The 42600-nt window shown below is 71.4% G+C and carries 40 protein-coding genes, 1 tRNA gene, 1 pseudogene and 1 riboswitch; of the genes and pseudogenes, 28 read left to right on the top strand and 14 right to left on the bottom strand.

Annotated elements, in window-relative coordinates; translation table 11 throughout:
- The 13 genes and pseudogenes from B9S58_RS11970 to B9S58_RS11910 form a co-directional block, all read left to right on the top strand.
- A pseudogene (locus B9S58_RS11970) lies at positions 1-697 on the top strand (serine/threonine protein kinase); the annotation flags it as partial.
- Positions 698-838: 141 nt separating this feature from the next.
- Positions 839-1492, top strand: a complete 654-nt coding sequence (locus tag B9S58_RS11965) for a SurA N-terminal domain-containing protein (protein ID WP_103532102.1) — start codon at positions 839-841, stop codon at positions 1490-1492.
- 44 nt (positions 1493-1536) lie between these two features.
- The gene (locus B9S58_RS11960; RefSeq protein ID WP_103532101.1) at positions 1537-2520 is read left to right on the top strand and encodes a nucleoside triphosphate pyrophosphohydrolase; all 984 of its coding nucleotides are present in this window, start codon (positions 1537-1539) and stop codon (positions 2518-2520) included.
- Between the two features lie 42 nt (positions 2521-2562).
- A complete protein-coding gene (locus B9S58_RS11955; protein WP_103532100.1) occupies positions 2563-2892 on the top strand; it encodes a hypothetical protein in 330 nt (109 codons plus the stop codon).
- A 67-nt stretch (positions 2893-2959) separates the two neighbouring features.
- The gene (locus tag B9S58_RS11950) at positions 2960-4264 is read left to right on the top strand and encodes a cytochrome P450 (RefSeq protein WP_103532099.1); all 1305 of its coding nucleotides are present in this window, start codon (positions 2960-2962) and stop codon (positions 4262-4264) included.
- A 174-nt stretch (positions 4265-4438) separates the two neighbouring features.
- Entirely contained in the window at positions 4439-5521 is a 1083-nt protein-coding gene (locus B9S58_RS11945) for a transglycosylase family protein (protein ID WP_103532098.1), read from the top strand.
- A gap of 250 nt (positions 5522-5771) precedes the next feature.
- Positions 5772-5995: riboswitch (cyclic di-AMP (ydaO/yuaA leader) on the top strand.
- Between the two features lie 5 nt (positions 5996-6000).
- Positions 6001-6702, top strand: coding sequence for a transglycosylase family protein (locus B9S58_RS11940; protein WP_103532097.1), 702 nt, complete (start codon positions 6001-6003; stop codon positions 6700-6702).
- 346 nt (positions 6703-7048) lie between these two features.
- The gene (eno, locus tag B9S58_RS11935) at positions 7049-8329 is read left to right on the top strand and encodes a phosphopyruvate hydratase (RefSeq protein WP_103532096.1); all 1281 of its coding nucleotides are present in this window, start codon (positions 7049-7051) and stop codon (positions 8327-8329) included.
- A 94-nt stretch (positions 8330-8423) separates the two neighbouring features.
- Positions 8424-8903, top strand: coding sequence for a septum formation initiator family protein (locus tag B9S58_RS11930; protein ID WP_103532095.1), 480 nt, complete (start codon positions 8424-8426; stop codon positions 8901-8903).
- A gap of 77 nt (positions 8904-8980) precedes the next feature.
- On the top strand, positions 8981-9595 hold the full coding sequence (locus B9S58_RS11925) for a DUF501 domain-containing protein (protein ID WP_103532094.1): 615 nt from the start codon (positions 8981-8983) through the stop codon (positions 9593-9595).
- Positions 9592-10545: a Ppx/GppA phosphatase family protein gene (locus B9S58_RS11920; RefSeq protein ID WP_103532093.1), complete on the top strand. Its 954-nt coding sequence runs from the start codon at positions 9592-9594 to the stop codon at positions 10543-10545. The genes B9S58_RS11925 and B9S58_RS11920 overlap by 4 nt, the downstream gene beginning before the upstream one ends.
- A 504-nt stretch (positions 10546-11049) precedes the next feature.
- On the top strand, positions 11050-12435 hold the full coding sequence (locus B9S58_RS11915) for an NAD(P)/FAD-dependent oxidoreductase (protein WP_103532092.1): 1386 nt from the start codon (positions 11050-11052) through the stop codon (positions 12433-12435).
- Between the two features lie 433 nt (positions 12436-12868).
- Entirely contained in the window at positions 12869-14212 is a 1344-nt protein-coding gene (locus B9S58_RS11910) for a cyclopropane-fatty-acyl-phospholipid synthase family protein (RefSeq protein ID WP_103532091.1), read from the top strand.
- Positions 14213-14316: 104 nt separating this feature from the next.
- On the opposite strand, the gene B9S58_RS11905 is transcribed toward B9S58_RS11910, so the two are convergent.
- Together B9S58_RS11905 and B9S58_RS11900 are read right to left on the bottom strand one after the other, a co-directional pair.
- The gene (locus B9S58_RS11905; RefSeq protein ID WP_103532090.1) at positions 14317-16851 is read right to left on the bottom strand and encodes an ABC transporter permease; all 2535 of its coding nucleotides are present in this window, start codon (positions 16849-16851) and stop codon (positions 14317-14319) included.
- Between the two features lie 121 nt (positions 16852-16972).
- Entirely contained in the window at positions 16973-17743 is a 771-nt protein-coding gene (locus B9S58_RS11900) for an ABC transporter ATP-binding protein (RefSeq protein ID WP_103532089.1), read from the bottom strand.
- A gap of 588 nt (positions 17744-18331) precedes the next feature.
- On the opposite strand from B9S58_RS11900, the gene B9S58_RS11895 reads away from it, so the two are divergent.
- From B9S58_RS11895 to B9S58_RS11885, 3 genes are all read left to right on the top strand, one after another.
- Positions 18332-18417 (top strand) — tRNA-Leu (locus B9S58_RS11895).
- Positions 18418-18635: 218 nt separating this feature from the next.
- Entirely contained in the window at positions 18636-19517 is an 882-nt protein-coding gene (locus B9S58_RS11890; protein WP_103532088.1) for a Bax inhibitor-1/YccA family protein, read from the top strand.
- A gap of 147 nt (positions 19518-19664) precedes the next feature.
- Positions 19665-19982 carry a hypothetical protein gene (locus B9S58_RS11885; RefSeq protein WP_103532087.1) on the top strand — a complete coding sequence of 106 codons (318 nt, stop codon included), beginning with the start codon at positions 19665-19667 and terminating at the stop codon, positions 19980-19982.
- A 27-nt stretch (positions 19983-20009) separates the two neighbouring features.
- Here B9S58_RS11885 and B9S58_RS11880 read toward each other — a convergent pair whose 3' ends face one another.
- The 3 genes from B9S58_RS11880 to B9S58_RS11870 all read right to left on the bottom strand — a co-directional run bounded on the left by B9S58_RS11880 (position 20010) and on the right by B9S58_RS11870 (position 23622).
- Positions 20010-20876 carry a hypothetical protein gene (locus tag B9S58_RS11880; protein WP_258044355.1) on the bottom strand — a complete coding sequence of 289 codons (867 nt, stop codon included), beginning with the start codon at positions 20874-20876 and terminating at the stop codon, positions 20010-20012.
- Between the two features lie 363 nt (positions 20877-21239).
- Complete coding sequence (locus tag B9S58_RS11875; protein ID WP_103532085.1) at positions 21240-22460, bottom strand: acetyl-CoA C-acetyltransferase; 1221 nt, start codon at positions 22458-22460, stop codon at positions 21240-21242.
- A 160-nt stretch (positions 22461-22620) separates the two neighbouring features.
- The gene (locus tag B9S58_RS11870; RefSeq protein WP_103532084.1) at positions 22621-23622 is read right to left on the bottom strand and encodes an SGNH/GDSL hydrolase family protein; all 1002 of its coding nucleotides are present in this window, start codon (positions 23620-23622) and stop codon (positions 22621-22623) included.
- A 159-nt stretch (positions 23623-23781) separates the two neighbouring features.
- Between B9S58_RS11870 and B9S58_RS11865 the strand changes: the two genes are divergently transcribed.
- Positions 23782-25188, top strand: a complete 1407-nt coding sequence (locus B9S58_RS11865) for a cystathionine beta-synthase (RefSeq protein ID WP_103532083.1) — start codon at positions 23782-23784, stop codon at positions 25186-25188.
- A 229-nt stretch (positions 25189-25417) separates the two neighbouring features.
- Here the strand turns inward: B9S58_RS11865 and B9S58_RS11860 are convergent, their stop codons facing one another.
- From B9S58_RS11860 to B9S58_RS38970, 3 genes are all read right to left on the bottom strand, one after another.
- Positions 25418-25705 carry a hypothetical protein gene (locus tag B9S58_RS11860; RefSeq protein ID WP_103532082.1) on the bottom strand — a complete coding sequence of 96 codons (288 nt, stop codon included), beginning with the start codon at positions 25703-25705 and terminating at the stop codon, positions 25418-25420.
- A gap of 240 nt (positions 25706-25945) precedes the next feature.
- Positions 25946-26077: a hypothetical protein gene (locus B9S58_RS38975; RefSeq protein ID WP_258044353.1), complete on the bottom strand. Its 132-nt coding sequence runs from the start codon at positions 26075-26077 to the stop codon at positions 25946-25948.
- A 16-nt stretch (positions 26078-26093) separates the two neighbouring features.
- The gene (locus B9S58_RS38970) at positions 26094-26267 is read right to left on the bottom strand and encodes a hypothetical protein (RefSeq protein ID WP_258044368.1); all 174 of its coding nucleotides are present in this window, start codon (positions 26265-26267) and stop codon (positions 26094-26096) included.
- On the opposite strand from B9S58_RS38970, the gene B9S58_RS37480 reads away from it, so the two are divergent.
- The 4 genes from B9S58_RS37480 to B9S58_RS11825 all read left to right on the top strand — a co-directional run bounded on the left by B9S58_RS37480 (position 26193) and on the right by B9S58_RS11825 (position 30248).
- Complete coding sequence (locus B9S58_RS37480; protein WP_258044365.1) at positions 26193-26843, top strand: ALF repeat-containing protein; 651 nt, start codon at positions 26193-26195, stop codon at positions 26841-26843. The genes B9S58_RS38970 and B9S58_RS37480 overlap by 75 nt on opposite strands.
- A gap of 327 nt (positions 26844-27170) precedes the next feature.
- Entirely contained in the window at positions 27171-27632 is a 462-nt protein-coding gene (locus B9S58_RS11840; protein ID WP_103532080.1) for a hypothetical protein, read from the top strand.
- Between the two features lie 1060 nt (positions 27633-28692).
- Positions 28693-29538, top strand: a complete 846-nt coding sequence (locus tag B9S58_RS11830) for a MurR/RpiR family transcriptional regulator (protein WP_374935665.1) — start codon at positions 28693-28695, stop codon at positions 29536-29538.
- A gap of 170 nt (positions 29539-29708) precedes the next feature.
- Positions 29709-30248, top strand: a complete 540-nt coding sequence (locus tag B9S58_RS11825; RefSeq protein WP_103532077.1) for a hypothetical protein — start codon at positions 29709-29711, stop codon at positions 30246-30248.
- Between the two features lie 16 nt (positions 30249-30264).
- Here B9S58_RS11825 and B9S58_RS11820 read toward each other — a convergent pair whose 3' ends face one another.
- From B9S58_RS11820 to B9S58_RS11805, 4 genes are all read right to left on the bottom strand, one after another.
- On the bottom strand, positions 30265-30639 hold the full coding sequence (locus tag B9S58_RS11820) for a hypothetical protein (RefSeq protein ID WP_103532076.1): 375 nt from the start codon (positions 30637-30639) through the stop codon (positions 30265-30267).
- 102 nt (positions 30640-30741) lie between these two features.
- Positions 30742-31215 (bottom strand): roadblock/LC7 domain-containing protein, encoded by a 474-nt coding sequence (locus tag B9S58_RS11815; RefSeq protein ID WP_103532075.1) that lies wholly within the window; start codon positions 31213-31215, stop codon positions 30742-30744.
- Between the two features lie 38 nt (positions 31216-31253).
- A complete protein-coding gene (locus tag B9S58_RS11810) occupies positions 31254-32063 on the bottom strand; it encodes a helix-turn-helix domain-containing protein (protein ID WP_103532074.1) in 810 nt (269 codons plus the stop codon).
- Positions 32060-32467 (bottom strand): hypothetical protein, encoded by a 408-nt coding sequence (locus tag B9S58_RS11805; RefSeq protein WP_103532073.1) that lies wholly within the window; start codon positions 32465-32467, stop codon positions 32060-32062. The genes B9S58_RS11810 and B9S58_RS11805 overlap by 4 nt, the downstream gene beginning before the upstream one ends.
- Positions 32468-32771: 304 nt before the next feature.
- Here B9S58_RS11805 and hutU point away from each other — a divergent pair, with 304 nt between their 5' ends.
- From hutU to hutI, 4 genes are all read left to right on the top strand, one after another.
- Complete coding sequence (gene hutU / locus B9S58_RS11800; protein WP_103532072.1) at positions 32772-34430, top strand: urocanate hydratase; 1659 nt, start codon at positions 32772-32774, stop codon at positions 34428-34430.
- Positions 34430-35710, top strand: coding sequence for an allantoate amidohydrolase (locus B9S58_RS11795; protein WP_181009275.1), 1281 nt, complete (start codon positions 34430-34432; stop codon positions 35708-35710). Before hutU ends, B9S58_RS11795 begins: the two co-directional genes overlap by 1 nt.
- On the top strand, positions 35701-37068 hold the full coding sequence (locus tag B9S58_RS11790; RefSeq protein ID WP_103532071.1) for a formimidoylglutamate deiminase: 1368 nt from the start codon (positions 35701-35703) through the stop codon (positions 37066-37068). The genes B9S58_RS11795 and B9S58_RS11790 overlap by 10 nt, the downstream gene beginning before the upstream one ends.
- Before the next feature lie 85 nt (positions 37069-37153).
- Complete coding sequence (gene hutI / locus B9S58_RS11785; protein WP_103532070.1) at positions 37154-38326, top strand: imidazolonepropionase; 1173 nt, start codon at positions 37154-37156, stop codon at positions 38324-38326.
- On the opposite strand, the gene B9S58_RS11780 is transcribed toward hutI, so the two are convergent.
- Both B9S58_RS11780 and B9S58_RS11775 read right to left on the bottom strand, forming a co-directional pair.
- Positions 38289-38990, bottom strand: coding sequence for a hypothetical protein (locus tag B9S58_RS11780; RefSeq protein ID WP_103532069.1), 702 nt, complete (start codon positions 38988-38990; stop codon positions 38289-38291). The genes hutI and B9S58_RS11780 overlap by 38 nt on opposite strands.
- 189 nt (positions 38991-39179) lie before the next feature.
- Positions 39180-40142, bottom strand: a complete 963-nt coding sequence (locus B9S58_RS11775; RefSeq protein WP_103532068.1) for an RNA polymerase sigma factor SigF — start codon at positions 40140-40142, stop codon at positions 39180-39182.
- Between the two features lie 286 nt (positions 40143-40428).
- On the opposite strand from B9S58_RS11775, the gene B9S58_RS11770 reads away from it, so the two are divergent.
- From B9S58_RS11770 to B9S58_RS11760, 3 genes are all read left to right on the top strand, one after another.
- Positions 40429-40797: an STAS domain-containing protein gene (locus B9S58_RS11770; RefSeq protein WP_103532067.1), complete on the top strand. Its 369-nt coding sequence runs from the start codon at positions 40429-40431 to the stop codon at positions 40795-40797.
- 202 nt (positions 40798-40999) lie between these two features.
- Positions 41000-41491: an ATP-binding protein gene (locus B9S58_RS11765; RefSeq protein ID WP_103532066.1), complete on the top strand. Its 492-nt coding sequence runs from the start codon at positions 41000-41002 to the stop codon at positions 41489-41491.
- Positions 41492-41737: 246 nt separating this feature from the next.
- Positions 41738-42460 (top strand): peptidase, encoded by a 723-nt coding sequence (locus tag B9S58_RS11760; protein WP_103532065.1) that lies wholly within the window; start codon positions 41738-41740, stop codon positions 42458-42460.
- Positions 42461-42600: the final 140 nt, after the last annotated feature.

Below are 42600 nucleotides of genomic sequence, written 5' to 3'. Positions count from 1 at the left end.
AGCCCCGCCGCCCATGGTGGCCGCCCCACCGTCCTTCACCCCGGCCCCGGCCGTCTTCGCGCCCCCCGCACGGGCCACCCCCGTACCCCCGAGCAGCCCGCCCCACGCCACCCCGCCGCCCGCCCGGCCGGATGTCGCGCGGGCCGTGGACGAGGTGAAGAAGCTGCTCGGCGAGGGCCGGATCACCCAGGCCGTGGACGTCCTCGGCGCCACCCTCCCGGCCGCCGCCGCCGAACACGGCGAGCACTCACCGGTCGTCCGCATCCTGCGCAAGCAGTACGCCGCGACGCTGATGGACGACGGGCAGTACCGCCGCGCCCTGCCCGAACTGCGCCGCCTCGCCGGGGACCGCGCCGCCGAGGCGGGACCGGCCGACGCCCAGGCCCTCCAGTTCCGCTACGACGCCGCCCAGTGCCTCGAACAGCTCGGTGAGGCCGGGGCCGCGCTGGGCGAGTACCGCGCGGTCCTCCCGTACTACGAGAACGCCTACGGGGCGGTCGCCGTCGACCCCGGCCGCGCCCTCGACATCCGGCACCGCATCGGACAGCTGCTCCTGGCGGTCGGCGACCACACCGCGGGCCGGGCACAGCTCCAGGCCCTGCTGTACGACGCCGAGCGCACCTACGGGCCGCACCACCCGCTGCCGATGGACCTGCGCCGCCTGCTCAGCCATCAGCGGGACGTCCGCGGGGGCTGACAGCGGCCCCCATACCGGGCCACATCCCCAACTCCTCCCGAATCGTTGGTCGAATCAGTGGCACCCGCCACATCCACTGCCTAACATCGATCACCGCAAGGCTTTGTGCGCCGATGCACAAACTCTCCCCGGGAGGCTCCTTTGCACCGCCGTCGTCGCACCGCGCTCGCCGTCCTCGCCGCAACGCTCGTCGCCGCGCCGCTCCTTTCGGCCTGCGGCAACCAGGCCCATCCCGGCGCCGCGGCCGTCGTGGGCGGCGAACGGATCGAGGTGTCGGCGGTCCAGGCCAGCGCTGCGGACGTCCGCAGCGCCCAGGAGAGCTCCCCGCAGGCAGCCCAGCTGGTGAACAAGTCGGGCCAGCTCAACCGCGCCAAGCTGTACGGGATGATCTTCGGCCGGGTCGTCGACCGCGCCGCCGAGGACGCGGGAGTCACGGTCACCCGCAAGGAGATCCAGGAGATGCGGCGGGCCGGCCGCGCCCAGCAGGGCGGCGAGGAGCAGTTCGCGGCGATGCTGCTCCAGCAGCGCTGGCTCGCCCCGGACCAGATCGACGCCGAGATGCGCCAGGAGGTCCAGTTCCCGAAGCTCGCCCGGGCCATCGGCGCGGACCTCGGCACCCCCGCCGGTCAGCAGGCGGTCGGCGAGGCCCTCACCAAGGCGTCGAAGGCCCTCGACATCGACGTCAACCCGCGCTTCGGCACCTGGGACGACCAGAAGATGCAGCTCGGCACCTACAGCGCGCCCTGGATCAACCAGGTCACCGAGTTCCCGCCGAAGGAGCCGACGGACGCCTGAACTGGTCCGGGGCCCGGGCCCCCGGCCGGAGGTAGGTTCACAGGGTGAACGCTGAAGCCTCCGACGCCCCCGAGAACCCCGGCCGCATCGTCCTGCTCACCGCCAGCCACCGGGTCGCGCCCGGCCTGCTGTCCTGGCCGGCCTGGCAGGCGCTGCACACCGCCGACCGCGTCCTGTGCGCGGACCCGGACCACCCGCAGCTCCCCTACCTCCGCGAGGCGGGCGTACGCGTCGAGCACGCCACGCCCGCCGCGGACGAACTGGTCGCCGACTGCGTGGGCGGCCGGACCGTCGTCGTCCTGGTCGGCGGCGAGGGCGACAGCCGGCTGACCGACGGCCTGGCCCGGCTCGGCGGCTCGGGCCGGGTGGCCATGCCGGACCTGGAACTGCTCCCCGGCTCGTACGACCTGCCCGGCGCCCGCCTGCTGGACCTGGTCCAGGTCATGGACCGGATCCGCCGCGCGTGCCCCTGGACCTCGCAGAAGACGCACCGAGGCCTCGCCAAGTACGCCATCGAGGAGGCGTACGAACTGGTCGAGGCGATCGAGGACGGCGACCGGGACGAACTGCGCGAGGAGCTCGGCGACGTCCTGCTCCAGGTCGTCTTCCACGCGCGCATCGCCGAGGAGGATCCCGAGGAGCCCTTCGCCGTCGACGACGTCGCGGGCGGCCTCGTCGAGAAGCTGATCCACCGCCACCCGCACGTCTTCGGCGACGAGAGCGCCGAGACCCCGGAGGACGTCCACGCGCACTGGCTGCGCACCAAGGCGATCGAGAAGCAGCGCACGTCAGTCACCGAGGGCGTCCCCCTGGGCCAGCCCGGCCTGGCCCTCGCCGCGAAGCTCGGCAGCCGGGTCCGTACGGCCGGCCTCACCGTTCCGCTGCCCACCGGCGACGCCATCGGCTACGACCTCCTCGCCCTCGCCGTACGCGCCGAGGCGAACGGCACCGACCCGGAGGCCGCCCTGCGCGCGGCGGCCCGCGCCTACCGCGACGCGATCCTGGCGGCGGAGGGCGACGCCGGTTAGTGCGGTTGCCGCAGGGACTGTGCGAGGGGCGGGGGGACGGGCGTGGATGCCGAACCGAAGACGCTGACCGACACTTTGGGCCGGAGCTTCGCCGAGGGCGCTCCCGACCTGTACGAGCTGCTGACCGCGCCCGTGCACGGAAGTGTCGCGGCCCCCTCGCTGGTACCACGGCGGCTGAACCGGGTGTTCGCCAGATACCAGGGGAACTCGATCGAGGGGCCGCTCGCCGTCAAGGCTGTGCGGCGCGACGACGCCCCGGAGGCGGCGAGCGGGGTCAGCGTCTGCTCGGCATCGTCCTGGCCGATCAGTCGGAGCATTGGCTGGCGGCGGACGGCGGTGATGGCGTCTCCGCGTCCAGGCCGGCCGACCTGAAGGCGGCCCGCAGCGGTGACCAGCGGCCCGGCAGCTCCGTGCCGGATGCTCCAGATAACGTCAAGGCGTGAACGACACCCCCGCCTGCCCCCACCCCTCCACCGCCCCCGGAGGTGCCCCCGAGCTCTTCACCTGGGAGTTCGCCACCGACCCCTACCCCGCCTACGCCTGGCTCCGCGAGCACCGCCCCGTGCACCGCACCGCGCTGCCCAGCGGGGTCGAGGCCTGGCTCGTGACCCGGTACGGGGACGCCAAGCAGGCGCTCGCCGACGCGCGGCTCTCCAAGAACCCGGCCAACCACGCCGAGTCCCCGCACGCCAGGGGGAAGACGGGGATCCCGGGGGAGCGCAAGGCGGAGCTGATGACGCATCTGCTCAATATCGACCCGCCGGACCACACCCGGCTGCGCCGGCTCGTGTCCAAGGCGTTCACCCCGCGCCGGGTCGCGGAGTTCGCGCCCCGCGTGCAGGAGCTGACGGATCGGCTCATCGACGAGTTCATCGAGGAGGGGAAGGCCGACCTCATCCACGATCTCGCCTTCCCGCTCCCCATCTACGCCATCTGCGACCTGCTCGGCGTTCCCCAGGAGGACCAGGGCGACTTCCGGGACTGGGCGGGCATGATGATCCGGCACGGCGGCGGGCCGCGTGGCGGGGTCGCCCGGTCGGTGAAGAAGATGCGCGGGTATCTCGCCGAACTCATCCACCGCAAAAGGGAGAATCCCGGCGACGACCTCATTTCCGGGCTGATCCGGGCCGGCGACCACGGCGAGCACCTCACGGAGAACGAGGCGGCCGCGATGGCGTTCATCATATTGTTTGCCGGGTTCGAGACGACGGTCAATCTGATCGGCAACGGGACCTACGCCCTGCTGCGCCACCCCGAGCAGCGCGCCCGGTTGGAGGCCTCCCTGGCGGCGGGGGAGAGCGCGCTGCTGGCCACCGGCATCGAGGAACTGCTCCGGTTCGACGGGCCGGTCGAGATGGCGACCTGGCGGTACGCCACCGAGGCGCTGACCCTGGGCGGCGAGGAGATCACCGCCGGGGACCCTGTACTGGTGGTGCTGGCGGCGGCCGACCGGGACCCGGAGCGGTTCGCGGAACCGGACACGCTGGACCTTGCGCGGCGTGACAATCAGCACCTCGGATACGGGCACGGCATCCACTACTGCCTGGGAGCGCCGCTGGCCCGGCTGGAGGGGCAGACCGCGCTGGCCACGCTGCTGAGACGCCTCCCCGACCTGCGACTTGCGGGAGAACCTGCCGATTTGCGTTGGCGCGGCGGGCTCATCATGCGTGGACTGCGTACCCTTCCGGTCGAGTTCGAGCCGGGCAGCCGTTCCGAAAGAAGTGACACTCTGTCAACTCTGTGACTTTCACGTGATCTGCGCTGCATCGACTTGTGACACACGTTCGAGTCCCGCTAGGTTCACGGTTCGACGCGTCGGTCGCACGTTGCTCACGCGTCACTTGTGCGCCGGCGCAGGCACAGACCCGCTGCGCGGCGCTCAGGCCACTCGCTTGTCAGTCGCACGGAAGGCATACCCATGGGCTCCGCGAACGGCAGACACCGCCGCCCTCGCCAGGCACCCGCCATCGTCGTCGCCGCAGGTGTGACGGGATCGGCCATCGCCATCCCGCTGCTCGGTGCGAGCGGCGCGCACGCGGCCGAGGCCACGACCTGGGACCGGGTCGCGGAGTGCGAGAGCGGTGGCATGTGGAGTGCCGATCTCGGCAACGGCTACTACGGCGGGCTCCAGTTCTCGCAGGAGACCTGGTCGGCGTACGGCGGCACGGCGTTCGCGGCCCGCGCCGACCTCGCCAGCCGGTCGCAGCAGATATCCGTCGCCGAGAAGGTCCTGGGCGACCAGGGGCCGAAGGCGTGGCCCAGTTGTGCGGTCATCTCCGGTCTCGCGGTGGACGGCAGTCTGCCAGGCGTCGACCCGGGCACCTCGCCGTCCCCCGACCCGTCCGCCGATCCTTCGGCGGACGGGTCGGGGGACCCGACGACCACCCCGGCTGACGAAGCGGATGCAACCGGCGAAACGGGTGAATACGGCAAGCCGGGTGAAGCCGATGGGTCCGATGGGTCCGGCAACGGTGACGGGGCGGACAAGGGTGACAGTGGTGGTAAGGAGAAGGGGAGCGAGGCAACCGACTCCTCGGTGACGCCCTCCGCCCCGCCGGTCACCGGCACCCCCGGGACCCCCGACGCCACGGCCCCCTCCGGCGCCCCCGACGCTTCGACGGGCGAGGACGGCAGGGGAGGCAAGCACCGGGGCACCCCCGCGCCCGAGGAGGCCGACGCGGGCCGGGAGAGCGGTCCCCGCGAGTCCGGCCGGCACGCCTCGCGAGGTGAGGGCGACGCGCGGAACGGCGGCGCGGCGACCGCCGGTGCGTACACGGTGCAGCCCGGGGACAACCTCTGGGCGATCGCTGACGCGCAGGAACTTCCCGGCGGCTGGTCCGGCCTGTACGAGACGAACAGGGATCTCCTGGGCTCCGACCCGGACCTGATCCTGCCCGGCCAGCACCTGGATCTGGGTCCGGGTCAGGATGCGGACCCGGGTGCGGACAAGGGGGCGGATCCGGTCACGCCGGAGGGGGCTGAGAAGCCCGCCGCCAACTGATCCATTCCGGGAGAAAACACCCCGGGTATCCGGGCAGTTCAGAGGCCTATGCCCACTTTTGCGTAAGTGAGACATGGGTCTCTTTGCTTCAACTGGCGCGTTCTGTCCGGCCGGTCCGCGCGTATCGCTCCCGACCTGCGGAAACAGCCCATCGGTCGCGGCAAGTTCGGGGTGATTGCCCCCTATGTCCATCTTTGAATGTCGGGGTTGCCTGTGTTTACGGTCGTAACCGCTCGCACCGCGGGCCCCGTCGACCGTCACGCCGAATCCTGCCGTCGGTCGAAGGGAACAGACGCGTGAGCGCCGTAGGCAGGAGCGGGGGACCCAGGTAGGCCGCCGGGTCCGGACGCCTCGTCGAACCGACGGGGGCGTACGGGACCGGCTAGGGGTGAAGTCGCGTGCAGCACCGTGCGACCGGGCAACTCATCAGCCCGAACCCGACAGCTCACCTCGTAGGCGTCGGTGAGGAGAACCGTTCCATGCTGCTGAACAGCAAGGGCAAGCACCGCCGCCCGTCCAAGGTCACCCGTTTCGCCACCCTCGCGGGTGTCACCGGTGCCGCCGTCGCCGTCCCGCTGATGGGTGCGACCGGCGCTTCCGCCGCCTCCGTCGAGACCTGGGACGCCGTCGCCCAGTGCGAGTCCGGCGGCAACTGGTCCATCAACACCGGCAACGGCTACTACGGCGGGCTGCAGTTCTCGCAGTCCAGCTGGGCCGCCGCCGGTGGTACGCAGTACGCCTCGCGCGCCGACCTGGCCTCCAAGGACCAGCAGATCGCCACCGCCGAGAAGCTCCTCGACCTGCAGGGTCCGGGCGCCTGGGCCTGCGCCGGCGCAGGCGGCCTCACCAACGACGGTGTGGACCCGGGCGTGAACACCGGCTCCGGCCAGTCCGAGAGCAAGCCGGAGCGTCAGGCCGAGCAGCCCACCACGCGCTCCGAGCAGCGCGAGGCCCCCAAGGCCGAGAAGAAGGCCGAGAGCGAGAAGACCGTCACCACCCCGACCGGCGAGAAGGTCCAGAAGGGCGACGGCGAGTACGAGGTCGAGGCCGGCGACACGCTGAGCGGCATCGCTCAGAAGGAAGGCGTCAAGGGCGGCTGGAGCAAGCTCTTCCAGCTCAACGACGACATCGTCAAGGACGCGGACCTGATCTTCCCGGGTCAGCAGCTCCACCTGAAGTAACCGCCGTCTCTCCTCCCCGGAGGGAGGGCGTCCGGCGGCACCTTCCCTCGCACGGCTTCCCGGCCCGGCGCGCTCGTCCCCCCAGCGCGCCGGGCCGGGTTCTTGGCGGGCGGCGACGGTGAGCGGCGGACGCCCAGGGGTCCGCATGCGTTCACCTCTTGTCGGCAGTACTCATTACTGTCCAGTAGATTTTTAGAGTTTTGTCCCGTGATGCAGGCCCTTGGGTCCTTTTTCGTCCCAGGAGGCGGGCGGTCGGCCGGCCGACGCGGCCGGGCCGGATAGGCTCGTGTCGCAAGGCCACAGTGACCCTGCACAACCAGCGTCAAATCCCAGAAGGAGATGCCTCGTGCCGTCCATCGACGTCGTCGTAGCCAGGGAAATCCTCGACTCCCGGGGCAACCCCACGGTCGAGGTCGAGGTTGGCCTCGACGACGGCAGCACGGGCCGTGCTGCTGTTCCGTCCGGCGCCTCCACCGGTGCGTTCGAGGCTGTTGAGCTTCGCGACGGCGACCCCAACCGTTACCAGGGCAAGGGCGTCGAGAAGGCCGTCCTCGCCGTCATCGAGCAGATCGGCCCGGAGCTCGTCGGGTACGACGCCACCGAGCAGCGCCTCATCGACCAGGCGATGTTCGACCTGGACGCCACCGAGAACAAGGCCTCGCTCGGCGCGAACGCCATCCTCGGCGTCTCGCTGGCCGTCGCGCACGCCGCCTCCGAGGCGTCCGACCTGCCGCTCTTCCGCTACCTCGGCGGCCCGAACGCGCACCTGCTGCCCGTTCCGATGATGAACATCCTGAACGGCGGCTCGCACGCCGACTCCAACGTGGACATCCAGGAGTTCATGATCGCCCCGATCGGCGCGGAGTCCTTCTCCGAGGCCCTGCGCTGGGGCGCGGAGATCTACCACACGCTCAAGAAGGTCCTCAAGACCAAGGGCCTGTCCACCGGCCTCGGCGACGAGGGCGGCTTCGCCCCGAACCTGGAGTCCAACCGCGCCGCCCTGGACCTCATCGTCGAGGCCATCAAGGAGGCCGGCTACGTCCCGGGCCGTGACGTGGCGCTCGCGCTCGACGTCGCCGCGTCCGAGTTCTACAAGGACGGCGTCTACGAGTTCGAGGGCAAGTCCCGCTCGGCCGCCGAGATGACCGAGTACTACGAGGAGCTCGTCTCCGCGTACCCGCTGGTCTCCATCGAGGACCCGCTGTACGAGGACGACTGGGCCGGGTGGAAGGTCATCACCGACCGCATCGGCACCAAGGTCCAGATCGTCGGCGACGACCTCTTCGTCACCAACCCCGAGCGGCTGGCCCGCGGTATCGAGGAGGGCTCCGCCAACGCCCTGCTCGTGAAGGTCAACCAGATCGGTTCGCTGACCGAGACCCTGGACGCCGTCGAGCTGGCCCAGCGCAACGGCTTCAAGTGCATGATGTCGCACCGCTCCGGCGAGACCGAGGACGTCACCATCGCCGACCTCGCCGTCGCCGTGAACTGCGGCCAGATCAAGACCGGTGCCCCGGCTCGTTCGGACCGCGTCGCCAAGTACAACCAGCTGCTGCGCATCGAGGAGATCCTCGACGACGCCGCGGTGTACGCGGGCCGCTCCGCCTTCCCGCGCTTCAAGGGCTGACCCGTAGTCGCAGGACGGTAGCCTCCGCCCGTCCCCGCACCCGGTCCCGTACCGTGTGCGGGGACGGACGTGCGTAATCGGGGAGGCGGGAGACATGGCCGGGAAGGACCGCGACCGGTTCTCCACCGCGACCAGGCTGCGACTGCTCGGCGAGCAGACCGCGGCCCGCGTGTACCGGTCCCAGAACCGTCGCCAGGCCCGCCGCTCCCGGCTCACCGGCCGGGCCGCGTTCCTGGCGCTGGTGGTCTGCTCCCTGGTGGTGGCGCTCGCCTACCCGATGCGGCAGTACGTCTCCCAGCGCGACGAGATCGCCGAGCAGGAGCGGCTCTCGCAGCAGGCCGAGCGGCGCACGGAGGAGCTGCGGGACGAGAAGGCGCGGCTCCAGGACGACGCGTACATCATGCGCCTGGCCCGCCAGCACCTCCACTACGTCCTCCCCGGGGAGACCGGCTACACCGTGGCCGACCCCGACGCGGCGCGGGACCGCCGCGGCGAGCCGGGCGCGAGCGGCCGTCCCTGGCACTCGAACCTCTGGGACGGCGTGGACAGCGCCGACCGGGCGGGCCGCGACTGACCGACCCGTACGCCCACCTCTTCCCTCTCTTCCCCCGACGAGCTTTCGACGAGCTTCCGAGCAGAACCAAGGCAGGCATGGAAACGCCCCCTCCGCAGACCGAGTCCACCCAGCCCACCGACGCGGACATCGCCGCGTTCGAGCAGCAGCTCGGCCGCCCGCCGCGCGGCCTGCGCGCCATCGCGCACCGCTGCCCGTGCGGCAACCCGGACGTGGTGGAGACCCAGCCCCGTCTGGAGGACGGCACGCCGTTCCCGACGACGTACTACCTGACCTGCCCCCGGGCGGCCTCGGCGATCGGCACGCTGGAGGCCAACGGGGTCATGAAGGAGATGACGGCCCGTCTGGGGGCCGACCCGGAGCTGGCCGACGCCTACCGGGCCGCGCACGAGGACTACGTCACCCGCCGCGACGCCATCGAGGTCCTGGAGGGCTTCCCGAGCGCGGGCGGCATGCCGGACCGGGTGAAGTGCCTGCACGTCCTGGTCGGCCACTCGCTGGCGGCCGGGCCCGGGGTGAACCCGCTGGGCGACGAGGCCATCGCGATGCTGCCCGAGTGGTGGGCCAAGGGCCCCTGCGTCACGCCCTGCGCGCCGACGGGCGAGGGCGACGGCCGGACGGTGGACGAGGGCGACGGCGGCCACTCCGTCCTCCGTCCGCTCGACGGTCCCGTCGACGGGCAGCACGCGTGACCCGGGTCGCCGCCGTCGACTGCGGCACGAACTCCATCCGGCTCCTGGTCGCCGACGTGGACCCGGCCACCGGTGCCTTCACCGAGCTGGACCGGCGGATGACGATCGTCCGCCTCGGCCAGGGCGTGGACAGGACCGGCCGGCTCGCCCCCGAGGCGCTGGAGCGGACGTTCGCGGCCTGCCGCGAGTACGCGGCGGCGGTTCAGGAGCTGGGCGCCGAGCGGATCCGCTTCGTCGCCACTTCCGCCTCCCGCGACGCCGAGAACAGCGCCGAGTTCGTGGCCGGAGTCCGGGACATCCTCGGCGTCGAGCCCGAGGTGATCACCGGCGACCAGGAGGCGCAGCTCTCCTTCGACGGGGCCACCAGGGAACTGGCGGGCAGCGACCACCTGGCGAAGCCGTATCTGGTCGTCGACATCGGCGGCGGCTCCACCGAGTTCGTCCTCGGCTCGGACCGGGTCGAGGCCGCCCGGTCCGTGGACATCGGCTGCGTACGGATGACGGAACGTCACCTCGTGGTGGACGGGGCCGTCATGGACCCGCCCAGCCACGAGCGGGCCGCCGCGATCCGCGCGGACATCGACGCCGCCCTCGACCTCGCCGAGCAGACCGTGCCGCTCACCGGGGCCGGCACCCTCGTCGGCCTCGCGGGCACCGTCACCACGGTCGCCGGGATCGTGCTGGAGCTGCCGGAGTACGACTCGAAGGCCATCCACCACTCCCGGATCTCCCGCGGCCAGGTCCGGGCGATCACCGAGCGCCTGCTCCGCTCCACCCACGAGGAGCGCGCGGCGATCCCCGTGATGCACCCCGGCCGGGTCGATGTGATCGGCGCGGGGGCGCTCGTCCTGCTCGCCGTGATGGAGCGGACGGGAGCCCACGAGGTCGTCGTCAGTGAGCACGACATCCTTGACGGGATTGCCTGGAATGCGGCACAGGACCCTCATTAGCGCTTTGGACGACATCCTCGACGGCATCGCCTGGAGCGCCGCGTAGTCGGAGGGCTTCCGGTGCCGGGCGGGCGGCCCTCGGGCCGCCCGCCCGTTCGTCCCGCCACCTGCGCTGTTGAGCCGCGGTCCGGCCCTCAGGGCCGCCCGGGGGCCCCTTCGGGGACACGCCGCGAGAAACTTCGTGAACTTCTTCACAAGGAATGGGGCCCTGTTGGTCGCGGTTGGGGCCCATCAGGCCTGAACTGGTTGCCCCGGGGGCCGCGCGGAGGTGCTGCGCGGGCGTTCCGGGCGCGTTGCGTCCGTATGAAGGGGAGGGGTGGTTCGCCCCGTCCGATGGGTCAAGGCCCAGCTCACAAGCGGTGCACAACGTTTCCCGCGGTGGAGTGGTTCCCTTTCACGCCCATGACCTGGGTCACGTGGGCGGCGAAGTGTAGCAGAGGGTCGGTCAATCCTTGTGAAGGGGCTCACGAGCACCCCCCTGGGGCGGGGTGGATACTCGATGGCATGAGCACCACGGAGCGTCCCAGGATCCTCGTTGTAGGCGGTGGGTACGTAGGCCTGTACGCAGCTCGTCGCATTCTGAAGAAGATGCGATACGGAGAGGCGACCGTCACGGTCGTCGACCCGCGGTCGTACATGACGTACCAGCCCTTCCTCCCCGAAGCTGCTGCCGGCAGCATCTCGCCTCGGCATGTCGTCGTCCCGCTGCGACGCGTGCTGCCCAAGGCCGAGGTTCTCACCGGTCGTGTCACCACCATCGACCAGGACCGCAAGGTCGCCACGGTCGCGCCGCTCGTCGGCGAGGCCTACGAGCTGCCCTTCGACTACCTGGTCATCGCGATGGGCGCGGTCTCCCGTACCTTCCCGATCCCCGGCCTCGCCGAGCAGGGCATCGGCATGAAGGGCATCGAGGAGTCCATCGGCCTGCGCAACCACGTCCTGGAGCAGCTCGACAAGGCTGACTCCACGACCGACGAGGACGTCCGCCGCAAGGCGCTGACGTTCGTCTTCGTGGGCGGCGGCTTCGCCGGCGCGGAGACCATCGGCGAGGTCGAGGACATGGCCCGTGACGCGGCGAAGTACTACACCAACGTGAAGCGCGAGGACATGCGCTTCATCCTCGTCGACGCCGCCGACAAGATCCTTCCCGAGGTCGGCCCGAAGCTGGGCGCCTACGGCAAGGAGCACCTGGAGAGCCGCGGCGTGGAGATCTACCTCTCCACCTCGATGGACTCCTGCGTCGACGGCCACGTCGTGCTGAAGAACGGCCTGGAGGTCGACTCCAGCACCATCGTGTGGACCGCCGGTGTGAAGCCGAACCCGGCGCTGGCCCGCTTCGGCCTGCCGCTCGGCCCCCGCGGCCACGTGGACACCTCCGAGAAGCTCCAGGTCCAGGGCACCGACTACATCTGGGCCGCGGGCGACAACGCCCAGGTGCCGGACATGGTCGGCCGCCGCGCCGGCAACCCGAACGCCTGGTGCCCGCCCAACGCCCAGCACGCGCTGCGTCAGGCGAAGGTCCTCGGCGACAACGTGATCTCCGGCATGCGGGGCTTCCCGCAGAAGGAGTACAGCCACGCCAACAAGGGTGCGGTCGCCGGTCTCGGCCTGCACAAGGGCGTCGCGATGATCGTCATGGGCAAGGTGAAGATCAAGCTCAAGGGCCGTCTCGCCTGGTACATGCACCGCGGCTATCACGGCATGGCCATGCCGACCTGGAACCGCAAGATCCGGATCTTCGCCGACTGGACGCTGGCGATGTTCCTCAAGCGCGAGGTCGTCTCGCTCGGCGCCATGGAGACGCCGCGCGAGGAGTTCTACGAGGCCGCCAAGCCGGCCCCGGCTCCGGCCGCCGCCAAGTCGGAGGGCGAGAAGGCCAAGGCCTCCTGACCCCCAGGACGTGTCGTCGAACCGCCGCCTGCCGGGCGACGCATGGCACGCACCGCCCGGCCGCCCTTCGGGCGACGACGGCAGTTTGACGACAGGCCCTGAGTGAGACGCTCCGTGAGGAGCGCACCGTACGACGCCCGAAGGGGCCGTCCGCCATCCGTGGTGCGGACGGCCCCTTCGGCGTATCCGGGCATCGGCCCGGACCGGGGCCCGGAGCGCGGCGAAGGCCCGCTCCCGCCCATGTGAATGGCGGACGCACGCACTTTGCCGATTCGTTGCCCGGTAGCGGGATGACGGAGTGTGCGAGGAGAGTTGACGCAGGTGTACCTCGCTGCGGCACCGGGGTGTGGCGGCGGGGCTACGAGCATGTCTGTACGCGTTGTGTTTGTTGGCTTGTTGTGCTTGTCGGGGAAACACCACGGAGGTGTGCGCCATGGCAGACGCCGCGTCGCGGCTGACCGCTCTCGCCGAGGAGTTGCTCTCGGAACCCCTGCTGGTCCGGATCCGGGCCTGGGACGGCAGCGAATCGGGGCCGCCCGGCGCCCCGGTCCTCGTGATCCGCCACCGCCGCGCCCTGCGCCGGCTCCTGTGGAAGCCGGGCGAACTGGGCCTGGCCCGCGCCTGGGTGGCCGGTGAGATCGACATCGAGGGCGACCTGTACGAAGCGCTGGGCCACCTGGCCGGTCTGCTCTGGGACCGCGGCGCCGACGCCAAGGACACCGTCCACCCGGTCCGCGACCCCAAGGTCCGCGCCTTCGCCCGCGGCCTCCTCGACCTCGCGGGCCCCTGGCCGCCGCCCGCTCCGCCCGCCGAGGAGGTGCGCCGGCGCGCCGGACCGCTGCACACCAGACGCCGCGACAAGGAGGCCATCAGCCACCACTACGACGTCGGCAACGACTTCTACGCCCTGGTGCTCGGCCCCTCCATGGTCTATTCCTGCGCCTACTGGCAGGACGGGGAGACCCTGGAGGACGCCCAGCGCGACAAGCTCGACCTGGTCTGCCGCAAGCTCGGCCTGAAGGAGGGCGACCGGCTGCTGGACGTCGGCTGCGGCTGGGGCTCGATGGCCATCCACGCCGCCCGCCACTACGGGGCGCGGGTCACCGGCATCACCCTCTCCCAGGAGCAGGCCGCCCACGCCCGCAAGCGCATCGCCGAGGAGGGCCTGACCGACCGGATCGAGATCCGTGTCCAGGACTACCGGGACGTCCTTCCCCGAGCTCCCGGCTCCGCTCGAACAGGGGACACCCCACCCGGGCCGTACGACGCGATCTCCTCGATCGGCATGGCCGAGCACGTCGGTTCGGTCCGCTACCGGGAGTACGCCGATGACCTCTACGCCCTCCTGAAGCCCGGCGGCCGCCTCCTGAACCACCAGATCGCCCGCCGCCCCGAGAGGAACGAGGACGCCTACCGCATCGACGCGTTCATCGACGCGTATGTCTTCCCGGACGGCGAACTGGCCCCGGTCGGCCGCACCCTGGCCACGCTGGAGGAGGCCGGCTTCGAGGCCCGGGACGTCGAGGCCCTGCGCGAGCACTACGCGCTGACCCTGCGCCAGTGGGTGGCCAACCTGGAGCGGCACTGGGAGCGGGCGGTACGCGCCACCTCCCCGGGCCGGGCCAGGGTCTGGCGGCTGTACATGGCGGCGTCCGCGCTCTCCTTCGAGCACAACAGGATCGGTGTCAACCAGATCCTCGCGGTGCGCCCGCTGGAGGGCGGTGGCTCCCCGCTGCGGCTGCGCACCCGCAGGTGGACCGAGGACGCGGGCGCCTGACCCGCACCGCGCGCGGCAACGGGCGAGGGTCCGGCGCGACCGCTTCGCAGCGGTCGCACCGGCCCCGTGGTGTGTCCGGCGGGCCTTCGTCCCGGCCCCTGCGGCTACTCCGTCTTGATCGCCGTCAGCATGTTGAGCTTCGCGGCGCTGCGGGCGGGCCACAGCGAGGCGAGGACGCCCACCAGGCCGGCCAGGAGCAGGAAGATGCCGAGCCGGTCCCACGGGATGACCAGGGCGTAGCCGGGGATTTCGGCGGACAGGGTCTGTCCGATCGCCCAGCCGAGGAAGACGCCGAGGCCGACCCCGATCACCGCGCCGAAGACCGAGATGACGACGGCCTCCAGGCGGATCATCCGCTTGACGCGACCCTGGTCGAGACCGATCGCGCGGAGCATGCCGATCTCCTGCTGCCGTTCGAACACCGACATCGCGAGGGTGTTGACGACTCCGAGGACCGCGATCAGCAGGGCCATGGCGAGCAGCCCGTACATGATGTTCAGGGCGGTGTTGATGAAGCCGCCGAACATGTCACGGATGTCCTGCCGGTCCATGACGCTCATCGCCGGGTTGTCACCGAGCGCGTCCACGATGGACTGCTCGTTGGCCTTGGTCGCGCCGCCGTCCGCCTTGATCCAGATCTCGCGGATGTCGGGGCGCGCGGCGGCGTTGTGCTCGTCCGCCATCTCCTTCGGGATGAGGAAGGTGGAGAGGAACTCGTTCTCCTCGTAGACGGCCCCGACCGTCAGCTCGCCCTTCGTCTCGTCGTCGAACTTCACCGGCAGCGTGTCGCCGGTCTTCCAGCCGTTGGACTTCGCGGTCTTGTTGCCGACCGCGACCTGACCGTCCTTCAGCGAGCCGAGCGAACCGGAGACGGTCGTCAGCGAGAAGACCTTCTCCACGTCGCCCGGGGTGACGCCGGAGGCGGACTGGTACTCACCGTCGACCTCGAACCAGGCCGCCTGCTGCGGGGAGAGCGCGGCGACGCCGTCGGCCTTCGCCAGGGCGTTGAGCGCGGACTGATCGAGCGCGTCGCCGCTGGCCATCGAGACCATGTAGTCGGCCTTGATGTTGTCGGTGGTCATCTTGTCGATGGCCTGCCCGAGGGTGACGCCGAGCACCGAGATGCCGGTGACCAGGGTCAGCCCGATGGCCAGCGCGGATGCGGTGGCTCCGGTACGCCGCGGGTTGCGGACCGCGTTCTGCGAGGCCAGCTTCCCGGAGACGCCGAACAGCTTCTTCAGCAGCGGCCGGACCAGGGCGATGACCGGGCGCGAGAGCAGCGGGATCAGGATGATGACGCCGATCAGCGCGAAGAACGCGCCGCCCGCGACCAGCTGCCTGCCGGACGTGCCGCCGACCGCGGCGCCGCCGACGATCCCCGCGGCGCCGAGCAGGGCGATCACGCCGCCGATGGAGTTCCGTACGACCAGGGACTTGGTGGACGCGGCGGCGTGCACGCTGCTCATCGCGGCCACCGGGGCGATCTTCGCGGCCCGGCGGGCGGGCAGCCAGGCGGCGAACACGGTGATCAGGATGCCCACCGCGAAGGCGGAGAGGACGGCGGTCGGCGAGACGACCAGCGGGCCGGCGGGGATTTTGCCGCCCAGGAGGCCCATCGCGGAGCGCAGGCCGGTGGCGAGGCCGAGACCGAGGGCGAAGCCGATGACGGAGGCGATCGTGCCGACGACAGCCGCTTCCAGCAGCACCGAGCGCTTGATCTGGCGGCGGGAGGCTCCGATGGCCCGCATCAGGGCCAGCTCACGGGTCCGCTGGGCGATCAGCATGGTGAAGGTGTTGGCGATGAGGAAGATACCGACGAACAGCGCGATGCCCGCGAAGGCCAGCAGCATGCCGTTGAGGCCGGCCATTCCGGTCTCGATCTCCTTCGCCTGCTGGTCCGCCAGCGCCTTGCCGGTCTGCGCGGTCGCGTCCTTCGGCAGCAGGGGGGTGACCGCGTCCAGCAGCTTCTGGTCGGAGACGCCGCCCGCCGCGGTGACGGTGGCGTTCTGGAAGACGCCGGGCTTCAGGTAGAGCTTCTGGGCGGTCGCGGTGTCGAACAGCACGAGGCTGCCGCCGGCGTTGACCGCGCCGTCCTCGGTGGTGAAGATCCCCGAGAGGGTGTACTCCTTCACCGGGCCGTTGGTGGCGACCCGCACCGGGTCGCCGACGCGGTACTCGCCCTTGCTCGCGGTGTCCTTGTCGAGCGCGACCGAGCCGTTCTCCGCCGGGCCCGAGCCGTCGGTGAAGTCGTAGCTCGCGTCCTTGCCGTCCTTGCCGGGGGCGAAGTTCGCGCCGGTGTTGGACCAGCCGTTGCCGATCAGTTTGCCGTTCGGGTCGGCGACCCCGGCGAAGCCGTTGACCCGGCCGGTGGCGGAGGCCACACCGTCCAGGCCCCGGATCTTCTCCAGGGTGGCGTCGTCGATGCCGGGGGTCTTCTCGTCGCGCCCGCCGGCGTACGTCTCCACGGCGACGGCGACGTCGTCGTAGCTCTTGGCGGACTGCTTGCGGAAGGCGTTGCCGAGGGTGTCGGTGAAGACCAGGGTGCCGGAGACGAACGCTACGCCGAGCATGACGGCGAGCACGGTCATCAGCAGCCTGGCCTTGTGCGCGAGCACATTGCGCAGGGCGGTACGGAACATGTCTGTGTGTCCTGGGATGGGTTCCGGAAGGGGGTCGGGGACGCGCGGGGGCGGCGGCCGGGGTTCGGCGGGCGCCCGCGTCAGCCGGTGCGGCGGCCGTGCCGGCCGGCGGCAGGCGGCGTCAGCTCGTGCGGCCCTTCGCGTCGAACGCCTTCATCCGGTCGAGGACCCCGTCGGCGGTCGGGTGCATCATCTGGTCGACGACCGCGCCGTCGGCGAGGAAGATGACCCGGTCCGCGTAGGAGGCGGCGACCGGGTCGTGCGTGACCATCACCACGGTCTGGCCCAGCTCGCGCACCGAGTTGCGCAGGAAGCCGAGGACCTCGGCGCCGGAGCGGGAGTCCAGGTTTCCGGTCGGCTCGTCACCGAAGATGATCTCGGGCTGCGAGGCCAGGGCGCGGGCCACGGCGACGCGCTGCTGCTGACCGCCGGAGAGCTCGGTCGGACGGTGCTTCAGCCGCTCCGAGAGCCCCACCATGTCGATGACCTTCTGCATCCACGCGGCGTCCGGCTTACGGCCCGCGATGTCCATCGGCAGAGTGATGTTCTCCAGCGCGGTGAGCGTCGGCAGCAGGTTGAACGCCTGGAAGATGAAGCCGATCTTGTCCCGGCGCAACTGTGTGAGCTGCTTGTCCTTCAGCGTGGACAGCTCGGTGTCGCCGATGCGCACCGAACCGCTGCTGAAGCTGTCGAGGCCGGCGACGCAGTGCATCAGCGTCGACTTGCCGGAGCCCGAGGGGCCCATGATCGCCGTGAACTCGCCCTGCGGGAAGTCCACGGTCACCCGGTCCAGGGCGACGACCTGCGTCTCGCCCTCGCCGTAGACCTTCGACAGCTCCGTGGCGCGGGCAGCCACCGCGGTGGTGCGGTGAACGGTGGGGGTGGTGGTCACAGGGACGCTCCTGGTTCGGATGATGCGGATGCTCGGACACGGGGGCCGTGCTGAGGCGGGCGCTGACGCCATGCCTCGGGGACTTACTCCATCGTTACGTCCCGATCGCGTCGGGGCGTCCCTCCCGATGCCCGTTCCCGTGGCCCTCTTGAGTCGCATCACAGGCGCGGATCCATCCTCCTCGGGTATGACACCGACCCTGATCGGAGTCGTGGACGCCGCTCCGCGGTCACCCAGTGTGAGCGCGCCGGGACGCGGGCGGGGAGCGGCACCGGCGGCGGGCGCGCCCCTTCGGGATCGATGCCGGACCCGGGGGCGGAGCGGCGTCGGACCCGAGGGTGGCGGACGCCCTGGCGAGGGCTGGCGCGGACCTGGCGCGTTGGGCCGTACGGGTGCGGCGACTTTCCGTCATTTCCGTGCGGTGCGCCGACCGCCCGTGATCGGCTGCGAGCGGGTGGCCAGCCCGGCCCGAATGTCCTGACGGACCCTCAAGCGGTCAATAAAATAGGACAACATCGCGCCACTGTTCCGCTGATCGAGGGACGTCCCCGGATAGGGTCGGTAGCCAAAAGCGGAGCCGCGCAGCACGCCCGGATGGTGGAACGTAGACACGGCGAGCTTAAACCTCGCTGCCCCTCGGGGGCGTGCCGGTTCGAGTCCGGCTCCGGGCACCACGCGCCGCACTGTGCGTGACCCGGACGGCCCAGACCGTGACCTGCGTCCGGCTCCCGGGGTTCGTGATCCCCGGCCTCGTACGACAGTCCCTGCCGGGTCTTCCGGGGGACCCTCGCCACGGGCCGCCGCAAAGATCCTCCCCTGGCACTAGGGTGATTCTTTTGCCCACCCATTACTCTTGTGGCAAGGCTACGCAGTGTGGCCATGGAGGAGTGAAATGAGGAGCAGCAACCCGGTCTTCTCGCGACGGGGGTTCAGCCGCGACAACGGCCACGCGGGCTTCAACGCGCCGCCGCAGGCCGGGGCCACCGCGACGGGCAATCCGTACGCGCAGGGCGCCGCCGCCAACCCGTACGCCACCAACCCCTACGCGCAGACGGACATCCAGGGCGCCCCGCAGGCCCCCGCCCGTCCCGACGTGATGACCATCGACGACGTGGTGACACGTACGGCGATGACGCTCGGCACGGTGATCCTGGCCGCGACCGCCGCCTGGTGGATTATGCCGGTCGACCAGGCGAACCTCGGCAGCGCCTACGGCGTGGCCATCGGCGCCGCGATCATCGGCTTCGTGCTGTCGCTGGTCAACTCGTTCAAGCGCCGGCCATCGCCGCCGCTGATCCTGACGTACGCGGCGTTCGAGGGTGTGTTCCTCGGCATCGTCAGCAACATCGTCAGCATGTACGTCGCCCCCGGGGCGGCGATGCAGGCGGTGCTCGGCACCATGGCGGTCTTCGCCGGTGTGCTGATCGCCTACCGCACCGGACTGATCCGGGTCACGCGCCGCTTCTACGGCTTCGTGATGGCGGCCGCCATCGGCTTCATGCTGCTGATGATGGTCAACCTCCTGTTCGCCGTGTTCGGCGGCGGTGACGGCCTCGGCTTCCGCAGTGGCGCGCTCGGCGTCGTCTTCGGCATCGTGGCCATCGTCATCGGCGCGTGCATCCTCGCCCTGAACTTCAAGCAGGTCGAGGACGGCATCGCGTACGGCGCTCCGCGCGAGGAGTCCTGGCTGGCGGCCTTCGGCCTCACCGTGACCCTGGTGTGGATCTACATCGAGATGCTGCGCCTGGTCGCGATCCTCAGCGGCGACGACTGATCGCACGCCCCGCACCACCCGTAGGACCCGCAGCACCGGAACGGCCCGCAGGCATCGAGCCTGCGGGCCGTTCCGGTGCCCGGCCCCCTGTCCCCTGGCCGGAGGGCCGGTGGCCGCCTCGCGGGAGGGGCGCGTAGGGTCGGCCGGGTGCTCGATACGACGCCCCTGACCCTGGCCGTGGACCGTTTCGCCGACCGGCTGCGCTCGGCCCCGCAGAGCCGCCTCCAGCGTGGGGCGGCCGCCGAGGCGCTGGCCGCGGCCCGCGAACTCGCCGTACGGGCCCAGCGCCTGGAGAACCCGGACGCCGAGCCGCGTGAGCTGCCGGACGCCGGGGTGTTCGCCGTGGGCGACCAACTGGCCGTCGCCGGACGGGATCTGGCCGTGGCACTGGAAACGGCCCCGTCCCAGGAGCTGGACGAGGCCGTGCGGTATGTCAGGGAAGCGGCGGCGCGGGCTTTCGCGTGATGCGCGTGAGGGGCCCGCGCCCGGCGGTCAGAACGAGGCGATGACGCGGTCGGCGAGGATGTACACGTTGTCCTCGCCGCAGGAGAAGGTCAGCGCGTAGGCGCCCGAGACGCCCGAGCCGCCCAGCAGTACCGGCTGCCAGCCCTCCTGCAAGGCCTCCGCGAGCCGCTCGGCGGTCTCGCGGTGGCCGGGGGTCATGCAGAGCGTGGTGCCGTCGGCGAAGACGTACACGTCGAGCGTGCCCAGCGGGCCGGGCCGCACGTCGGTCAGCTCGGTCGCGGTGCCGGCCAGCTCCTCCAGCCGGTTCACGGTGCGCTCGTGGTCGGTGACCACCGGTGTCTGTACGGGGACGAAGTCCGGGTGCGAGGGGTGGCGGCGGCGGGCGGCGGCCAGCTCGGGCGATTCCTCGGGGAACTCCGCGATCTCCGGAAGGCCGGTCAGCTCGCCGATCTCGTGCTCCGCGAGGGTCCGCTCGGTCAGCTCCGCGAGTTCCTCCATCGCCTCGGCCGCTTCGGCGTCCATCGACTCCAGACCGGCGAAGTCAGCCTGCCGGGGCAGGTAGTACGGGGTGTCGTCGCCGAGGCCGGACAGACCGCCCAGCAGGGACGGGGCGTCGGCGGCGTCGCGGGCTTCCTGGGCGGCCCAGAAGGCGCGCGCCTCGGCCAGCTCGCGCTCCCGTTCCTCGGCGAGCGCCTCGGCGACCGCCGCGCGTATCTCCTCGGCGGGAGTGGCCGTACTGCGGCTCTGTGGTGGCACGGAGGCGCCGAGAGCGTGGCCGGCGGCCAGCTCCGTGCGCAGCGCCGCGACCTGCTTGCGCAGCCCGTGAGCGGCGTGCAGTGCGGCGGCGCCGACGGCCGTGGCAGCGGCGGTGGTCAGCAACAGGGCAAATGACATGGCGCTCACTGACGTACTCCCGGTTTCAATCGATACCCCCGACTTCCTACATCAGCTTGACCTGTACCGGTACGTGCTGTCAGTGCATTACGTCACGAAATGGACAGGTCTTTCGGTCCGATGTTTAGCCCCATATCGGCGATGACCTGCAGAAACAACTCTCCCCCGGGACGCAGATCACATCCTGGGGGAGATTCGGTCACGGTCGGAGCTCGGTGGGGTTCGAAACCCTCTCCGGGCGGGAGTCCGGGGCCTCCGGGCCTCCCGCGCGGCCGCTCGTGTCTGTGGTCGCGCTGAGCTTCGCCTCCGCTGCGGGCAGGTGCCACCCTCGTTCCTCGGGCGACCCCTACCCTCCGCTGCGGCTCAGCTCAGCCGCTCGATCACCATCGCCATGCCCTGGCCGCCGCCCACGCACATCGTCTCCAGGCCCCACTGCTTGTCGTGGAACTGGAGGCTGTTGATCAGCGTGCCGGTGATGCGGGCGCCGGTCATGCCGAAGGGGTGGCCGACCGCGATCGCGCCGCCGTTGACGTTGACCTTGTCCAGCGGCAGGCCGAGGTCCCGGTAGGAGGGGATGACCTGGGCGGCGAACGCCTCGTTGAGCTCGGCGAGGTCGATGTCGTCGATGGTCAGGCCGGCCCGCTTCAGCGCCTGCTTGCTGGCCTCGACCGGACCGTAGCCCATGATCTCGGGGGAGAGGCCGGAGACGCCGGTGGAGACGATCCGGGCCAGCGGGGTCAGGCCCAGCTCGCGCGCCTTGGTGTCGGACATGATCACCAGGGCCGCGGCGCCGTCGTTGAGCGGGCAGCAGTTGCCCGCGGTGACCAGACCGTCGGGACGGAACACCGGCTTCAGGCCCTGCACGCCCTCCACGGTCACGCCGGCGCGCGGGCCGTCGTCCTTGGAGACGACCGTGCCGTCGGGGGTGGTGACCGGGGTGATCTCCCGCTCCCAGAAGCCGTTCTTCAGGGCCTGCTCGGCGAGGTTCTGCGACCGTACGCCGAACTCGTCCATGTCCTGACGGGTGATGCCCTTGGACCGGGCCAGGTTCTCCGCCGTCTGCCCCATCGAGATGTACGCGTCCGGGACCAGTCCGTCCTCGCGCGGGTCGTGCCAGTCGGCGCCGGACTCCTCGGCGCGGGCCGCGGTGCGGGCCTCGGCCTCGGCGAACAGCGGGTTGTGCGTGTCCGGGAGGCTGTCGGAGTTGCCCTTGGTGAAGCGGGACACCATCTCGACGCCGGCCGAGATGAAGACGTCGCCCTCGCCCGCCTTGATCGCGTGCAGCGCCATCCGGCTGGTCTGCAGCGAGGAGGAGCAGTAGCGGGTGACCGTACAGCCGGGAAGGTGGTCCATCCCCATCTGCACGGCGATGACGCGGCCCAGGTTGTTGCCCTGCTCGCCGCCGGGCAGACCGCAGCCCAGCATCAGGTCGTCGATGTCCTTCGGGTCCAGCTCGGGGACCTTGGCCAGCGCGGTCTGGATGATCGTGGCGGTCAGGTCGTCCGCGCGCAGGTCCTTCAGGGACCCCTTGAAGGCGCGGCCGATCGGCGAACGGGCGGCAGAGACGATCACGGCTTCGGGCATCACGCGGCTCCAAGGGGCTGGAAGGCTGTGTGGACGGGCGGAACTCCTCTGGAAGTTACCCGGACGTATCGCCGCGGTCACCCGGCAGGCCGTGTGATGCGGGACTCTTTTCTAAGCGCTTGCTCAGCCGTGATGGGCTCCTGTGCGTGTCCGCGGGTCCCTACGTGTGCCCGTGGGCGGCGTCCGGGTGCGGGTGCGGGGTGGGTTCCGTGGAGGCGGGCAGACGCCGCCGCCTGCGGTGCTTGAGGAGGGCCCAGGGAGCGCGCGCCCCCGTGACCTCCGTACCGGCCTCCCGGGCCGCCTGGGAGGCCGCCTTCGCCACCGGGAGGATGTCCTCGCGCCGCGCACCGTCCAGCCGGTCGGTCTCCGGCCACAGGCCCAGTACCGCGCACAGGGTGGGCAGCACCGCCATGGCCGCCGTGGCGTAGCCCTCGGCGGAGGGGTGGTAGTTGTCCGGGCCGAACAGCTCACGCGGGTTCGCCGCGAACTCCGGGCCCAGCAGGTCGCCCAGCGACACCGTGCGCCCGCCCTGCTCCACCGCCCCGATCGTCTGCGCGGCCGCCAGCTGCCGGCTCACCCGCCGGGCCAGCCAGCGCAGCGGCTGGTAGACCGGCTCGATCGTGCCCAGGTCCGGACAGGTCCCGACGACCACCTCCGCCCCCGCCGTCCGCAGCCTGCGCACCGCCGTCGTCAGACAGCGCACCGACTGCGTCGCGGGCATCCGATGAGTGACGTCGTTCGCCCCGATCATGATCACGCAGACGTCCGGGACCCGCGCCGGATCCGCGAGCAGCAGCGACACCTGCCGCTCCAGATCGTCCGACCGGGCCCCCGGAAGGGCCACGTTCCGCAGGTCCACCGGCCGCTCGGCCACCGCCGCGAGCCCCGAGGCCAGCAGCGCACCCGGCGTCTGGCCGGCCCGCCGCACGCCCTGGCCCGCAGCCGTCGAGTCCCCGAGCATCCCGAGCCGCATCGGGTCGGACGGCCCGGCGAACGCCACCCCGTACCGTCCGTCCGCGCTCGGCGGAACCGGAGCCGTGTCCCCGCCCACCCGCCTCTTCGCGAGCTGGACCTCCGCCAGGAACACGCCCACGGCCGCCGCACCGATCAACCCGATGCTGCCACCGCCGTAGGCCGCGCCCGCCGCGATCCGCCGTGCCACCCTTGCTCTCGACACAGTCCGGTCCACCTCCTCCTCGCCGTACAGCCGTACACGTACCTACCTGCCCCGCGAGGGGCTCTGTGTACTCCTTTCCGTACGCGGAGTCCGTCCTGTGCGCATACTCTGGGCCGGACCATCTCGGAGATCCCGGAGTACACGGTGCAATTCCACGATTCGATGATCAGTCTTGTCGGCAACACCCCGCTGGTGAGGCTGCGCAACGTCACGACAGGTATCCAGGCGACGGTCCTGGCCAAGGTCGAGTACTTCAACCCCGGCGGGTCGGTGAAGGACCGCATCGCGCTGCGCATGATCGAGGCGGCCGAGCAGAGCGGGGAGCTGAAGCCCGGCGGCACGATCGTCGAGCCGACCAGTGGCAACACGGGTGTCGGGCTCGCCATCGTCGCCCAGCAGAAGGGCTACAAGTGCATCTTCGTGTGCCCGGACAAGGTGTCCACGGACAAGATCAACGTGCTGCGCGCGTACGGCGCGGAAGTCGTCGTCTGCCCCACCGCCGTTGACCCCGAGCACCCGGACTCGTACTACAACGTCTCCGACCGGCTGGTCACCGAGACGCCGGGCGCCTGGAAGCCGGACCAGTACTCCAACCCGAACAACCCGCGCTCGCACTACGAGACCACCGGTCCCGAACTGTGGGAGCAGACGGAGGGGAAGATCACCCACTTCGTCGCGGGCGTCGGCACCGGCGGCACGATCAGCGGCACCGGGCGCTACCTCAAGGAGATCAGCGACGGCGCGGTCCAGGTCATCGGCGCGGACCCGGAGGGCTCGGTCTACTCCGGCGGCTCCGGGCGGCCCTATCTGGTCGAGGGCGTCGGCGAGGACTTCTGGCCGAGCGCGTACGACCGCACCGTCACCGACGAGATCGTCGCGGTGTCCGACAAGGACTCCTTCCAGATGACGCGCCGGCTCGCCAAGGAGGAGGGGCTGCTCGTCGGCGGCTCCTGCGGCATGGCGGTCGTCGGCGCCCTGGAGGTCGCCAAGCGGCTCGGCCCCGAGGACGTCGTCGTGGTGCTGCTCCCCGACAGCGGGCGTGGCTACCTCAGCAAGATCTTCAACGACGAGTGGATGGCCGACTACGGCTTCCTGGAGGACTCCGGCGCCTCCGCCAACGTCGGCGCGGTCCTGGACTTCAAGGAGGGCCCGATGCCCTCCCTCGTCCACATGCACCCGGAGGAGACGGTCGGCGAGGCCATCGAGGTGCTCCGCGAGTACGGCGTCTCCCAGATGCCGATCGTGAAGCCGGGCGCCGGCCACCCGGACGTGATGGCCGCCGAGGTCATCGGTTCCGTCGTGGAGCGGCAGCTGCTGGACGCGCTGTTCACCCAGCGCGCCTCGCTGACCGACCCGCTGGAGAAGCACATGTCGGCGCCGCTGCCGCAGGTCGGCTCCGGCGAACCGGTCGAGGACCTGATGGCCGTGCTCAGCGGCACGGACGGGGCCGACGCGGCGATCGTGCTCGTCGAGGGCAAGCCCAAGGGGGTCGTGAGCAGGCAGGACCTGCTGGCGTTCCTCGCCAAGGACGCGGGCACGGCGAAGGCCTGACGGACCGGATGCGGGGCTCGGGGCCAGCCTGACGGACCGGATGCGGGGCTCCGGGCCAGCCTGACGGGCCGGCAGCGGGCCTGAGGCCGCGGCTTGACGGGCCGGATGCGGGACTTCGCGAAAACGGTACGAGTGCGTCACGTCCGCGCAGCACCCGCTTAACACGGCTCCGGCACCTTGGTGGGTGTCGGCAGGGAAACCCGCCGGCACCCAGAACGGCGACACCGGACTACGGAGCGGCTCCCGGACCTCCACCGTCGCCCGGACGCGGGCATCCGGCTCTGACCCGGACCGCGTCCCTCGCGGGGACCGCCGTCGTCCCGCCCCCCCGGGCGACCGGGGGTGCGGCGGTCCCCGCGACATGCTTCGGCGCGGCCGGACTCCCCCGAGGGTCCGGCCGCGCGGTCATGTTCAGGAACGAGTCGATGAGCGCGGTCTCGTACTCCGCACCCAGCTCGCCGCGGGCCTGGAGGGTGGCGGCGAGCTCCTTCTTGAGCTCGTGGTCACGGGCTTCCATACCGACCACGGTACGGAGGCCGAGGCGCGGTGACAGGGGGGCTAGCCCCGAATTTCGTGGGGCTAACCCCCCTCTGAGGCGCGCTCAGCTCTACGGCCGGGAACCGTCGCGTCGCCCGTGGCGTGGAACGGCGGAGGCGTCGGCACAAGGGGTGCGCCGTCAGCATCGGGACGGCCCTGGCGGCGTGTGGCGCAGACACCGCCCGATCCGCGGAAGGTCCACCGGCCCGGCGGCCGAAGGTCAGCCGGTGACGCGCAGCTCGACCAAGGTCGTCATCGGCTTGCCGAGCCCCTGGCCGACGGTCTGGAAGTCGCCCTTGTCGACGTTGACGGTCTCGGAGTCGCCGGCGTCAGTGGTCAGCTTCGCCGACACCGGGTGGTCGGCGGTCTCACACGTCCAGGCGTTCCTCAACAAGGGGCAGCACACGGCGCGCGAGGATGACGTACGGCTGCAACTGGCTCAGATCCTGAGCACCGGCGGGCCGAACATACGGGCCGCGGGCAAGATCGTCATGAACGGCAGCGCGGCCGACGTCCGGGAGTTTCTGGAAGTGGGCCAGCACATCCAGCGACCGGGACCGGGAACACGCCACGATCGCCTAGCTCTCCGCGCAGGCCGTCGAGGCCTGACGTCAGGCCCTGGTGGAGACCAAGGCCGCCGACCAGGCAGTCTCCGCGGCCCAGCAGGCCATCAGCGCCGCACGGGCCGCCAACAACTCCGCCCGCATCGCCGCCAACGCCGCGGCCCAGGCTGCTTCGGCAGCTGCGGGCGCCGCCAACGCCGCCTCCGCCGCACGTGGTGCGGCGGCCTCTGCCGCGGTCAATGTGGGCGACGCCTCCAAGGCACGTACCGCTGCGGAGAATGCGCGCGCCGCGGCCGAGGGGGCCGACAAGGCGGCCGAGGCGTCCAACCAGGCCAGCATCGCCGCGGATCGCGCCGGCGACGCCGCCGACTCCGCAACCAAGGCCGGCGCAGACGCGCAGAGTGCGGCGAGCTCTGCCAGGAGCGCCAGCAACTTCGCAGATCAGGCCGGTGTGCACTCTCAGACGGCCCGGAACGCCGCTGCTCGCGCCGAGCGCCAGGCCAAGGAGGCCTCCCGGGCCGTCCAGGAGGCCAGGAACCTGGCCCGCAAGGCTGAGGCCGACAACCACCGCAAGCAGGCCGAGGCCTCGAAGAACAAGGCCCAGGGGGACGCCCAGCAGGCGGCCGGGTCGGCCAGGCCACCGAGTCCGCCAACCGCGCGGCCGAGTCGGCGAAGAAGGCTACCGAGGCCGAGGCACAGGCCCGACAGTCCGCTCGCGAGGCCGGCCACTCCGCGGCCCTTGCGGAGTCGTCCGCGACCGCCGCGCGCGGTTCGGCCGACCTGGCCTGGTCGTACGCCAATGAGACCAAGCAGTCCGCGATCGCGGCCGGTAAGGACTCCGACGCGGCCGACAAGGCCGCGAAGGACGCGTTCGCCGCGTGGGTGACGAAGACCCGCGAAGAGGCCGAGGTCGCGCGGAAGGAAGAGAACCGCACCAACCTCGCGGCGCTGCAGGAGATGGAAGAAGCCCTCGCCGATGCGGCGGCCGACGATGACATCAGCGTCTGGGACGTGCTGTCCGGCGTCGGACACACGGTGCTGGACGTTGCCGGGCTCGTCCCGGGCGTCGGCGAGATCGCCGACCTGGCAAACGCGGGATGGTACGGACTCGAAGGCGACGCGCTCAACGCCTCCCTCTCCGCGGCCTCAGCGATCCCGTTCGTCGGCTGGGGGGCCACCGGCGCCAAGTGGGGCAAGAACATGTTCCGCGGCGCGGAAGCTTTCATGAAAGCTTCCGCGCCAGCGGATCCGTGGCCCACATCTGGGCGAGCAGCAAGAAATTCCCTAACGTCAAGAACGCTCTGGAACACTTTAAGAGCCACCGCGGTGAATTTCCCGAGCTGAAGAACGCCAAGCAGCACGTGGAAATGGCCCATTTTTACCGCCAGGCGGCAAATACTCCCAAGCCTCCGGCCGGGTATCGCGTCTGGGACCGTCTCGACAAGAGTGGTAACCTCAATGGCTACGTCGTCTATGAGAAGAAGTCCAACACTCTCGTCTCCTATGACAGTGGTGGCGTGCCTAAGGCGATGAATCGGCCGGCTCCTAAGAGTCCTACCAACCCCCGCGGATTCGACCCTGACAGGTGGCCTACGCTTGAGGATTACCTCAAGGCGCAAGGTCAGCGAGAACGCTGACAGGGATGAAAGGCGACTCCATGCCACCAGAAGGCCTCGTTACCCCCGGCCCGGACGAAGAATCTGCCTGCCGGGTGTGCGGACACGACGACGGAGACCTGTTCTGGGAAGACGGATGGCCCACAGCGCTCATCTGTGTGTGCTGCGGAAACGAGTCAGATGTGTCCGACACTAGCCTCATGGGGGTCCGGAACTATCGCGGCTACTGGGCGGGGAATGGTGCAGCGTGGCACTCCCCCTCCTTCAAGCCCCGGGACTGGGATATCCTCGAGCAATTGGCCCGCATTCCAGCGGAATGGCGTTAGTGACGGTTGGGCATGTGCCATCCGTGCTGGCATGCCCTTTTGATCGATGGTGTCGTTCTCCCAGGGTTGACCGGGCCGAGGGTGGCCCGGTCAACCCTGGGACGGCATACCTGCCCAGGTGCCACGTCGAGAAGTGGCACCTGGGCCTTGGTGTGATCGACAGAACGCGGTCCGGGGCATCGAGGTGCGCCAGACATCGCCGACGGCGGGCCACCGGGGCACTGTTGGCCGAGTGGCCCCGGCCAGGATGAGCACGCGCGGCTAGACGCTATGGCGATATACGCGCAACCCCGACTGCAACCACATCGTCCCGGCTTCTGGGCTTCGGCTCACGAACCGGAGCACCCCTCCCCCCTCCCCCCTCGCTCTCGCCGCACTGCATATGGACATACAGCAACCTTCCTGGCTGAATAGAACGGTCGGCGCCGGTCGCGGTGCGACGGATCCAGCAAGGGGACAGGCATGAGTGGGAGCAGCCCCGCCGCACGGTTGCAGCGGCTCTTCGAGGGCCACCGGCTCACACCCACCCAGCGGCGCATCGCGCACTGCATGGTCCGCCGGGCCGCCGACGCGCCGTTCCTCTCCAGCGTCGAGCTGGCCGAGCTGGCCGGAGTCAGCCAGCCCTCCGTCACCCGCTTCGCCGTCGCCCTCGGCTTCGACGGCTATCCGGCGCTGCGCAGGCACCTGCGCGAGGTCGCGCCCGTCGACGCGGAGCAGGAGGACACGGGGGAGACGTACAACGAGTACCAGCAGGCCGTCCGCGCCGAGATCGAGAACCTCCAGCACCTCTGTGACGTGCTCGCCGACCCCGGGCCGGTGGAGCGGGCCGGGCGGCTGCTCGCCGGCTCCCGGCCGTTGCCGGTGCTGGGGCTGCGCGCCGCCTCCTCGCAGGCGCGCGGCTTCGGCTACTTCGCCGCCAAGGTGCACCCCGACGTCCGGGTGCTGGACGAGGGCGGCAGCATGCTGCCCGACCGGATCGACTCCGCCCGCCGGGCCGGGGCCACCGCCCTGATGTGCTTCGCGCTGCCGCGCCACCCCAAGGAGAGCGTGGACGCGCTCGCGTACGCCCGGGACCAGGGGCTGACCGTGGTGACGGTCGCCGACTCCGCCTTCGCGCCCGTCGCCAAGCACAGCGATCTGCTGCTCCCGGCGGCGATCGGTTCCGGGCTCTCCTTCGACACCGTCTGCGCGCCGATGCTGCTCGGCCGGGTGCTGCTGGAGGCGATGTGCGACGGACTTCCCGACGCCCAGGCGCGGCTGGAGGAGTTCGACGTACGAGCGGCGGCGCGCGGTCTGTTCGTGGAGTGAGGCTCAGCCCGTCCGGCGGTTTCGCGGTTTCTCAGGCATCGCTCATCTGCGGCCGTTAGTCTCCGCGCCGAGAAGCACCGCGGTATCGGTGGTGCGCGGCAGGCGCGGATTCGCGGCAGCGTGGAGAGAGGGGTACGGACGTGGGGCGCGGAGGACAGTCGCTGGCGAGAGTGGCCGTGACCGTACGGGCCGGGGCGGCGCCGCTGTGGTGGGCGGGTCTGGTGGCCGCGGCGGCGGGGGCGTTCGTCCCGGGGCTGACCGGGCGGCGGATCGGTCTGCTGGCCGGGGCGGTGCTCTTCATCGTCACCGCGGCCGTCGTGGCACTGGCGCGCGGGAAGCGGTACGCGGAGCTGGCCCGGGGCGCCTCCCGCGCCGGGCGGGGCGACTTCCTCCAGGACCGGGCCGTGACCGTACGGGCGTGGCGGCGCGGGCGCAGGTGGTGGCTGCTGGGGGCGTTCGTCGTCGCGGTGGCGTCCTCGTTCGCGCTGCCGGGTGCGGGCGGGCTGCTGCTCGCGGGGGCGGGTGCGGGCCTCTGGGCGAAGGCCGTACGCATCGGACAGCGCGAGCGCCACGAGGACGTCCTGTACTGGGTGCGCACCGACTGGTCCGGACACGGGAGCGCGGTCGGCAAGCGGGTGAAGGCCCACCGCACGACGGGTCCGGAGGCGGGGGACGCCGCGCCGGGCGGGGCGCGGCGTCGCCGCCGGTGAGGGATTCCGGAGGTGCTCAGACCTCCAGGTCGGCCTCGATCTTCTTCAGCTGGTGGCGGGCCATCGCCAGGTTCGCCCGGCTCGCGTCCAGCACCAGGTAGAGGAACAGGCCGTTGCTGCCGCGGGACCTGAGCAGCCGGATCAGGTGGTACTGGGTGCCGAGCGTGATCAGGATGTCCTCGATCACGTCCTTGACGCCCAGCTGCTCCATGGTGCGGAGCTTGGCGCGGACCACGTCGGTGTTGCCCGCGGCGGCGACCTCCAGATTGAAGTCCTTGCCGCCGCCGAGCGTGCCCAGGGCCATCCCGCTCGTGTAGTCGACGAGGGCGACACCCGTGGTGCCCTCGATCGAGCTCATCGCTTCCTTCAGTGACGCTTCGGTGTTCGCCATGGAGGCTCGTTTCCTTTCCTGGCCGGTCGTGGTGACCGGGTCCGGTTCTGTGCGGTCCGTGGTGCGGATGGAGGGGGAGGCAGTGCCGCTGAGCGGTGCGTACTACGTGGGGCGTTGCGGCAGGGTGCGGCCGGGCGCGGCGGTGGGGCGCGGGGGTGCGGCGCGGGTGGCGGTGGCGGGGCGCTCGGGGCGTTCCAGCGTGGCGTCGACGAGTTCGCCGATACGGGCGCCCGCGCGGCGGCCCTCAAGATGGAGCCGGCCGACGTTGATGCGGTCCTCGGCCAGCAGGGTCAGGACGGCGGAGGAGCCCGCGGCGTAGGTGGCGATGTAGCCGCTGTCGCCGCGGACCAGCAGTTCGCGGAAGCCGCCCCGGCCGGTGGCGTCGGTCATCCGGACGGAGACGCCGAGGGCGGCGGCGGTGAGGGCGGCGACGCCCTCCGCCTCGACGCCCGGGGTGTCGTGGGCCAGGACCAGTCCGTCGGTGGAGGCGGCCAGCGCCCCGGAGAGCAGCGGGACCCGGGCCCGTAACCGCTGGAGCTCGTCGAGGACTTCACGCACTTCGGCCTCGGGCACCATCAGCTGTCTCCTCCCGGCACGCTGTCTGAGCGCGCGTATCACAGGGCCTCCAATGCGTCTCGGAGCCGGCGCAACAGGGCGATATCAGGGTCGGCCGTCACCTCGGGGAGCGTGATCCGGCCGGGTGGGGACGCGGCCGGCCGGGGCTGGGCGCGGACCGCCTCCACCAGGCCGGCCGCCGCCAGCCGTCGCAGGTCGACCAGGATGTGGAACGCCGAACGGCCCAGCGTCCGCGCGATGTCCGAGGCCGTGCGGACTCCGTCGGCCAGCTCCAGGAGCCGGCGCTGCCGGGCCGGGACCGGGGCGTCGGCCGGGTGCGCCGCCGTCCGCCGCAGCGGGGCGCCGTCGCAGGCGGGGTCGGGCCAGATCCGGTCCAGGAACTCCCGTCTGCGCAGCGTCTCGCGCTCCACGGCGGCCACCGGGACGGGCCGCACCGGACCGATCCAGTGAGCCACCCCGTAACGGAAGCGGGCGGGCGTCCCGGTCGGGGCGAGTGCGAAGAACGCGGCGTCGTACAGCGCACCCAGATGGCACAACTCCAATGCACCGCCCGGCACATGACCGCTGTCCACGAGATAGCGGCCGACCCGGCGATGGGCCCCCGCCTGTGCCACGGCGTCCCACCAGCCCTCGTGCCGCAGGGTCCCGCCGGTGGTGAGCAGGACGTCGATGCCGGGGGTGGCGGGGCTTTCGGCGTGCACCACCTGGCCGTCGGCGAGGTAGAGCGTGCCGCGGTCGCGCATCAGGGCGCCGGTGGCCCGCTCGGCGGCGAGCCGCTGGAGCATCGGGGAGAGCACCGGGAGCCGGTCGGTCCCGGGGGCGTCGGGGGCGGCGGCTATCGCGCTCATGCCAGCACCAGCCGCTCGGCCAGCTCGCCGAGCCGCATCCGGGCGAGCGCGAGATTGCCCTCGGAGCGGTCCAGCCACAGATGCAGGAAGACGCTGCTGTCGAAAGCCGTCTCGACGAACCGGAGCATGTGGTACCCGTCGCGGGTGGTGACGATGACGTCCTCGACGGGGGTGCTCGGCGGGTCGGTGGGCCGGTCGCCTTCCGCGGCGAGGTGGGTGAAGGCCGGCTGTTCGGCGGTCATCCGGGCGACCTCCGCCGTCTCGGCGGCGGTCGCCTCGTGGTCGCCGTTGGGGGATTCCCCGATGGTGCCGAGGGCGAGACCGCTCGTCCAGTCGACCACCGAGGCGCCCCGGGCACCGGGCAGCCTCATGACTTCGAGCAGGCACTCGTCGATTCCGGGCACGCGGATTTCCCCTCCCGACGTGGCGTACGGCTGTAACGCAGAGGCTACGCAACGTGCTTACGGCAGGTGGAGGTTCTGGCATTTTCCTTTGGTACATGCGTTCTGAGGTGTAAAGGAGTGGCTGGATTTCGAGGCCGCGCCAGGGTTCCGGTCCTCCCGGCCCTGTTCACCGGTGCCTGCGGGCCCGCCTCCTCGTGGTCAGGGACGGCCGGTTCCCGCCGCGGCGCGGACCGGCTCTGTTGACTACGACTATTCAGAGCAGCAGGATGTGAATAGATTTTCACCGTCGCGAGGAGGCACCGCCATGTCAGGACCCCGCCCCGTACGGGCACCGCGCGGCAGCGCACTGACCGCCCTGGGATGGCAGCAGGAAGCCGCCCTGCGGATGCTGCAGAACAACCTCGACCCCGAGGTCGCCGAGCACCCCGACAAGCTCGTCGTCTACGGCGGCACCGGGAAGGCGGCCCGCGACTGGCGCTCGTTCGACGCGATGGTCCGCACCCTGGAGACGCTCAAGCAGGACGAGACGATGCTCGTCCAGTCCGGCCGGCCGGTCGGCGTCATGCAGACGCACGAGTGGGCGCCGCGCGTGCTCATCGCCAACTCCAACCTGGTCGGCGACTGGGCCAACTGGGAGGAGTTCCGCCGCCTGGAGGCGCTCGGACTCACCATGTACGGCCAGATGACCGCCGGGTCCTGGATCTACATCGGCACCCAGGGCATCCTCCAGGGCACCTACGAGACCTTCGCCGCCGTTGCCGCGAAGAAGTTCGGCGGGACGCTGGCCGGGACGATCACCCTGACCGCCGGGCTCGGCGGCATGGGCGGCGCCCAGCCGCTCGCCGTCACCATGAACGACGGCGTCGCGATCTGCATCGACTGCGACCCGCGCGCCATCGAGCGCCGGATCGAGCACCGTTTCCTGGACGTGAAGGCCGACAACCTGGAGCACGCCCTCCAGCTCGCCGTCGAGACCCGCGACGCCCGCCGCCCGCTCTCCATCGGCCTCCTCGGCAACGCCGCCGAGCTGCTGCCCCGGATGCTCGCCGAGAGTGCGCCGATCGACATCGTCACCGACCAGACCAGCGCCCACGACCCGCTGGCCTATCTGCCGCTCGGCGTCGACTTCGACGACATGGCGGATCTCGCCGCCGAGAAGCCCGCCGACTTCACCCTGCGCGCCCGCGAGTCCATGGCCCGCCACGTCGAGGCCATGGTCGGCTTCATGGACGCCGGGGCCGAGGTCTTCGACTACGGCAACTCCATCCGCGGCGAGGCCCAGCTCGCCGGCTACGACCGCGCCTTCGACTTCCCCGGCTTCGTCCCCGCCTACATCCGCCCCCTCTTCTGCGAGGGCAAGGGCCCCTTCCGCTGGGCCGCGCTGTCCGGCGAGGCATCCGACATCCACAAGACCGACAAGGCGATGCTGGAGCTCTTCCCGGAGAACGAGTCGCTGCACCGCTGGATCAAGATGGCCGGCGAGCGCGTCCACTTCCAGGGCCTGCCCGCCCGCATCTGCTGGCTCGGCTACGGCGAGCGCGACAAGGCCGGCGAGCGCTTCAACGACATGGTCGCGAGCGGTGAACTGGCCGCCCCGCTGGCCATCGGCCGCGACCACCTGGACTGCGGCTCGGTCGCCTCCCCGTACCGCGAGACCGAGGCCATGCTCGACGGCTCCGACGCCATCGCCGACTGGCCGCTCCTGAACGCCATGGTCAACGTCGCCTCCGGTGCCTCCTGGGTCTCCCTCCATCACGGCGGCGGCGTCGGTATGGGCCGCTCCATCCACGCGGGCCAGGTCTCCGTCGCGGACGGCACGAAGCTCGCGGGCGAGAAGATCCGCCGCGTGCTGACGAACGACCCGGGCATGGGCGTCATCCGCCATGTGGACGCCGGATACGACATCGCCGAGAACGTCGCCGCCGACCAGGGCGTACGCGTCCCCATGACGGAGGGCAACTGATGCCCACGGGTGCGTCCACCACCTCTTCCGGTGCCCGGGAGCAGTGGCGTGCGGGTGACTCCTTCCTCTCGATGTGGCGGGAGCTGGCCCCGGTCGGACTCCACCCCGACAGCGGTGGCTACCGGCGTTACGCCTGGTCGGCGGCGGATCTCGACTGCCGGGCCTGGTTCCGTACGCAGGCCGAGGCCCGCGGCCTCACCCACGAGACCGACCGCAACGGCAACCAGTGGGCCTGGCTCGGCGACCCCCTGGCCGGGAACGCCGTCGTCACCGGCTCGCACCTGGACTCCGTCCCGGACGGCGGCGCCTTCGACGGCCCGCTCGGTGTGGTCTCCTCCTTCGCGGCCCTCGATGAACTCCACCGCAGGGGAGTGGAGTTCACCCGGCCCCTGGCGATCACCAACTTCGGCGACGAGGAGGGTGCGCGCTTCGGCCTCGCCTGCGTCGGGTCCCGGCTCGCCGCCGGACAGCTCGCCGTCGCCGACGCCCACCGGCTGCGCGACGCGGACGGCATCACGCTGCCCGCCGCCATGGAGAAGGCCGGACACGACCCCGGGACCATCGGCCCCGACCCGGAACGGCTCGCCCGGATCGGCGCGTTCGTCGAACTCCACGTCGAGCAGGGCCGCGCCCTCGACCTGACCGGCGACCCCGTCGGCATCGCCTCCGCCATCTGGCCGCACGGCCGCTGGCGGTTCGACTTCCGGGGCGAGGCCAACCACGCGGGCACCACCCGCCTCGCCGACCGCCGCGACCCGATGCTCACGTACGCCGAGACCGTCCTCGCCGCCCGCCGCGAGGCCGAACTGACCGGCGCGTTCGCCACCTTTGGCAAGATCGCGGTCGAGCCCAACGGGGTCAACGCCATCCCCTCCCTCGTACGCGGCTGGCTCGACTCCCGCGCCGCCGACCAGGCCACCCTGGACGCCGTCGTCACCGGCATCGAGCGTGCCGCCCGCGAGTACGCCGAGCGGGCCGGGATCGACCTCGACGTCGTACGCGAATCGTTCACGCCCGTCGTCGAGTTCGAGCACGCCCTGCGCGACGAGCTCGGCAGGATCCTGGAGGGGACCGGCGACACGGGGCGGCCCGTGCCCGTCCTCGGCACCGGCGCGGGCCACGATGCGGGTATTTTGTCCGCCTCGGTGCCCACCGCCATGCTCTTCGTACGCAACCCCACCGGCATCTCGCACTCACCCGCCGAGCACGCCGCCGAGGACGACTGCACGGCCGGGGTGGAGGCACTCGCCGACGTACTGGAAGGTCTCGCGTGCAGCTGACACACCGGACGACGGGCGCGCCCGTCACCGCGACGTACTGGATGGACCACGCCTGGCTCGGCACCCACGTCGAGCCGGGCGTCACCCTGGACGTCGCGGGCGGCCGCATCGCCGGGATCAGGACCGGGGTCGAGGCACCGCCGCCCGGCGCGACCGCGCTGCGCGGCCTGACCCTCCCCGGCCTCGCCAACACCCACTCCCACGCCTTCCACCGAGCCCTGCGCGCTACCGTCCAGGTCGGCTCGGGCACCTTCTGGACCTGGCGCGAGCTGATGTACCGCACGGCCTCCCGGCTCACCCCGGACACCTACTTCGACCTGGCCCGCGCCACGTACGCCGAAATGGCCCTGGCAGGCATCACAGCCGTCGGCGAATTCCACTATCTGCACCACGCCCCCGGCGGCACCCCCTACGCCAACCCGAACGCCATGGGCGAGGCGCTGATCGCGGCCGCCGCCGAGGCCGGGATCCGGATCACCCTGCTGGACACCGCCTATCTCGCCGCCGGATTCGGCGAGAAGCCCAACCGGCACCAGCTGCGCTTCTCCGATACCACCGCCGAGGCCTGGGCGGAGCGTGCCTCGCTCCTCAAGGGCGACGACCACACTCTGATCGGCGCGGCCGTCCACTCCGTCCGGGCGGTACCCGCCGGACAGCTGGCCACCGTCGCGCAGTGGGCCGAAGAGCGCGAGGCCCCGCTGCACGTCCACCTCTCCGAGCAGACGGCGGAGAACGACGCCTGCCAGGCAGCCCACGGCCGCACCCCCACCCGGCTGCTGGCCGACCACGGGGTCCTCGGCCCGCGCACCACCGGCATCCACAACACCCACCTGACCGAGGCGGACATCGGACTGCTGGGCTCCTCGGCCACCGGCACCTGCATGTGCCCCACCACCGAACGCGACCTCGCCGACGGCATCGGCCCCGCCGCCGCCCTCCAGAAGGCGGGCTCGCCGCTCTCGCTGGGCAGCGACAGCCACGCCGTGATCGACCTCTTCGAAGAGGCGCGCGCGATGGAGCTCAACGAGCGGCTGCGCACGCACATCCGGGGTCACTGGACGGCCGCCGCCCTGCTCCGGGCCGCCTCCGCCGACGGGCACGCCGCACTCGGCCGCCCCGACGCGGGCATGCTGGAACCGGGCGCCCCCGCAGACCTGATGACCGTCGCCCTGGACTCCGTCAGAACGGCAGGGCCGGTGCCCCGACTGGCGGCGGAGACCGCCGTATTCGCCGCCTCCGCAGCTGATGTGCGGCACACGGTCGTGGCGGGCCGGCACATCGTCCGGGACGGCCGTCACACACAGATCGAGGACGTGCCCCGAGCGCTGGCCGAGGCCGTGGCCGCCCTGCACAGCTGACCGCGGACCCGCCCGGCCCCCCGGAACGCGCAAGAACCCCGCACCCCCCGCACCCCCCCCGGAACGCAAGGAGAACACTCTCCAGATGACGACCACCGCCGTCACCCACGTCGCCAGCCTGGTCACCAATGACCCCTCCCTCGGCAACGGGACCCCCCTGGGCCTGATCCAGGACGCGGCCGTCGTCATCGACGGCGACCGCATCGTCTGGACCGGTGAATCCAGCAAAGCACCCGCCACTGACAACGTCCTCGACGCGGCCGGCCGCGCGGTGATCCCGGGCTTCGTCGACTCCCACTCCCACCTGGTCTTCGCGGGCGACCGCACCCAGGAGTTCAACGCCCGGATGTCCGGGCAGCCCTACCGCGCGGGCGGCATCCGCACCACTGTCGCCGCCACCCGGGCCGCTTCCGACGAGGAGCTCTCCGCCAACGTCGCGCGCTACCTCGCCGAGGCCCTGCGCCAGGGCACCACCACCTTCGAGACCAAGTCCGGCTACGGCCTCACCGTCGAGGACGAGGCCCGCGCCCTGCGGATCGCGGCCCGCCACACCGACGAGGTCACCTACCTCGGCGCCCACATCGTGTCCCCCGACTACGCCGACGACCCCGCCGGGTACGTCGACCTGGTCACCGGCCCGATGCTGGAGGCCTGCGCCCCGCACGCCCGCTGGATCGACGTGTTCTGCGAGCAGGGCGCCTTCGACGGCGACCAGGCCCGCGCCATCCTCACGGCGGGCCGTGCCAAGGGGCTGCACCCCCGCATCCACGCCAACCAGCTGACGTACGGCCCCGGTGTCCAGCTCGCCGTCGAGCTCGACGCCGCATCGGCCGACCACTGCACCCACCTCACCGACGCGGACGTCGACGCGCTCGGCCAGGGCAGCACGGTGGCGACCCTGCTCCCGGGCGCGGAGTTCTCCACCCGCGCCACCTGGCCCGACGCGCGCCGGCTCCTCGACGCGGGGGCCACCGTCGCACTCTCCACGGACTGCAACCCCGGCTCGTCGTTCACCTCGTCGGTGCCGTTCTGCATCGCGCTGGCCGTGCGCGACATGGGGATGACCCCGGACGAGGCGATCTGGTCGGCCACCGCGGGCGGGGCCGCCGCCCTGCGCCGCACGGACATCGGCCGGATCACCCCCGGCGCCCGCGCCGACCTGGTCCTCCTCGACGCCCCGAGCCACGTCCACCTCGCCTACCGCCCGGGCGTCCCACTGGTCAGCGCGGTGTGGCGGAGCGGCGAGCGGGTGGTGTGACGGGCGGCCCGGGGACCGGCGCCGGGGCCCAGCGGGCCTCCGGCCACGCGTACTCGTCGAAGCCGTCGGGGAGCTTCCCGCAGTCCGCGTGGGTGCTGACGGCGTACGTTCCCGTCGCCCGGGTCCAGTGCGCGTACACGAGGTCCTCGTTGTCCGGGTTCCGGAAGCGGAAGCCGGGCCTGTTGACGCGGGTCTCGACGAAGGTCCAGCCCTCGCGTTCCAGCCGTGCGCGCATACGGCGCAGGCCGGACCGGGCCACGTCCTCCCGGACCCCCGTCACCCGCCAGTCGAGGCCGAAGCTCCTGACGTCCCGGCGTCCGCTGTCGATGTGGCCCAGGCCCCGCAGCCCTCGGTAGTAGCAGGTGCCCGTCTCCACCCGGGCCGGGCCCACCTCGGGTCTGCCGGGCAGCGCGGCCTCGTCGTAGGCGCGTTGGGCCTGGACCTTGAGCCGGACGGCGATGCGGTCGGGGTCGGCGTTCGGATACGGCGACCCGTTCCACAGCCAGGCGAGTGCGGCGACCGTGGCCGCCGCCACGAGCGCCGCGCAGAGCGCGCGGGTGGCGCGGGACCCGGGAAGACGTGGACGAGGGAGGAGACGTCGAAGGGGGGCCGTGCGGTACCAGGGGTGGGGCCGGGGGCGGAGTCGGGGCCGGGGCGCGTTCATGATCGAACGCTATGAGCCGGCGGTCACCGGACGCCTCCGGTGACGTACTCAGCGTGGATGAGTAGCCGATCCGGCCCCGGCGCACCGCCTCCACACGCGGAAGGACCCGCTCCCGATCGCCGGGGCGGGTCCTTCCGCGGTGCTCGACGGCCCGTGGAGCCCCGTGGCGGGGCGGCGGGCCGGGGAGGGTCATTCCTCCAGGGTCAGCCCCTTACGGAGCTTGGTCAGCGTCCGGGAGAGCAGCCGGGACACGTGCATCTGCGAGATGTTCAGCTCCTCGCCGATCTCCGACTGCGTCATGTTGCTGACGAAGCGGAGCGAGAGGATCATCCGGTCCCGGGAGGGCAGCGCGGCGATCAGCGGCTTCAGCGACTCGACGTACTCGATGCCTTCGAGACCGTGGTCCTCGTAGCCGATGCGGTCCGCGAGGGCACCCTCGTGGTCGTCCTCCTCCGGCTTGGCGTCCAGCGAGCTCGCGGTGTACGCGTTGCTCGCGGACATGCCCTCGACGACCTCGTCCGGCGTGATGCCGAGCCGCTCGGACAGCTCCGTCACGGTGGGCGCGCGGTCCAGCTGCTGGGAGAGTTCGTCGCCCGCCTTCGCCAGGTCGAGCCGCAGCTCCTGGAGCCGGCGCGGCACGCGCACGGACCAGCTGGTGTCACGGAAGAAGCGCTTGATCTCACCGACGATCGTCGGCATCGCGAAGGTGGGGAACTCCACTCCGCGGCTCAGCTCGAACCGGTCGATCGCCTTGATCAGGCCGATGGTGCCGACCTGGACGATGTCCTCCATCGGTTCGCTGCGGGAGCGGAACCGCGAGGCGGCGAACTTGACGAGCGCGAGGTTGAGCTCGACGAGGGTGTTGCGTACGTAGCTGTACTCGTGGGTGCCCTCTTCGAGGGACTCCAGCCGCTCGAAGAGCGTCTTCGACAGGGCCCTGGCGTCCAGAGCGCCCACTTCGGCGTAGGGCGGGATCTCGGGAAGTCCTTCGAGTCCCTCGCAGGCCGCGCCGGAGAAGTCTGAGGTGGTGCTGGTGGTGCTGGTGCGCGGGCCGGGAACGGCGCTCGCGGCGGGGGAGTCGGAATTGGTCGGTCCCTGAGGACATGCCGACGACGCGTTATGGGTACGCGCTTCGTCGAGCCGGGGTGACATGGTTCTCCTCCATCGTTCTCGGCATATGGCTGCCGATGCCCCTACGAGTTCCTGCGGTGAAGCGGCGCCTCCAAAGCCGGTCGTGTTTTCGGGTGTACCTCTACCCATACCCGGTTCTGGCCAGCGGTGACAAGCGCCAATTACTGCTATATGTCCGGTTTGTTGAGGTCTCCGACTACCGCGTGGCGAACGGAACGCGTACTGTTTTACGCACGTCGGCGGCAGCTACGCATACAGCCGCACAGGCAGTGACGCGCACAGTGACGAACGGCGAAGAGGGACAGGCATGGACCGCGGGACGGTCGGCAGTGCGAACCGGGGTCGGCTTCAGGTCGAGGCCCGGACCGAGGGGCGCAGCGAGGTCGTGACGCCGGTGGGTGAGCTCGATCACCACACCGCCGATCTGCTGCGCGAGCCCCTGGAGAGTGCGGTCGAGCAGGGGCGGTCGCGCCTGGTGGTCGACTGCTCCCGCCTGGATTTCTGCGATTCCACCGGGCTGAACGTGCTGCTCGGCGCCCGCCTCAAGGCGGAGGCGATCGGAGGAGGGGTTCATCTGGCCGGAATGCTGCCGGTCGTGGCGAGGGTGTTCGAGATCACCGGCGCGGAGGCGGTCTTCACCGTCCACGCCACGCTCGAAGAGGCCCTGGCCACCTGACTCGGCGCGAGCGTGCGACCGTGGACTTCCCTGATGTCGGCTGTGTCACGCGATCGTGTGCCCCAAGTGGGTGTTGTTGCGAAACGGCAGGGCAGGAGACACCCCGGCGGTGCCCCGCGAGGGCTCCGGCACACTCGGTAACTGATCACTATCTGTTCAACGGCGACATGGCGACATGGCGAATCGGTGAGGTGAAGCGCTGATGAGCACCACCCGGCAGCATCCGCCGGGCGACCTCGGTCGCGAGCCGGACGAAGCGGGCGCAGCCTCGCCCGTCCCGGCCGAGCGGCAGTGGCGCACGCTCTCACTCGGGCAGGCCGGCGGCATCGTTCCGACGGCCCGTGACTTCGCCCGGCAGGCGCTGCGCGACTGGGGCTGGCTCCCGGCGTCCAGCGCGGACCGCCGGGCCGCCGCCGAGGACGTCCTGCTGGTCGTCTCCGAGCTGGTGACCAATGCCTGTCTGCATGCGGAGGGCCCCGAGGAGCTCCGGATCGGCTGCACCCCCAAGGTGCTGCGGGTGGAGGTCGTCGACCGGGGAGCCGGACAGCCCGCACCCCGTACGCCGCACCGCGCCGGCCGGCCCGGGGGGCACGGCATGTTCATCGTGCAGCGCCTCTGCCTCGACTGGGGCGTCCTGCGCACGCCGGGCACCCCGGGCAAGACCGTCTGGGCGGAGCTCGCAGCCCCCGCCTAGGGGGCGTTTTGCCGATCATGGCCGGCCCCTTCCCAGAGGTGCCCGCTTGCTCACGCACCTCACCCGTGCCTCTCGTCCGTACCCCCCCCACCCGCACCGAATGGAGCGCGCCGGATCGGCGCGCTCTTTGTCTTCCCTCCATCAGGCCCCGGGCGTACCTTGAGCGCCAAATCTGATGTGCCGTCAGGAATGTGTGCCCGTACGGTTCGTGGCGCGCGGCGGCGTCCGGCATGAGGGGAACACGAGGTGTCGAACCAGAAGCGGACAACTCTCGCGCTGGCGGCTGTGCTGGCAGGCTCGATCGTGGTGGCGGGTGCGCCCTCCGCGCGCGCCGAGGTCGTGGACGTCAACTACCAGTGCGTGACGCCCATCGGGCCCAAGGGGGCGGTCTCGCCCATCGATATCAAGGGCGTCAGGAGCGGCGCCGGTTACAAGCTCACCATGTCCTTCCAGAAAGGCGTCTCCTCCAGCCCGGTCGAACTGGGCAAAGGGGCCATGAGCCCGAGCGCCGTGATCGAGCTGGGCGGCGCGGAGACGGGCGAGGTCCAGGTGTCCGGCCCGGCGAACACCGAGACGATTCCGGCCAACACCCCCATCAAGATCGGTGACTTGTCGGGGACGTACACCCCGAAGAAGAGCGGCAAGGTCACCTTCACCGCCGGGGTCCTCACCATCAAGGCCCTCGGCACGACGACCACGTGTACGCCCAAGAACAGCCCCGGCCCCTCCCTCGAACTCGACGTCCAGGGGGCGGGCGGTTCATCGGACGGCGGTTCCACCAGCGGTGGTTCCACGGGCGGCACCACCACCGGCGGCTCCACCGGCGGGAGTTCGGGAGGCGGCGAACTGCCCCGCACCGGCCCGCTGGACTCGGCGGCGGCGCTCGGCACGCTCGGCGGCACCGTGCTGCTGACCGGGGCGGCCGGAGTGCTCTGGCTGACCCGGCGAGGGCAGCGCTCCGCAGGCTGAGCCCAGCACAGCATCGCCGCCGGAAGGCAGAGGAGCCGCCCATGTCGCCACCCGTCCCGCGCCTCCGCCGGGCGCTGCTCGTCCTCACGGCGGTGCTCGCCGCGCCGCTGTGCGCGCTCACGCCGCTCCCGGCCGCCGCC

The sequence above is a fragment of the Streptomyces sp. SM11 genome, from assembly GCF_002910905.1.
Classification (GTDB): domain Bacteria; phylum Actinomycetota; class Actinomycetes; order Streptomycetales; family Streptomycetaceae; genus Streptomyces.
Note: the sequence above shows the minus strand (reverse complement) of the source record. Positions and strands in the feature narration are given on the sequence as shown.

Excerpts from the sequence above, each read along its gene's own strand:
- B9S58_RS11795 (WP_181009275.1), top strand. The coding sequence starts at position 34,430 with ATGCCCACGGGTGCGTCCACCACCTCTTCCGGTGCCCGGGAGCAGTGG.
- B9S58_RS11880 (WP_258044355.1), bottom strand. The coding sequence starts at position 20,876 with ATGTCATTTGCCCTGTTGCTGACCACCGCCGCTGCCACGGCCGTCGGC.
- B9S58_RS11875 (WP_103532085.1), bottom strand. The coding sequence starts at position 22,460 with ATGCCCGAAGCCGTGATCGTCTCTGCCGCCCGTTCGCCGATCGGCCGC.
- B9S58_RS11775 (WP_103532068.1), bottom strand. The coding sequence starts at position 40,142 with ATGTCACCCCGGCTCGACGAAGCGCGTACCCATAACGCGTCGTCGGCA.
- B9S58_RS11925 (WP_103532094.1), top strand. The coding sequence starts at position 8,981 with ATGGAAACGCCCCCTCCGCAGACCGAGTCCACCCAGCCCACCGACGCG.
- B9S58_RS11890 (WP_103532088.1), top strand. The coding sequence starts at position 18,636 with ATGAGGAGCAGCAACCCGGTCTTCTCGCGACGGGGGTTCAGCCGCGAC.
- B9S58_RS11815 (WP_103532075.1), bottom strand. The coding sequence starts at position 31,215 with ATGGTGCCCGAGGCCGAAGTGCGTGAAGTCCTCGACGAGCTCCAGCGG.
- B9S58_RS11910 (WP_103532091.1), top strand. The coding sequence starts at position 12,869 with ATGGCAGACGCCGCGTCGCGGCTGACCGCTCTCGCCGAGGAGTTGCTC.
- B9S58_RS11860 (WP_103532082.1), bottom strand. The coding sequence starts at position 25,705 with ATGGAAGCCCGTGACCACGAGCTCAAGAAGGAGCTCGCCGCCACCCTC.
- B9S58_RS11915 (WP_103532092.1), top strand. The coding sequence starts at position 11,050 with ATGAGCACCACGGAGCGTCCCAGGATCCTCGTTGTAGGCGGTGGGTAC.
- hutI (WP_103532070.1), top strand. The coding sequence starts at position 37,154 with ATGACGACCACCGCCGTCACCCACGTCGCCAGCCTGGTCACCAATGAC.
- B9S58_RS11905 (WP_103532090.1), bottom strand. The coding sequence starts at position 16,851 with ATGTTCCGTACCGCCCTGCGCAATGTGCTCGCGCACAAGGCCAGGCTG.
- B9S58_RS11780 (WP_103532069.1), bottom strand. The coding sequence starts at position 38,990 with ATGAACGCGCCCCGGCCCCGACTCCGCCCCCGGCCCCACCCCTGGTAC.
- B9S58_RS11765 (WP_103532066.1), top strand. The coding sequence starts at position 41,000 with ATGAGCACCACCCGGCAGCATCCGCCGGGCGACCTCGGTCGCGAGCCG.
- B9S58_RS11930 (WP_103532095.1), top strand. The coding sequence starts at position 8,424 with ATGGCCGGGAAGGACCGCGACCGGTTCTCCACCGCGACCAGGCTGCGA.
- B9S58_RS11940 (WP_103532097.1), top strand. The coding sequence starts at position 6,001 with ATGCTGCTGAACAGCAAGGGCAAGCACCGCCGCCCGTCCAAGGTCACC.
- B9S58_RS11830 (WP_374935665.1), top strand. The coding sequence starts at position 28,693 with ATGAGTGGGAGCAGCCCCGCCGCACGGTTGCAGCGGCTCTTCGAGGGC.
- hutU (WP_103532072.1), top strand. The coding sequence starts at position 32,772 with ATGTCAGGACCCCGCCCCGTACGGGCACCGCGCGGCAGCGCACTGACC.
- B9S58_RS11945 (WP_103532098.1), top strand. The coding sequence starts at position 4,439 with ATGGGCTCCGCGAACGGCAGACACCGCCGCCCTCGCCAGGCACCCGCC.
- B9S58_RS11820 (WP_103532076.1), bottom strand. The coding sequence starts at position 30,639 with ATGGCGAACACCGAAGCGTCACTGAAGGAAGCGATGAGCTCGATCGAG.
- B9S58_RS11770 (WP_103532067.1), top strand. The coding sequence starts at position 40,429 with ATGGACCGCGGGACGGTCGGCAGTGCGAACCGGGGTCGGCTTCAGGTC.
- B9S58_RS11810 (WP_103532074.1), bottom strand. The coding sequence starts at position 32,063 with ATGAGCGCGATAGCCGCCGCCCCCGACGCCCCCGGGACCGACCGGCTC.